The following is a 57,671-nucleotide window of genomic DNA, read 5'->3' on the forward strand; positions in this document are numbered from 1 at the left end:
CACTGCATGGATGATGGGGGCCCACAGCCTTACTGAGTCTAAGCAAACTCCGAATACCGCAGAGTACTATCCGGGAGACACACGGCGGGTGCTAACGTCCGTCGTGAAGAGGGAAACAACCCTGACCTGCAGCTAAGGCCCCTAATTCGTGGCTAAGTGGGAAAGCATGTGGGACGGCCAAAACAACCAGGAGGTTGGCTTAGAAGCAGCCATCCTTTAAAGATAGCGTAACAGCTCACTGGTCTAGATAAGCTGTCCTGCGGCGAAGATGTAACGGGGCTCAAGCCACGAGCCGAAGCTCAGGATGCATAGCGATATGCGTGGTAGCGGAGCGTTCTGTGATATAGAACGCTGTCTGTTCTGCCTTCGGGCAGCGCAGACAATGTTCTTTCTGTGAAGCCGGGCTGTAAGGCATCCGGTGGAGAGATCAGAAGCGAGAATGTTGACATGAGTAGCGACAAACAGGGTGAGAGACCCTGTCGCCGAAAGTCCAAGGGTTCCTGCTTAAAGCTAATCTGAGCAGGGTAAGCCGGCCCCTAAGGCGAGGCCGAAAGGCGTAGTCGATGGGAACCAGGTTAATATTCCTGGGCCAGGAGGAAGTGACGGATCTCGAGGGTAGTTCGTTCTTATCGGATTGAACGGGCTGCTTAGAGGTTCCTGGAAATAGCCCTCCATGAGACCGTACCCTAAACCGACACAGGTGGACTGGTAGAGAATACCAAGGCGCTTGAGAGAACCACATCAAAGGAACTCGGCAAAATACCTCCGTAAGTTCGCGAGAAGGAGGCCCCACGTGCACGCAAGTGTGTGTGGGGGGCACAAACCAGGGGGTGGCGACTGTTTACTTAAAACATAGGGCTCTGCGAAGCCGTAAGGCGACGTATAGGGTCTGACGCCTGCCCGGTGCTGGAAGGTTAAAAGGAGGGGTGCAAGCTCCGAATTGAAGCCCCAGTAAACGGCGGCCGTAACTATAACGGTCCTAAGGTAGCGAAATTCCTTGTCGGGTAAGTTCCGACCTGCACGAATGGCGTAACGATCTCCCCGCTGTCTCTGATGTGGACTCAGCGAAATTGAACTGTGTGTCAAGATGCACACTTCCCGCGGTTAGACGGAAAGACCCCATGAACCTTTACTATAGCTTCGCACTGGCATCAGGATTGTGATGTGCAGGATAGGTGGTAGGCATCGAAGCGGGGACGCCAGTTCCCGTGGAGCCATCCTTGAGATACCACCCTTCGCACTCTTGATGTCTAACCGCGGTCCGTTATCCGGATCCGGGACCCTGCGTGGTGGGTAGTTTGACTGGGGCGGTCGCCTCCCAAATTGTAACGGAGGCGCGCGAAGGTTGGCTCAGACCGGTCGGAAATCGGTCGTTGAGTGCAATGGCAGAAGCCAGCCTGACTGCAAGACTGACAAGTCGAGCAGAGACGAAAGTCGGCCATAGTGATCCGGTGGTCCCAAGTGGGAGGGCCATCGCTCAACGGATAAAAGGTACTCTGGGGATAACAGGCTGATGATGCCCAAGAGTCCATATCGACGGCATCGTTTGGCACCTCGATGTCGGCTCATCTCATCCTGGGGCTGGAGCAGGTCCCAAGGGTATGGCTGTTCGCCATTTAAAGAGGTACGTGAGCTGGGTTTAGAACGTCGTGAGACAGTTCGGTCCCTATCTGCCGTGGGTGTAGGAGACTTGAGAAGAGTTGCCCCTAGTACGAGAGGACCGGGGTGAACGAACCACTGGTGGACCAGTTATCGTGCCAACGGTAGTGCTGGGTAGCTATGTTCGGACAGGATAACCGCTGAAGGCATCTAAGCGGGAAGCCCCCTTCAAAACAAGGTCTCCCTTGAGGGCCGTGGAAGACCACCACGTCGATAGGCCAGAGATGTAAGTGCGGTAACGCATTCAGTTGACTGGTACTAATTGCCCGATAGGCTTGATTTGATCCAGAAAAAGCAGGATCAAAAGCAAACACCGACTTGAACAAGCGACATGAAAAACCATGTCCCTGATGTTGTGAAACCTCCCTGGCTCCCGCCAGGGAATGGGTTCTTCTCCGGTTTGGTGGTCATAGCACGAGCAAAACACCCGATCCCATCCCGAACTCGGCCGTTAAGTGCCGTCGCGCCAATGGTACTGCGTCTTAAGACGTGGGAGAGTAGGTCACCGCCAAACCTGAAAAGAACCCAATCTCTCAGAACAAACCCTCACAAGATCAAAAAACAGCGCCGCACAAAAATAATCGCAGCGCAAACGTCGCGGGATGGAGCAGCCCGGTAGCTCGTCAGGCTCATAACCTGAAGGTCGCAGGTTCAAATCCTGCTCCCGCAACCAGAAATTCTACACTTTCATCAACCTCCCGTAACTGGGAGGCTTTTTGATGTCCGGACATCAGGTCCAGATCAAGACTCATCACCAAGATCCCTGCCAGGTCGCCGTGCAGCGTCAGTTCGAGCTGGCTGCGCTTGCCCGACGTCGCCACCGGTGTCGCCACGATCCGGTCGATCAGGCCCCGGATCGCCTCCCGCGCCTCGCTCTCCCGATCCGGGTCCGACAGTCCGGTGATCAGTCCGCGGATACGGTCGTGGTAGGTGTCGGCCATCTTCGGATGAATCCGCACGGTGGCGGCCCGGGCAGGGGTCGCGGCGACGTCCCGCTCCAGCTGCTTCTGCCGGATCTCCAGCTGTTCCATCTTCGCCTTGATCCGGTCGGGCGGCAGGCCGGAGAGCAGGGCGTTCACCAGCGCGTCCTGCTCCTTGATGACCTTCTGCAGCTCCTTCTCCTTCACCGCGCGGTCGTCGGTGTGGCGTGCCGCTAGGCGATTGCGCTCGGCGATGTATTCCTCCGCGAAGACCTTTACGAGGTCCGGATCCATCAGCCGATCCGACAGGGCGATCAGGATCCGGCCCTCCAGCTCCTGTCGAGAGATGCCGGTGCGGTTGCTGCAGACGGACGTGCCCTTGTTGCGCGAATTGCTGCAGCCGAAGCGATCCTTGGCGATGGTGGAGAAGCCACCGCCGCAGCACCCGCATTTGACCAGGCCCGTGAGCAGGAAGCGCGGCTTGCGCCGTTCCCAGGCTTCCTTGTCGGTTTGTTCGATCTTCCGGCCCTGCTGACGGGCCTTCACATCCTCCCAGACGGTCTGGTCGATAAGGCGCAGCTCGGGCACCTCCGTGATGATCCAGGACGCTTCGGGATTGAGGCGCGGCTGCCGTTTGCCGGTCTGTGGGTCTTTCACGAATTGCTGGCGGTTCCAGACCAGGCGGCCAATATAGATCTCGTTGTTCAGAATGCCGGTGCCGCGCTTGGGATTGCCGTGGATGGTGGATTTGTCCCATTTGCCCGCACGGGGTCCCGGAATGCCTTCGCGGTTCAACTGATCGGCGATCCGGCCCGGCGACATCCCCTCGGCATAGGCGGTGAAGATACGCTGCACGATGGCAGCCTCCTCCGCGTTGATCTCACGGTCGCCCCGCCGGATCTCCCCGTTCTCGCCCATATGGCGCAGGACGGTGTAGCCGAAGGCATTGCCGCCGCCGGACTTGCCCTTCTCCACACGGCCGCGCAGGCCCCGGTGGGTCTTGGCCGCGAGGTCCTTGAGGAACAGTGCATTCATCGTGCCCTTCAGGCCGATATGCATCTCGTTCACCTGACCGTCCGCCAGCGTCAGGATGGTCACGCCCGCAAAGGACAGGTTCTGGTAGATGGTGGCAATGTCGGCCTGGTTGCGCGAGATCCTGTCGAGGGCTTCGGACAGCACGAGGTCGAAGCGACGATCGCGGCCGTCCCGCAAAAGCCTTTGAAGACCCGGGCGCAGGATCATGTTCGAACCCGACAGTCCGGCATCCTCATAGGTGCCGACGATCTGCCAGCCCTCGCGCAGCGCGCGTTCGCGACATAGCCGGATCTGGTCCTCGATGGAGGCGGCATTCTGCAGGTCGGTGGAATAGCGAGCGTAGAGGGCCACGCGGATGGTCATGGGGAAATCTCCGCTTCGCGCGGGGGAGGGAAGTCAGTCACTGCCGTGTCTCTGCTCACTGAGGTGATCGGCGCGAGCGGCATCGCGCGCCAGGGCTCGGACCAGGGCGAGCAGGTGATCCCGAGGGTGCGATACCTGCCGAGTCCCGGCAAGGGGCGTGCCGGGGGTGTCGGCCAAAGTAGCCATAACACAGGAGCCGGGAGATACCGACGGGACGGCTGCCGCTTGCGCGGCACCCTCCTTGTCGGCATTCTTTCTCCGGTCTCGCGCCATGGGCCGAGTTGCTCCCTGCGCCGCAGGGCAGGGCCTGTCGACGTTTGCTGATGATGATCCTGGGTGCGGGCGGTCCCGCGGCTGTTCAGATGATCATACGGCATGGGTGAGGCTCTCTAAGCTGGAAACACGGATCTCTGGGCTCGTGAATGTGGATAACCTGCCTGAAAAGCGGAAATCTCATTCTTCATAGGGTGGCCGAGAGACAACGTCGGGTCGCTGGATGATGCGATGACCGCATTCCGATGGCTGTCGGGGTGATTGCCAAGCACCGCAGAACCTCGGGGGCGAATTATCCGGATTTTTTTGCCGCGTTCGCGAGGGCAGGGTCAGATGCCCCAAGGCTGACTATCCAGCGGCAAGGCTGTCATCGATGGCCGTCTTTGTCGGCGCGGCCTCGCGCCTGGCGATCGTGCGCGTCCATCTCTCTGAGCCACTCGATATAGACCTCCAACCGACGTTCGATTTGTGCGCGGTCGGGCGGCAAGAACGGCGCGAGGTAAGGATGGGCGCGATGCACATGTCCCACCCGCGGATCGTGGTGCTGGAGTCGATACCAGCGCGACACTGTTCGGACCCAGCGTCCGTCGGGATCGAGAGCAATGACGGGTGAGGTGATGATGGCCTTGTCCCCCAACGTCGGATGGCCGCACACGTTACCTTCCAGCACCAACTCGCCGAAGACATTGATCTGCGGCCGCCAGAGATCGAGCTCCGGTGCGTGTTCCAGGTCTCCGGCGGACGGACCGACTTCGGCGGCGATGATCGAGATGAGGGCGCGATCAAGCCAGGAGCGCTCATGTGCGGACAATACTGTCATGTCGTTCTCCTGTATCGAGGGCAGGTGTGCGTCGTTCTGAAACAAATCGGACTGCAAGACGCGCGCATGGGTTGGCAGTCATGGACCATCGACACTCGGTCGACGGCGAAGGATTTTGTCTGGTGGATCTTCCCAGTCTTTGTTCTTTGTTTTTTGTTCTTTCTCGTCTTCTCTTCTTTGTGCCGGGGGAATGGAGTGGGCGGCGGATGGGACCCGCCGCAAGGAGTGCGGCTTTTGGTCTTGGGTATTTGAAAGGCGGCTCCGCCGCTCTTCTTCGTTTTTGTCTTTTTGTTCGGTGGTGACGGGTTCGCTGTCGCGGGCGAACGCCCGGGGCTGGCGCAGTTGTCTGCATCTATCGGGATTGCTGCGCGACGCGCGTGCGTGGGTCTTCGTCCGGTGCTGTAGGGCGCAGGCGCGCGAGCCAGCTTCGGGCTTCGGCCTGATCCATATCGCGCGTGGTGATCAGCGCTTCGGCCATCTTTTCCAGAAGGGGGCGGTGAAGGGCGAGGATCTGCGTTGCGCGTTTCTCGGCATTCTCGAGTTCGCGCCTGACCCGGAATAAGGCATCGGAGTCGTGCGCCAGAAGTGCCTCGGGGTCTGTGTTCCAGACCGGGCCATATCCTCCCAGCCCATAGCGCATCTGGATCCCGGAGGCGATGGCCGTCGCCATGGCCAGATCAGAGTCCGGACCACCTCCTGCTCCGGCGGAGACGTCGCCCATCACTAGCCGTTCCGCAGCGCGCCCCGCCAAAAGTTGCGCCATCCGGTTCTGCATGTCGGCGAGCACGCCATGTTTGGCGTCAGTATCGAAAACGGTTCCGCCGCCCCCGTCGCGATCCAAGTAGACCCTCTTTACGGGACCAAGATCCAGCGCGGCGCAGACGATGGCGTGGCCGCATTCATGGAGGGCGACGCGGCGATCGATTGCCGGATCATGTGTGAGGCGGAACACGTTCCGTAGATCATTGATGACGAGATCTCGCTTGGCCCCGCGGGCGGCGGCCCGTGCCTGGCGGATGACGGCGTCGACATCCGCTGCCGAGCACCCCACGGCACGGGCGGCAAGATCACGCAGGTCAGCTTCGGTCCAGTCCGGCAGACAATGTCGGAACACGCCATAGAGTGTATCAGCGTCGGGCAACGGCACGGAGACCTTCATATCGATCCGGCCCGCGCGCAAAACGGCTGGATCGATCATGTCGGGATTATTGCACGTGCCAACGACCACAACGCCCTCCGCGCGCGCGATTGCGTCCATCTCCGCCAGAAACGCATTGATCACTTGGGTGCGATAGCTCCGGTTGTGCTGATCACGGTCTTCGCGCGAGCCTACCGCATCGATCTCGTCGATGATCAGCACGGACGGTGCCTTGTTGCGCGCCTCGGCAAAGCTTCTGCGCATCTCGCGCAGCATATCGCCCAGATGGCCCGCAGCCTGCCAAGCGCCAAACGTTCCGGTGACGACGCTGAACCCCGCCGAATTGCCCATGGCGCGGGCAATCCAGCTCTTGCCAGTGCCGGGCGGGCCATACAGCAACAGCGTTCGCGTCAGATCGGCCCACGCGACCGCACCCGCCTTCCATGCGCGCAGGTCGCGCACGATCTGACGCGCCGCCCGCAGCGCAGGCGTATCGCCGTGAATGTCTTCCAACCAGGGGCCGTCCTCGGCGATGCGTGGAACTGCCGTAAGGGCGGCGACCCGTTCGGCTACTGCTTTGGCGGTGGGCGCTCTCATGGCGAGGCTCAGGGACAGCGCATCGAGGTTTGAAAGCGCGGCATCGTTGGTCAGGACATTGCGCACCGCTGCCTCGTCGATCCGACCTGTCGCACTGTGCGTGGCGCGCAGGGCGGCGATCAGGATGTCCACTGACAAAGGCGCAAAGATCCGGCGTTGGACCGGCGCCTGCTGCGGGATTGTCAGACCCTTGGCTTCCTCCGGCAGCAAGATCAGGATCGGGGCGCGCATATCGACAGCCCGCGCGAGATCATCCGCAAATGCGGCCTCCGCGCGTTCCGAAACCTTGCCGTTCATGGGCTCGGGATTCAGCACTAGCAGGTATGGCTTATCCTGCGGGAGACGGCCCAATGACATGGCCGGTGACCAGCCCGTCGGCAACAGGAGCGGCAGCAGCTTCTGCAGCATGTGGATGAGATCAGCCGGAACGCGCTCAAATACGGTGATCGCACCCGAAGCCAGCATGGCATCGCGATCCGGAATATCGCCAATGCTGGCGACCAGGCGCAAAAGCGGGATAAGCTTGCCCGACGGCAACCGGATTCGGGGCTGCGACGTGCCATCCGACGCGGTCGCTGCGGGATCGCCGCTGGCATCGGCGATGGCGTCGTGTTCCTCCGGGGAGATGTTCTGCGCCGTCGGACTGCGGTTCAGCTCATTGAGTGCGGCCGACCCCGGAGGCGACATTGTGGTCACCAAGAGTTCGGGCAGGTCCATGTCGTCCGGGTCGAGGGACGGATCCCAAGCAGGCGTCAGCCGGGCCGCCAAGTCGGCCTGCAAGTTGTTGATGGCATGATGTGCAAAGGGAAGCCAGATGGGTGAATTGGGGGATCCGGAATTGGACTCGGAGTTGCTGGGCGTGATTGAGGTTGTCTGGGTCATGGCGGGACTCCGGGTGTGATGGGGCAAACCATCCGGCGTTCCGGATGGCGATAAGGGGGGCACGGCGGGAGGTCTTATCCCACGCGGTGAATGGCGGCACCGGTGTCGTATCTGGGGCGAACGAAAACCCGGAAGCCTCGTAGGCTCAGCTCTGTTCAGGCCGATGGGATCCGGAGTCCGGGACGCGCGCCGCAGATCGCTCCGGCAGTCCGGCAGCCTGGCTTGGCCTCCGGATCACGGAAAGATGCGGCTCCGGCGCGGGTTCTCAGGGTCATCCGGATCCGTCGGCATAGGGTCAGCCGTGATCCGGAAACACCGGGCCGGCGGCCTTATCCGGGGCGGCCCGGATGGCGGCGCAGCATCGGAGAGCGATCCCGCGGTGAGGTCCTAGGCAGCGGCTTGCGCCGGGCGCGGGTTCGCGCCGGAATCCGGCGGGCCGATACGGTCAACGGATGCGCCTTCAGGTTGTCCGGCATGGCGTCCGGATCGGTGGGGCCCGCTGTTCGCGACAGAGTGGAAACAAGATCCGGACCCCGGATGCGGGCCGCATCCACGATATCCGCCTCGATCCGGTTGAGATTCTCATGGAGGAGGGGCAGGCTCTCAGGCCTATAGACCTCGGACGCGACATTCATCAGATCCGCGTATTCCGGATGCGGAACGAGGGACTCCGGATGGGTGCGCCGAAGGTCCGCATGGGTAGCCTTCTCGCGGGCACAGGCTTCATGTCCGGTGGGCATCGCCACGACCCGGAGGACCTCGACAACTGCCTCTTTCGGTAACCCGAGCTGGTGTTTGTGTCTCTTCAGGGGATGCGCCGAATACCCGAGCTTAAGAAAGTGTCTTCCCGTTCCAAAGTGGCGGATGTCGAGCAAGTAGATAAAGGATGGCTTGGCAGTCCAGGATTGCCCGCAGCCAGAGCAATCGCATTGCCCCCACTTCATGTTCCCCACCGCGATACGCTGTGTGTGGCCGCATGCGTGGAGATAATGGCGATACGATGCATTGCCCTTGAGGTCGCGCCCCAGGCGCGTCCAGCCGAACCTCTGGGCCTCGGCGTCTTCACGCGCGATGAGACAAGCGTCGCAGCGGGCCGCCACTTCGCCCAAGGCCATGCGTTCAACGAACTTGAACTGCCGACGTGACTCATGGCCACAGGGCAGCCCATAGCGGCCGTAATGCCGATGAGCAGTATCCCGTCCAAGCCAGATCAAGCCAGCGGTCAGGGCTGTCTGACGCCAACGGGCCTCGATGCAATGCGGGCACAAAGGTTGCGCAGACATGACAACCGAATGGCGCGCGGCATGGACCCCGCCGCAGGCATGGCAGCGCAGTGCGACATGAAGGCGATCACGGACGCGGGCGATCAGGTCGAAGCCTTTGCCGCGCGCCGCCTGGGTCCAGTGCTCGTGGATCGGACCCGGATGAATGACAAGGGGGAGTTCAGAAATCGAAAGCAGGTTCGGGGACGCATTCGAGGTGAGGATGGTCTTGGACATGGAAAGTCCTCCTGAAAACAGGATGAGGGGAAGCTGGGGGCGTGGCAGGCACACGAAGGGCGCGGCCGGATACCCCTGACAGAAGGAATGGTGTGGGCGCACAGCGAGATCGCCTGCTATGTGCAGCAGGCAAATGCTGTCAGGTCTGCAGGATGGTCAGGCGGTGGGGGCCAGCATGGTCTCGGGCGCGTCCGGCTCCGTCGTGCAACAGTCCGCCTCAACCGTGTCCATGATATCCGCAAGAGCCCCAAGGGCATGCAGATGGTGTTGAAACGACGCGACCATGAGATCGACGCGCCGTGCAACGGGGCCATTGCTGGCGCATCGAAAGGCATGGGGAAAACGGTCGGGCAAGAGGAGAATATCTCGGACATGCCTCGGGCTATCACTTTCGATCACCATCTGTGCCACGGCAGCGCAGCGCCGGAGAGGCAGATCTTCAGCGCGACGGATTGGTGCACCACGCAGGCTGGCGATCGCGTCCAAAACGTGGGTCCGGGCGTGCTCGGCATCGCGAATCCACATGTCGCACGCTGGATCCCAACTACCACAATGCTCGAGGTCGCGCTCCGCTTCGACATAGGCGGAGAGATTGCGCATCATGGCGCCAAACAGAACAGTGACGGGGGAGGGGCGAAACGATGGCGCCGCTTCCGAATGGCGCGGCGAAATGATAAGCGTGTGAATAGCCATGAGTGATCTCCTCGAAAGATCTTTATGGTTAGGGCGGGGCAAGAGGGTAGGATCTCTTGTCTCTGCCCGCACAATATGTGATATTGCCATTTCAATGTCAACATCATAATGGCAATATTGTTATGGCACCCCCGAAAAAAGATACGGAAGCTCTTACGCTCCGTCTCTCGCGCGATCTAATAGAGGCTATAGATGAGCGCCGCCGCGATGAGGCAGATCTACCCACTCGCCCTGAGATGATCCGCCGAGCCTTGATTGAATGGCTGGAGATGAAAACCCAGAAAATCTGAACCGGGTAGGATACTCTATACTTTCGACGAGTGACTTCGAGTTTGATGGTAATTCCGGCGCCTGGCACGGGAGTGCAACGTCACAGATAAATTCCCCGCCGGATCCTAGGTTCACAGCATGTTCTGTTCTGGGCCGTTGGACCAGTTGGATTCTCGGACCGCTACCGCGCCACAGTCCATATCCGCGCCACCTTGCATCCCCAGCCCGGTGCAACAGGTCCAACAGGTCCAACGGACCAGTAACCGGCAGAGGGAAATTCTCCAGATTTTCTGACTTGCGATGCCCGCCGCCTCCCGTGTTCGTCGGCTCATCGCAATTGCGCACCCAGGTTGTCCCCAAAATTCGCACGTCCGAGGCCGTTGTCCACACTATCCCGCAGCGCCGACGCTGACTTGTATCCCGTCATGGAGGATCATGTCGGAGATGGCGCAACGCTGCGTTCTATTTGGAAAAACGATGCCGGATCATAATTCTATCGACGAGCAGGCGCGCGAAGCGCATTCCGAGACCGTGACCACGTCCACCGGGGCCGAGCGGATCGCTCCCTTGGAAACGGTTCCAGAAGAGACGGTCGATCCTCGGTTCGACCCCCTTCATCAGGACCCGGATATCGCGGCTTTTCTGGTCACTATGCGCGAGGAACTCCCGCCGTTCTGGACCCATCTTCCCCGCGAGCAGATGCTGGGGTATGGCGGCATGGATGATGAGTGGGTGCCGATGTGCGGCCCGTTGCGCGTCGAGGCTTTGATCCGCGACGGCGAGGGTCAGCACTGGAGCCGCCGTATCCGCTATCTCGATCGCGACGGACATCTGCGTCGCGAAACCATCTCCGAGGCCGATATCCTTAACAGGCCGCGTAGCGTTTGTGCGCAGCTGATCTCGGCGGGGCTCGCTATCGAGGGCAATCGTACTGACATCATTCAGTTGATCCGTAAATGGCCCGTGGATGCCCGCCGGATCCTGTCGGTGTCGCGTCCCGGCTGGTTGGAGGAAACGGGTGCGGAACCCGCGTATTTGTTGCCGGACGGCAGACTGATCGCGGCGGATGCGCAGCGTGACGACGACATCGAGCTGACCCACGCCCGCAGCGCGGTCCCGCCGTCAGGGTCATTGGAAGGATGGCAAGCCACCGTGGGTCGTATGGCTGCTGACAACCCTGCGCTGATCAGTGCCATCTGCGCGGTTCTTGCCGGTCCCCTCCTGAAATACGCCAGGCTCGAGACGCTGGGGACGAACCTTCACGCCTCGACGAGTTCGGGAAAGACCACCGCTTTGATTGCCGCGCAAAGCTGTATCGGCCCCCCGCAACTCGATCGCTGGAATGCGACGAACACCGCGTTGGAGCTTACCTGTCAACAGGCCCACGACGGCGCGTTGATGCTGGACGAGTTTCCGGCCCAGCCATCACCCGCCATTATCGAAGCCCTCTATATGATCGGCAACGGCACGGGCCGCGGGCGCGGCAACTGCAAGCTGATGCGCGAGGAGACGATGCGTTGGCGGACGGTTTTGCTCTCGACCTCGGAGAAACCAATCGCCCAGATCCTGGCCACCGCCCGGATCCAGATGCCGGAAGGGATCGGCGTCCGCCTGATCGATATTCCCGCGCGGTCATGGGAGTTCGGTCTCTTCAAATCTTTGCACGAATATGGTTCGGGGCATGCCTTTGCCGAAGCTCTTCAGGCAGGGGCCAGAGAGCACCACGGGCATGTCTTGCCGGCATTCGTTCGGAGCGTTGTCGCGAGGCACAGGTTGATGGAGGAGACCTTGCCCCCGATGATTACGCGCCTGCGCACCGCGATGCTGGCGGCGATTGGGTTGCCCGCGAATGCGAAAGAAGGGCCGGTGCTGCGCGTTCTGACCTGTCTGGCCCTGGTCGCGGCCGCCGGTGAAATCGGCAGCAGACTCGGCGTTCTGCCCTGGCGGAAGGGCATGGCGGCGGAGGCGCTGGTCGAGATCGCGACGATCTGGCACCGGGCCTATGCCGCGCGTCCGCCCTCGACCGCGGAGTCCATGGCCGATCGTCTGGTCGGATACCTGCGCCGCAACTGCCACCGCCTGTGCCCCCCCGGAGCCGAGCCGGATCCGGACGCCATTGGCTGGTGTGATGCACGCTGGATCTACCTCGGCATGGAGGCCTTCCGGACGGAGATCGCGGACGGCATGGCGGCCAGCCTGGCGGTGAAGCTGCTGGAGGATTCGGGGCTGCTGGTTCCCGGAGGTGAGCAGAGGTCATTTCAGTATCGCCTTCCCCGACATGTCGATCCGGACAGGGCACGGGTCTATCGTCTCGACAGGCAGAGGATTGAGGATCGATAATCTTGTGGGCGGTGCATCCAACCAATGACGGGGACGTTTATTGTGGTGGTTTCCGAGCCGCCTCGGCCGGGCATCGCGGCATCATTTGATGTCGAATAATATCGCTCATAGGTTCTCTGCCCTTCAATTATAGAAGGGCCTTCGGTCTTGCCCTGCCAAAGCTATCTTGGCCTCCCAGACGTCAGGCGACACGTGAAACGCCTTTTACAAAGCTCGATAATATGGGGGTAGGGGCATTTCATCATGTTATCGAGCAATATAAGTGACCTGCCACAGGTCTTTCACCCATCTGCAACCGCGGGCCGTGGTTATTTGCGCCGATCGTCCCGATTGTCAACGGCGGCGCCAAAGTCGGCCACGGCGGCGGAGCAAAACCAGGCCAGTTGGTGAGGGTGTGCGCCATGGCGCGAGGGCTTCCCACATAGCCGGCGCGTGCCATGGCGCACCGGCCCGTCAGGTCCAGTCGGTAACAGGTATCTGGATGGCGATCAGCGCCGTTTACGGGCAGTGCTGTTGGCGAGGCGGTAACTTTCGCCGTTCATCTCGAGGATGCTGACGTGGTGGGTCAATCGGTCGAGGAGTGCGCCGGTTAGACGCTCGGAGCCGAATGTTTCAGTCCATTCATCGAAGGGCAGATTGCTGGTGATCAGGGTCGATCCGCGCTCATAGCGCTGCGAGATCAGCTCGAACAGCAATTCGGCACCCGTCTTCGACAAAGGAACAAAGCCGAGCTCGTCGATGACGAGAAGCTTGTAACCCGCCATTTGCTTCTGGAAGCGCAGCAGACGGCGCTCATCGCGGGCCTCCATCATCTCGCTGACCAGGGCTGCGGCGGTGGTGAAGCCGACGAGAAAGGCCCTTCTGGCAAGCGGCCAGCCCGATGCCGAGGGCGACATGGGTCTTGCCGGTGCCGGACGGGCCGAGGGCAATGACATTCTCACGACGTTCGATCCATTCGCACCGGGTCAGCTCCAGAACCTGCATCTTGTTCAGCTTCGGGATGGCCGCAAAGTCGAAGCTGTCCAGGCTTTTGACGGCTGGAAACTTCGCAGCCTTGATGCGGCGCTCGACCATCCGCCGTTCCCGATCGATCAGTTCGAGTTCGACAAGCCGTGCCAGGTATCGGACATGGTCCAGCCCTTCCGCCGCGCACTGGCGGGCAAGCTTCTGATGCTCGCGCAGGAATGTCGGCAGCTTCAGCGCCTTGAGGTGATGGGCGAGCAGGATTTCCGGGGCATCACTCACGCCGCATCCTCCGCGTCGCCCGACAGCAGCCGCATGTAAGACCCGGCTCTGGTCTTTTCGACCGTGGCCTTCGGCAGGTAGGGATAGAAGTCGAGGTCCAGTCGTGGTGGTCGGCGTTCCACCCGGCATAGGAGAAGATGCTTCACCGCATCGAAGCTGAGCGCCCCCATCCGGAGAGCCTGGAGAACTGCCGCACGCACGTCTGCCAGATCGAAGGCCTCCAGGAGCCGCAGGACCTGGACATATTCGCGCCGACCCTGTCGGTTCATCCGCACCTCCAACAGGCGGCGCAAGGTGGCGAACTCCTCCGGCAGGTCCCAGCCCTGCAACGGGGCCGCCTGATCCAACGCGTTGATCTTCTACTCGATCAGCGGAAGGTAATGGATCGGGTCGAAGACGAACTCATCGCGATTCCAGCATCGGGGATGGCGGGCGATCACCTCTCCCCGGCAGCCGATCACCACCTCATGGATATAGCCCCGGATCCAGACATCCTGATGACCGTGCGCGACCGGCACCGAGTAATCATTGGTCTTGTAGCGCACGAGCGATTGCGACGAGACACGACCGTTGTCCTGATCGCAGGCCTCGAACGCCGCCGCCGGGAGGGGGCGCATCGCAGCAAGGTCACGCTGCAATCTCTCCGCGATCGTCTCGCTTTCGCCGCGCAGGATAGCGCGTTGGCGCTTGCGGCATTGTTCTTCCAGCCAAAGGTTGAATGCGTCCCATGTGGCAAACTCCGGCATCGGCACCATGAAGTTGCGCCGCGAATAGCCCACCAGACCTTCGACATCCCCTTTGTCGTTGCCCTTACCCGGACGGCCGTAGCGATCGCGGATCAGGTAGTGCGACAAGAACCCGCTGAACAGCGAGGCACGCTTTCTGGTGCCATCCGGCAGGATCTTCGCCAGAAGGCACCGGTCGTTGTCGTAGAGCACAGACTGGGGAACCACGCCGAAGAACGCAAAGGCATGGATGTGGCCATCCACCCAAGCCTCGGCCACTGCTGCAGGATAAGCCCGGACGTAACAGCCATCGCTGTGCGGGAGGTCCAGCACGAAGAAGTGCGCCTTCTGCTCGACACCGCCGATCCGGACCAACGCCTCGCCGAAGTCGGCCTGAGCGTGGCCCGGCGGATGCGACAGCGGCACGAACACCTCCTGGCCTCGCCGCTCACGTTCCCGGATGTAATCCTTGATGATCGTGTAGCCGCCGGTAAAGCCATATTCCTCGCGAAGCCGGTCAAATACCCGCTTCGCCGTATGCCGTTGCTTGCGCGGCATGCTCCGGTCCGCCTCCAGCCAACCCTCGATGATCGGGATAAACGGATCGAGCTTCGGGCGCCGGACCTCGATCGTCCGACGGTAGCCCGGCGGAACCGAAAACGACATCATCTTCCGAACCGTGTCCCGCGAAACGTTGAATACCCGTGCCGCTTCGCTTTCTGGGCAAGCACCTGACGATCCGGGGCTACGAACTGTTCGAGATCACCGCCGATGATGCAAAGTGCGGATGCGCGAAGAAGTTTCTCACTGCAGGCCTGACGTCTGGGAAGCTTTGGGCAAAGATTGACCAAGTGTTTGAGGCCACCGAGATAGCAGCTGCCCCTGAGCATCTTGAAAGCAACACGCAGGTCGGGAAGGTTGTCGTACGCGTTTGACAACGACTGACAACGACTTCCCGCCTCGGACTAGAGGAGGGCAACAAGCGGAGAAGCCAGCATATGTCCAAGCCAAGGCAGATACATCTCGGGGCGTTCATGCGGCCCGTTTCCATCCATACGGGCGGCTGGCGGCATCCCGAGGCGTTAGCCGACGCCAACTTCAACCTCCCGGCGCTGGTCGACTATATCAAGAAACTCGAAGCGGCGAAGTTCGATGCCTTCTTCATGGCCGATCATCTCGCCGTGCTGAACAAGCCGATGGAGGCGCTGAAGCGCAGCCATACGGTGACGTCATTCGAGCCATTCACCCTGCTGTCCGCGCTTGCGATGGTCACAAGCAGGATCGGGCTCGTCGCAACCGCCTCCACCACCTTTGACGAACCTTATCACATCGCGAGGCGGTTCGCCTCGCTCGACCACATCAGCGGCGGGCGTGCAGGATGGAACATCGTGACCACAGCCAATCCCGACGCGGCTCTGAACTTCGGCTACGACACCGAGCTTGACCATGACGACCGTTATGTCCGTGCACAGGAATTCTTCGAGGTTGTAACGGGCCTCTGGGACAGCTTCGCCGACGACGCCTTTATCCGGGACCGCGAAAGCGGCGTGTTCTTCGATCCGGACCGGATGCATGTGTTAAATCACAAGGGGCCAAGCCTGTCGGTTCGGGGGCCGCTGAACATCGCCCGCCCGGTGCAGGGGCATCCGGTGATCGTGCAGGCCGGCGCATCCGAGGCCGGTCGCAATCTTGCGGCCAAAACCGCCGAAGTGGTGTTCAGTACCGCCCAGACCATCGAGAGCGGCCGCGCTTACCGTGATGATCTGCACCGCCGGATGGCAGCGTTCGGACGCGATCCTGACGGCCTGCGTGTCCTGCCTGGCGCACTGGTCTTTGTCGGTAACGACATCGAAGAGGCAAAGGCGAAGCGCGCCCATCTCGACAGTCTTGTCCACTACGACAGTGGCATCTCCTCGCTTTCTGCTATGCTGGGCTTCGACGTCTCGGGCTACGATCCAGACGGCCCCTTGCCCGAGATCCCCGAAACGAACGCCGGCAAGACTTCACGGCAAACCGTGCTCGACATGGCGGCAGAAGGTCTCACCATTCGCGAACTCGCGGCGCGCGCGGGAAGCTACTGGGGATTGGCTTTCGAGGGCACCCCTGAGAGCATTGCCGACGACATGGAGGCTTGGATCGACGGAGGCGCATGCGACGGGTTCAACATCATGTTCCCGTGGTTGCCGGGGGGACTGGACGAGTTCGTGACGCGGGTGATCCCCGAGTTGCAACGGCGTGGCCGCTTCCGGAGTGATTACGAGGGCACAACACTTCGGGAACATCTGGGGCTTCAAAGGCCGAAAAACCGATTCTTCTGACAGAAGCAGACGCCCTGAGCGGGACCATGTCGCTTTGGCGGGCAGAGTCGTCTGTGAGCTGGTCAGGACGACCTCCGCATCAACTGCATCGCGAGGTTTCAGCCCACCACCTCGTGGCGGCCCTTGAGCAGGTTTATTGCCACCGCCTGCCCAGGTCGAGGAAGTCGGCTTTCAGCCGCGCCTTTCTTCCATATGAGCCTTGAACGCCTCGGCGTAATCAGGATGCCAGCGCGACAGGGCAGGGCGGTTCTCAATGATGTCGGCGGCGCTCCAGGCGATGCGCCGCTCGTCGATGTCGCGAGTGACGTCGTTGTCTGGACAGAGGATGTAGAAGTCGCCGCGCGCCATTCCGGCAAGCATGAAGTCGGTAACTTGGTCCGCCGTCCACGCGGCAGCCGGCTTTTCTGCGGCACCGCGACGCTTTGTGAAGCCGGTATAGGTGAAGCCGGGAATCAGCAGATGCGCGCTCACCCGGCCACGGGTGGGGAGCAGATCGTGCGCCAGGGATTCGGTGAACGCCTTCAGACCTGCTTTGCTGACGTTGTAGGCTGTGTCTCCGGGCGGAAGCGTGATTCCCTGTTTGGAGCCCGTGTTGACAATCGCGCACGGCCAATCTGCCGCGATCATGCCGGGCAGGAACTGCTGCACCCCATAGATCGCGCCCATGAGGTTCGTGGCCATCGTCTGCTTCCATACATCCGGGCCCGCGAGGATGCCGCCGCCACCCTCTCGTCCCGCATTGTTCATCAGCAGCGCCACCGGCCCGACTGCATCCGCCGCCTGCTTGAGCGCGGCGAGCTGCACAGGATCGCTCACATCCGTCGGCACCGCATGCACCTCTGCCCCTTGTCGGAGCAGATCCTCCACCGCGCGGTTCAGGTGGTCTCTGTCGATGTCAGCCAAGACAAGACGCATGCCGACCGCGCCCAATTTCTTGGCCACCGCAAGGCCAATGCCGCTTGCGGCTCCGGTGATGACCGCAACACGATCGGCGGTGATGGCGGGATGCTTGTCCATGGTCGTCCTCAACATCAGGGAAGAATTTTCTGCCGCTTCAGGCTATCGATCGCGTTCAGCAGCGAGGTGGTGGAGCTCATCCGCTCCGTGAAGCCGTATTCGTAAATCTTGTTCACGTCGGAGATGACGTCGGTCTCGGTGTGGAAGATGAAGTCCCCGAAGCCCCAGCCGACAAGGCGCGCGAGGTCGGATTGCCCGAGGCCATGCCGCTCTGCCAGCGTCTGCCACAGCGGTCCCTTGTCGGCCATGTGCCGGACAAGCGTCAGCGGCACGGGCGAGGCGGTTTCAAGCCCCAGGTGGCGGGCGACGTCAGTCCACATACGCTCCCACCGGAAGATGTCGCCATTGGTCACGTTGAACGCCTCGCCGCCGGCGCGCTCCGTGACCGCGGCCCACCGGCTGGCGCGCGCCAGCAGACGGGAGTCGGTGAACTGGACGAGCTGGCCGAACGCCTTGTCGCTGCCGGGAAAGCGCAGGGGGATGCCAAGGGCACGGCTGATTTCGGCAAAGGCGCCGACCACCAGCGCGATGTTCATCGGGTTGCCCCAGATGTCCCCCACCACGACATCCGGCCGCAGCGCCACATAATCCCAGCGACTGCGCGCCGCCCGTTCGCGAAGCGCCGCCTCCTGCGCCATGTAGAGGTTGGGCGGCATGTGCGGCGGATCACTTTCGCGTGCCGGGGTCGGGACCTTCGCCCCAAGGTGGATCCCGTAGATCTTGAAGCCCTGGTAGATAATCACCCGCTGAAGGGGCGCGCCCGCCGCCTCCAGCCCGTCCAGCAGGTTGCCCAGCATGGCGGCGTTGCGTGACGCCTCGGTGGCGAGATCGGGATCCGGCGCGAGAGCCGCATAGAAGAGGTGCGTTGTGTCTGCCGCGTCCCGCATTGCAGCCGCCGTGGCCTCCGCATCCGTAAGGTCGGCCTGAAGGGAAGGGTACGCGCTCAGCCGCCTGCGCGACAGGCCGCGGACCTTCCACCCGTTGCTGCCCAGTTCGTGCATCACCGCGTCGCCGATGATCCCTGCTGCGCCCGCGACCAGCGCCGTTCCCGTTGCCATGGTCACCACTCCACCCCGATCTTTCCGAAATGCCTGCCGCTCATCTCGAAGCGGAACGCATCCGCGAGCTGGTCTAGCGGAAAGCGGCGGTCCACGATCGGCCGGATCCCGCTTCCGTCGAGTGCGCGAACGAAATCCTGCTGCTCGCGCCGGCTGCCGACGATCAGGCCCTGAAGCCGCGCCTGCCTGGCCATGAGTGCGGCGGTCGGAACTTCGCCCACACCACCGGTCAGCACGCCGATCAGCGAGATATGTCCGCCCACGCGCACCGCCTCGATCGATTGGCCAAGCGTTCCGGGGCCACCAACCTCCACGACATGGTCTACGCCGCGCCCGCCCGTCCAATCGCGGACAATACGGCCCCAGTCCTGCTGCTCGCGATAGTTGACGAGGAAGTCGGCACCAAGGTCGCGCGCACGTTCCAGCTTTTCGCCCGAGGACGAGGTGATCGCCACCGTGGCACCCATCAGCTTTGCGATTTGAAGTGCCCAGATGGAGACCCCGCCGGTGCCGAGCAGCAGCACCGTGTCACCAGCCTTTAGCTTGCCGTCCCCAACAAGCGCGCGCCACGCCGTCAGGCCCGCCGTCGTGATTGCCGCTGCCTCAACGGCATCATATCCTGCGGGTGCGCGGGTGAAGGCGGTGGCGGGAAGCACCACATGCTCTTGTGCGAAGCCGTCCATGCCGTCGCCGGGCGTGCGGCTGAAGTCGCCAATCGTGGGTGCGCCATCCTGCCAGTCGGGAAAGAAGCACGAGACCACCCTGTCGCCGGACGCAAACTCGGTCACGCCCGCTCCCACGCTCTCGACCACTCCCGCGCCATCGGCAAGAGGGATGCGGCCGTCCTCAGTGGGCATTCGCCCGGTTACGACTCCCAGATCGTGAAAGTTCAGCGAGCTGCCATGCAACGCCACCCGGATCTCCCCGGGGCCAGGCTCTCCAGGATCAGGCCGGTCCTCCCGGACCAGCCGGTCCAAGCCGGCCGGAGATCGCAGTGCGATTACCTTCATTTGCTGCTCCTCATCTTTCAGGCGCGCAAACACCGGTCACGCCGAAAGCGTGCTGTTGTCGATCACGAAGCGGTACTTCACGTCGCTGCGTTGCATGCGGTCATAGGCTTCATCAATCTCCTGGATGCGGATCATCTCGATGTCGGCGACGATCCCGTGTTCGGCGCAGAAGTCCAGCATCTCTTGTGTCTCGGCAATGCCGCCGATCAGCGATCCCGCGACCGCGCGGCGGCGAAAGATGAGGTTGAAGACGCTGGGCGAGGGGTGGGGATGCTCGGGCACGCCGACCAGCGTGAGCGTGCCGTCGCGCTTCAGCAGATTCGTGAAAGTGTCGAGGTCATGGCTTGCCGCCACCGTGTCGAGGATGAAGTCGAAGGTGTCGGCGTGGCTCTCCACCTCTTCGGAATTGCGGGAGTTGATGACCTCGTCGGCCCCAAGCTTTTTTGCGTCCTCTCGCTTGCTCTCCGATGTGGTGAAGGCAACGACATGCGCGCCCATGGCATGGGCAATCTTGATTGCCATGTGACCCAGCCCGCCGATGCCGACCACGCCCACCTTCTTGCCCGGCCCGACGTTCCAATGGCGCAGCGGCGAGTAGGTGGTGATGCCGGCACAGAGGAGCGGGGCGACCGCAGCAAGCTGATCCTGCGGGTGGCGGATGTGGAGGACGAAGTTCTCGTCAGTGACGATCCGCTGTGAATAGCCACCCAGCGTGTGCCCGGGTGCATCCTCGGTGGCGCCGTTATAGGTGCCAATGAAGCCGGTTCCCGTGCAATATTGCTCTTCGCCGTCGCGGCAAGAGGCGCATTGCTGACAGCTTCCCACCATGCAGCCGACGCCCACCGTGTCTCCCACCTTGAAGCGGGTGACCTGGTCGCCGACCGCGCTGACTTGCCCGACGATCTCGTGGCCGGGCACGCAAGGAAACAAGGTACCACCCCACTCGGAGCGCACGGTATGCAGGTCCGAGTGGCAGACACCGCAATAGGCGATCTCGATCTGCACGTCGCTCGGCCCCGGCTCCCGCCGCGGGATCTGCATCGGCTCGAGGGGCTTGTCGGCAGCGTGGGCACCATAGGCGGGAACGGTCATGCGCGTTTCCTTGAATTGGAGGACGCGTCCGAACGCCCGAACCGCCAGAACGTTCCGGAAAACACGGCGGCGCGGGCATAGCTTGGCTGATCAACGACAATGGAACCGGATTATGCTGACCTTGGCTTAGTCCCACCGGACGGGGCTGGGCAGACCTCCAGTGGATTGCCGGGAGGACCTCCATCCGGTCCATCCTGGACATCCGAGCTTCCCAATCATGCCGTCACCCGGGAGGAGAAGAACCCCGGCCAACGGAACTTCTGGCGAATTCCGGGTGTTCCTAGCGTGCCCTCTCCGCATCCATGCGCCACATCAGGATCCCTGTCACATGCTTCAGAAACGCCCCCTCGGCAGCCAAGGGCTGCGTGTTTCCTCCCTTGGGCTTGGCTGCATGGGGATGAGTCAGTCCTACGGCACGTTCGATGATGCCGAGTCGATTTCCACCCTTCATCGCGCGCTCGAACTGGGCGTGACCTTCCTCGACACCGCCGAGGTATACGGCCCCTTCACGAACGAGGAACTGCTTGGCCGCGCCCTCAAGGGCCGCTGGAGCGAGGTCGTGATCGCGACCAAGTTCGGCATGGACATACGCGACGGGCAGATCTCGGGCGCCAACAGCCGGCCCGAGCATATCCGTGCCGTCGCCGAGGCCTGCCTGCGCCGCCTCGGCACCGATCATATCGATCTGCTCTACCAGCATCGGGTCGATCCGGCGGTGCCGATCGAGGAGGTTGCAGGTGCCGTGGGCGAGCTTGTCGCCGAGGGCAAGGTGCGCTTCTTCGGGCTCTCGGAAGCGGGGACGGACACCATCCGGCGCGCGCACGCCGTGCAGTGCGTCACGGCGCTGCAAAGCGAATATTCACTGTGGGAGCGCAATCTGGAGGCGGAGATCATCCCGCTGCTGCGGGAACTTGGCATTGGATTGGTGCCGTTCAGCCCTCTGGGTCGGGGCTTCCTGACCGGCACTGCCCGACGTGCGGAGGAGTATCCGGAAGGCGATTTCCGCCGGGGCGATCCCCGCTTCCAAGGCGAGAACTTCGACGCCAACATGTGGGCCGCGGATGCCGTGCGCGAAATCGCGGAGGCGAAGGGCGCCAAGCCTGGCCAGATCGCGCTGGCCTGGCTGCTCCATAAAGGTGACGACATCGTCCCGATCCCCGGCACGAAGCGCCGCACCTATCTGGAGGAGAATGTTGCCGCAACCGACATCCGGCTTGATGGCGATGACATGAAGCGGCTGGACGAGGCGCTCCGGCCGGAGGCCGTCTCCGGCCCCCGCTACAACGACCGCCAGATGGCGATGCTCAATCGCTGAGGCGAAGATTTGGAGTTGAAACAATGAAGATGCAGGATCTGACCGGCAAGGTCGCGGTCATCACAGGCGCGTCAAGCGGGATCGGCGAGGCAACGGCACGCTTGCTTGTAGAGGAAGGTGTCAGCGTCGTCCTTGCCGCCCGCCGCAAGGAGCGGATGGACGCGCTTGTTGATGAGCTGGGGGGCAAGGCGGTCGCGATTGCGGCGGATGTCGGCGATGGGCAGCAGGTCACGTCGCTGTTCGATGAAGTCCGCGAACGCTTCGGCGGGCTGGACCTGCTGTTCAACAACGCGGGCATGGGCATCAACGGGCCGTTCGCCGAGAGCGAACCAGAGGGGTGGAAAACGCAGATCGACGCCAACCTCTACGGTGTTCTCAACTGCACGCATGCCGCGATCCCGCTCCTGAAGGGGCGGGAAGCGGCGATGATCTCCTCGGTGTCGAGCGTCGGCGGCCGCTACGGGATTGCCGGATGGAGTGTCTACAACGCGACCAAGTTCGCGGTCGTTGGATTCCATGATGCGCTCCGCAAGGAGCTTGGACCGGAGGGCATTCGCGTGTCACTCATTGAACCCGGCTCCGTGTGGACTGAATGGGGCCACAATGTCCCGGAGGAGGTGATGCGCGAGCGGCGCGAGAGCCTGGATGCGCTTACCGCAGAGGATATCGCGCAGGCGCTGGTCTATTCCTTTGCGCAGCACCCGCGCGTGCTGGTGGAGGAGATCCTGATCCGCCCGGTCAAGCAGATCTCGCCCTGAGCATGCTCCGCTGCTGCCCGCGGGACCATTTTTCAAGTTACAGGAGACCATCATGTCGGATACAAAGCGCACATGGCTCATCACCGGATGCTCGACCGGCCTTGGACGCGCACTGGCCGAGGTCGTGATCGCGCGCGGCGAACGTATTTTCGCCACGGCCCGTAATCCCGAACAGCTTGCCGATCTCGTTGAAGGCCATGACAATGCGCACGCGCTGCAGCTCGACGTCACCTCGAACGAGGACATCAGAGCTGCAGTTGCGGCTGTCGAGGAGACGGGCGGCGTCGACGTGCTCGTGAACAACGCCGGATACGGCTACCTCACCGCCTTTGAAGAGGGGGATGAGGAAGGCTATCGCGCGCAGTTCGAAACGAACATGTTCGGCCTCATTGCGATGACCAAAGCCGTGCTGCCGGCGATGCGCAGACGCGGCTCCGGCCACATCGTCAACATCGCCTCGGTGGGTGGCCTCGTCGGCAACCCCGGCTCGGCTTATTATGCCGCCACGAAGTTCGGCGTCGTCGGTCTGTCCGACGCGCTGTCCAAGGAGGTGGGGCCGCTGGGCATCAAGCTCACCGTGGTGGAGCCCGGGCCCTTCCGGACGGACTGGGCCGGGCGCTCGCTCCAGTCCTCCGGCAAGCGGATCGACGCTTATTCGAAGACGGTTCACGAACGTCTGGATCAGGTGGCGCAGCAGAGTGGCCATCAGCCTGGCGATCCGGTGCGTGCGGCCGAAGCCATCATCACCGCCGTCGACAGCGAGCAGCCGCCTCTCAACCTTGTGCTTGGTGCGCCGGGTCTGAAGATGGCCCGCGAGAAGCTCGCGGCGCTCGCAACCGAATTTGACAAATGGGAAGCTGTGACGCTTGGCGCGGACTTCCCGGACGAGGCATGACGCGGGATTGGGCTGGAGATGGAAGCGCCGTCCTAGCCCATCAAACCGCCTCAGCCATAGCGGGCTCCGAATTCTCGCGCGAAAAAAGCTCGAGGATAAATCCTGCTGCCCGAGCAGACAGTCCGCCGAACCGCGTGTGACAAAAATCGCCGCCGCTGGGCGGGCCGGGACCGGCATGACGGAAGAGCGTTTTGCCGAATCTCCTTTGAAAGAGCAGGGGAGAACGGCCCCAACGCAGCCTCAGAACAGTAACAGCTGCATCGGCGGATAGCCCGGCCGGCACTTTGCCATCTTGGGCCTCTTGAACACGGATTCAGCCACTGCCCGTGTCGGCCATACACTGGCGTTCTCCTCGAAAGGTACCGCTGCGACAATTGCGTCCCCCAACTCTCCCTTTGGGAGGCGCACCAGTCAACACCGGGATTCGGCAACACTCGATGTAGACTGGTGCGGCAGTGTGCGGGGAGGACGCACCCCTTAATTACTTGCCGAAGGATAGAATGTTCCCGACTGTGGCGTTCCACCAGCGTGCCGTAACGCAGCGTGCCGAAGCTCTCCGGCACGGGAGCCGCGCGCCCGTTGATGGTGGATCCCGGCAGTCCCGCATTCATTAACATGAAGCGCGCGCTGGAGGTGGCCGCTCTGCTTGTAACCGAGCATATAATGCCTGTAACACTGATCCGGTCGCACAATCAGGCCATGTAACCGTATCCCTCCTCAGGGAATGGATGCGGCGCTGATCGGGAAGGATATACCATGAACTACAGAAAGTTCGGCCGCACAGGCCGGTCCGTGTCCGAGATCGGTTTTGGCGCTTGGGCCATCGGCGGGTCTTGGGGGGACGTTTCGGAGGCGGACGCCCGCGGCGCCCTCCATGCAGCCCTCGATGCCGGAACCAACTTCATCGACACGGCCGACGTTTATGGCGATGGCAGGTCCGAACGCATCATTGCCGAGGTGCTGAAGGAACGCGGTGGACCACGGCCCTTCGTAGCTACCAAGGCGGGCCGCCGCCTGTCGCCTCATGTCGCGGAAGGTTACACGAAGGACGCGCTGACAGGGTTCGTCGAACGCTCGCTCCGCAATCTTGCCACGGATTGCCTGGACCTTGTGCAGCTGCATTGTCCGCCCACAGAGGTGTTCTATCGCCCCGAAGTGTTCGACGCGCTGGACGACCTGGTCGCGGCCGGCAAGATCCGCAACTACGGCGTATCCGTCGAGAAGGTGGAGGAAGGGCTGAAGGCGATTGAATATCCCGGGGTCGCCTCCGTCCAGATCATCTACAACATCTTCCGGCAAAGACCGGCAGACCTGCTGTTCCGCGAAGCCAAGGCGAAGGACGTGGCGGTGATCGTGCGGGTTCCCTTGGCCTCCGGCCTGCTGACCGGCAAGATGAATGCCGCGACGGAGTTCGCGGCGGACGACCACCGCGCGTTCAACCGCAACGGCGAGGCGTTCGACAAGGGTGAGACCTTCGCGGGCGTGCCCTATGATCTGGCGCTGGAGGTTGTGGAGGAGATCCGCAGGCTGGTGCCCGCCGGCGTGCCACTTGCCCGGTTTGCGCTGCGCTGGATTCTCATGGAGGATGCTGTGAGCGTGGTTATCCCGGGGGCGAAGACGGCAACGCAGTCATCGGCCAACAGTTCGGCCAGTGATCTCGCCGGGCTGCCACCGGACGTGATGGCGGAACTGCGCAACATCTATCGGACACGCATTGCGCCCCATGTGCACCATCACTGGTGACGAGCGCCTCAAGCGGCATCCCGACGCCGACGATGCTGGGACTCCGGGCGGCCGCCGCGGCCGCCCGTAGCTTCAAAACCCTTCAAGCACGATCTTGCCGCGCGCTGTGCCCGCCTCGATCAGCGCATGGGCTTTCGCCAGATTGGCGGCGTTGATCGGCTGCAACGTCTCAGTCAAAGTTGTGCGGATCCTTCCATCATCAATCAACGTGGCGATTTCGTTCAGCAGCTTGCCCTGCTCGCCGATGTCGGGCGTGCCGAAGATGGCGCGGGTGAACATCAGTTCCCAATGGATGGACACCGTCTTGCGCTTGAAGCCCAGCACGTTCAGCGTCTCTGGATCGTCGATCAGGCCGAAGCGACCCTGCGGGGCGATCAGTGCCTCGATGCCCGGAACGTGGCGATCGCTGTTGGTGGTGGAGAAAACGAAGCCGGGGGCGCCGATCCCCAAAGCATCGATCTGTGCGGCCAGGTCGCCGTGGTGGTCGATGACGTGATGGGCACCGAGTTCGCGCACCCAGTCCTGCGTTTCAGGACGTGAGGCGGTGGCGATGACCGTCAGGTCGGTCAGCGCACGCACCAGCTGGATCGCGATGGAGCCAACGCCGCCCGCGCCGCCGATGATCAGAACCGCATTGGCCGCGCCGGGCACCGGGCGGCGGATGTCCAGCCGGTCGAACAGCATCTCCCAGGCGGTGATCGCGGTCAGCGGCAGGGCCGCGGCCTCGGCGTTGGACAATGTGCTGGGCTTGTGGCCAACGATGCGGGCATCGACCAGATGAAACTGGCTGTTGGAGCCCGGCCGCATGATGGAGCCCGCATAGAATACATCATCGCCCACGGCAAAGCCTTCGGCGTCGGGGCCGACTTCGGCCACGCGACCAACGGCGTCCCAGCCCAGCACCTTCCACTCCCCTTCGGGTGGGGTCGCGCTTTTCCGGACCTTGGTGTCGACGGGATTTACCGACACTGCTGCCACCTCGACCAGCAGGTCATGGCCCGCGGCGGTCGGGCGGGGCAGGTCGATGTCCTGCAAGGCGTCCGCGCGGTCGATGTCTCCGGGGGTTTTGTAACCGATGGCTTTCATGGGCACTCCATACTGCAGTTGTCCTGAAGCGAAGGTAGGACCACGTCCGAAAAGGCCAATCAAACAAAGCGGCGGAAGGCTGGATGTCACTCTGGTTCATGAGCTTTGGGGGGTGCGGCGAAACTGAGGGGGGCAGATACCACAACAATAAACAGAGGTCGCAGCACGAGCAGAGACCACGTCTCGAGTGCTGGGCACTTCACCAGGGTGCCACCAGTTCGCCCCCATCAAACTTCGGCATCCCTCGCCTGTGACGAAAGGATCAAACATAACTGTTTGATCCGAGGCGCCGGGGGGACTCCGAATCCCAATCCGAACGATCTTGCCGCTCCCGATAAATACGCGCATCTTTTCGGCGGTGGGCAGTTCGTCAGCTTGTCAAGCAGGTCCTACACCTGGCGTGGCCGTAGGAACCGCGTAGAGCGACTGGCTGGCCGCCATGAAGAGATGGTTGCGCGTCGACCCTCCCAAGTAGAGATTGCCGCAAACCTCGGGCAGACGGATGCGGCCGAGCAGTTTTCCGTCAGGCGAGATCGCTTCAAAAGGCTGTGGGGTGGCTTCTAGGCTGCTGCCAGCGACCTTGTAGTTAGGAGATCCAGCGCCGCCTAGAGTCACGGCGCCCTTCGGGCCGCCCGGCATCGACCATCGCTGCCTGGGGCCCCGGCAGGTCATTCCGCCAGCGGAAAGCGTCGAAATCCCGCCCCGTCACGCCGTCCGAGGCCTCCGAAGCCAGCCATAGAAGCGGCAGGACGATGATCCCCGGGTCGAGGAGCTTCCGCCGCTCGGCCTCTGGGAAGCCCTCCTGGATCATGCCCGGATGGCTTTGCTTCAAGCGCCTCCACCTTTTGCCTCATCCTCCGCCTCCTTGCCAGCATTCACCCCTATTGCGCCCAGCACTGCATCGAGCAGTCCCGGGAAGCGCAGGTCCAGCTCGGCGCGGCGCAAGGTGTTGATATGCATGGTGCCTTTGATTCGGGTTCTGATGAGGCCGCTGTCGCGCAACACCCGGTAGTGATGGGACATGCTCGACTTCGGCCTGCCGGCATTGAGCATGGTACACGTGGCCTCGGTCATCGTTGCCAACCGGTTGACGATCTCGGTCCGGACGGGGTCGCTCAGCGCCTGAAACATATGCTCCAGAGCGACGTTCTCGATTGCAGGGTGATGGAGTTCTTTCATCGGCAGGCTGATAGCACAGGTTGTATGGTCATCCTAACGTTCGCTTGTATTCGAACAATAGAATAATTAGGTGGTTAAGCTGCTTTCTGATGGAGAATGCCCATGCCGACCCTGTTCGATCCGTTCAGCCTCAAGGGTTCTACCCTGCGCAACCGCATCGCCGTCTCGCCCATGTGCCAGTACATGGCCGAAGAAGGCGAGGTGAACGACTGGCACCGCGTTCACTACGAAGGGCTTGCGCGTGGCGGCGCAGGGCTTGTCGTAGTGGAGGCGACGGCCGTTTCGCCGGAAGGACGAATCACGCCTGCCGACCTCGGTCTGTGGAACGACGCGCAGGCGGAGAAGCTCCGCCCGGTGGTCGCGGCCATCAAGCGTTGGGGTGCGGTGCCGGGCATTCAGATCGGCCACGCCGGCCGCAAGGCAAGCGCCAACCGGCCTTGGGAGGGAGACGACCACATTCCCGAAGGGGATTCCCGAGGGTGGGAAACGATCTCACCTTCGCCGCTCGCGTTCGGCGGCGACCTGCCGCGGGTGCCGACGGAGATGACAGTTGAAGAAATCGCCCGCGTCCGCAGCGATTTCGTTGCCGCCGCAACACGCGCGCGCGACCTCGGGTTCGAGTGGCTCGTGCTCCACTTCGCGCACGGCTACCTCGCTCAGAGCTTCTGGTCGGATCACGCCAATCAGCGCAGCGACGAGTATGGCGGAAGTGCGGAAAACCGCGGCCGCTTCCTGCTCGAAACGCTAGCCGCCGTGCGCGAGGTCTGGCCGGAGGACCGCCCCCTCACCGCGCGTTTTGGCGTGATCGAGTTCGACGGCCGAGATGAGGAGACGCTCGCCCAATCTATCGGCCTGGTTCAGCAGTTCAAGGCTGCCGGGCTCGACTTCATTGATGTCTCGATCAGCTTTTCAACGCCGCATGCCAAGATCCCATGGGGTGCCAGCTTCATGGCCACGATCGCGGAACGCGTGCGGCGGGAGACCGGGCTGCCGAGCTCGACCAGCTGGTATATCAGCGACGCCGAGCAGGCAAACGCGTTGATCAGCAAGGAGCAGGTCGACCTCGTGATGCTCGGCCGGCCGCTGCTGGCTGACCCGCATTGGCCGTATGCCGCCGCGCGCAAGCTTGGCTTGGAGCACCCCGCCTCCGTCCTGCCTGCGCCTTACGCTCACTGGCTGGAGCGTTACCGCACAGCCTGATTTTTATGGGCGGCCTGATCTCATCTGTTCATATGGGTTCAGGCCGAAAGGCGACTCTGGCGCTTTGAGGTTAGGCATGTAACCTGACGCGCCCGATCCGGCGCTGAGACACAACATGCAAGGAGAATGAGTATGACCAGAGTTGTGCGCTTTCACGAATACGGCGAACCTGACGTGCTGCAGATCGACGACATCGAGGTCTCACCTCCGGCTGCCGATGAGGTGCAGATCAACGTCCGGGCCATCGGTCTGAACCGGGCCGAGGTGATGTTCCGGCGGAACGCCTATCTTCAGGAAGCAGAGTTCCCGTCACAGCTGGGATATGAGGCCGCCGGCACCATCAAAGCGCTTGGACACGAGGTCGAGAATTTTGCCGTCGGTGATATCGTCAGTGTCATTCCGACCTTGGATATGGCGCGGTGGGGAACCTACGGCGAGATCATCAACGTTCCGGCCCGCCACGTCGTTCGGCATCCCGAGAACCTGACCTACGAGCAGGCTGCCGCATCCTGGATGCAGTATGTCACGGCTTGGGGCGCGCTTATCGAGCAGGCAAAGCTTTCTGCCGGTGAATTCGTGATCGTTTCAGCCGCATCGAGCAGCGTGGGCATCGCGGCGATCCAGGTCGCCCGCAGCGTGGGCGCCAACGTGATTGCAACGACCCGGACACATGCAAAGGCGGAAGCGCTGCGCAGCGCCGGTGCTCATCACGTCATTGCAACAGCGGAAGAGGACCTGCCGGCTCGTGTCAACACGATCACGGAGGGCAAGGGCGCGCGCGTTGTCTTCGATCCGATCGGCGGACCAGCCATTGCGCAACTGGCCGATTGCATGAGCGTCGGCGGCATCCTGTTGGAATACGGCGCGCTCAGCTCCACCGAAGGACCGTTCCCTCAATTTGCAGTGCTTGGGAAAAGCCTGACGCTGAAAGGTTATCTCTACACTGAGATCGTCTCTGACGATGCGATCCTTGAGCGGGCAAAGTCCTTTATCAACGACGGCCTGCGGTCTGGTACTTTGGCGCCTCTGATATCCCGCACCTTTGCCTTCGATGAGATCCAGGAAGCCACCCGCTTTCTGGAAAGCAACGAACAGGTCGGAAAGATCGTCGTTCGTGTAGAGTAAAGCGGTGTCCCCTTATCGTGTTAGGCGGTGAGGGGGCAAACGTCGGCAAAGGGCTTAGGCTGTTTGGAAACTCGTCGTCGATGACCGTTTAGACTGCGGCGAGGATGAAGAAGATGTCGCACCACGGGGCGGATCTCCACAGGGAGTGCGGCCTTCTTCAGGCCTTCACCGCTTCCATCAGCCCTTGGATCCCGATCAGCGCCACCATCCGCTTGATGTTGTAGGCGAAGACGTTCAGAGGTGGTCCAGGAGATCCGGACAGCCGGGATAAGTGGATTTTCCGCGCAACAGCGGCATGATGCTGCGAGCGAGGAGATGACCATGGCAAGACGACCGCGCCGGAACCACAGCCCGGCATTCAAGGCGAAAGTGGCGGTGGCAGCGATCAAGGGCGAGAAGACTCCGATTGAACTGGCGCAGGATTTCGACGTCCATCCCAACCAGATCAAGCAGTGGCGCGATCAGCTGCTCGAGGGCGCGACCGGAGTGTTCGGTGATGGCCTGAAGGCTGAGCCGGAACCGGTGATCGACGTGAAGACCCTGCAGGCCAAGATCGGAGAGCTGACGCTGGAGAACGATTTTTTGTCCGTCGCGCTCGGCAAGGCGGGTCTTCTGCCGAGCGCAAGAAAATGATCGACCCCACCGCGAAGCTCAGTGTCAGCCGCCAGGCCATCGTGCTGGGGATCAGTCGGAGCAGCGTCTATTACAAGCAGCGTCCGGTCGCGGATGCCGATCTGAAGCTGATGCACCGGATCGGCATTGATGATGTAACCGCCCCCCGACGGCATCTGTGTGCCAAGGTGGGTCTATCAGGATCCACAAGGGGAGCGGTCATGTCGGAGATTATCACGGTCCGGCTCATCGCGTCGCTGCGGAATTTCACATCAAGCGGGCTGTCGAAGGAGAGGCGGCTGAAGTAATCGCTTTCGGTCAGCACGAGGCTTTCGTCGTCGTCAAAATCGCCATGGAACTTGACAATCTGGGTGCTTTGGCTGTCGGCAAGCGCGATGTCGCGTGCATTGGCGATCTTGGCAAAGCTGCGGCCGTGCAGCCCGAAAGCAACCTCAAGGTTGCGGTCGTAGTTGGTCGTGTAGATCAATGGAAAATCCAGCGAAACGATCAAGTCGTGAATGCTCGAATGCTGGACCTGCTCCTCGGAGACCTTCCATTCCCGATCCATCCAGCTGCGCAACGCACCAATGCTTCCCCGACGGATGCGGTAATATTCCGCCACCACCTGATGGGTGCTGCCGGGAAGCAGCCCGTCCGTCGGTAGGTCCAGTTCGCGCACCATATGGTCGACCAGTCTCTGCCACGAGGGCAGCCCCACGACCATCGATACACCCGCACCGACGAAGAGAATGGCCCGGCGTTCCCGGATGGATCGGGCAAGATCGTCAAGATCGTCCGACAACTCATATGGCCCCCTGCGAACGTAAGGAGGGCGCGCCCTCCGCCTTCACGCGGCTTCAGCCTCAGCATTCACAGCCAGGGGATCAGCCAGCTTTTCCGCCAGCTCGGTCATGAGCGGGTCTCGCGCTCCTCCAGCGTCTGCTCCGTCAACTCAATGACGTTATGAAGGATGCCGATCCGGCATCCTCGGACATCAAGAACAGGTTTGGCGTGTTAACGTTCAGCCCTCTCCATCAGCCAAACGCGGCCTCGTGAGGCAAAGATTCGGATCATGTTCATGACGGTCGCTGTCGTCGCTTCCGTCTGGAGGGCGATGAGCCGCATTCGTTGCCTCCCGATCCCGACAAATGAGGTGCTTTGGTTGCAGTGACGCCGATGCGGCCCTCATCCCATATCCATGGCAGTGACGGTGAAACCCTGAACGCTTCCATTGCTTCACTAAGGCGGGGGTGAAGGCCATTCATCCGCCATTCCCGTCGCGAACCGCGTGGTCGTGCGCGCCCGGCAGCGGCCTCCCGATCCTCATTGTCGCTGATCGTTCGATGGTTGCTGCGACCTGCCGGTGTGCAAGACTCGTCGTGATGCGCGGTGCTTTAACCCGGGACGCGGCTTCGCAAAAGCGAACGGAGCACAGCCCCCAGATCATCGCCGGAGAAGGGCTTGGCCAGCACGGGAGTGGCTTCGAAGCCGACGGGCAGAGCCTCACGGCCATAGCCGGTGGCGAAGGCGAAGGGAATTCCACGCCTTGTGAGGATCTGCGCCAGATCGTCGGTCCGCAGCCCGTTCAGGTTTGCGTCGACCAGCGCCGCATCGAAGGTGGCCTGTTCCGCGAGGTGCAGGGCCTGTTCCAGCGTCGCCGCAGGCCCGACGACGCCGGCCTCCAGGCCACCACGCTCTCCCGAAGAAGGGGCGCCAGTCGCTTGTCGAAGCTATATGTTAGCATCCCATGCCGCCTCTCGCTATCGACCATGTCGTTACCGCCGAGCAGCTGCACGCGGGTCGTGCGACCGTCGATCCCACGCACGATGACAACGGTTTTCATTAGCGCCTCAATGCTATCGCTGATGCGCTCGTGTATCGACCCAGTGAAAATCTGCTCATGCTATAAGGAGTAAAACGTAGCGATGAGTGGACCATTGGAAGACGTCGTCAAACGGTGGACGGCCAAGCGCAAGTCGGCGCTGGTTATCGAGATCATTCAAGGCAAGACGACGGTGGCGGAAGCCAGTCGCAGTTTTGACCTTTCCCCGTCCGAGATTGAGGGTTGGGTCGATGATGCCCGTCGGGGCATGGAGAATGCGCTTCGGGCGAACCCGCTCGATGTCCGGCAGGAATACGAGAAGCAGCTTCGCGACCTGCAGGAAGCCTATGGCGAAGCGATGTTGGAACTCCGCGCCCGAAAAAAGTTGGCGGCCCTCATGGAGCGGGAGGACGACAATTGATCCGGACGCTCCATGAGGGCCTGCTGGCGGACGGGATCCGGGTATCGCTGGTGAAGCTCTGCGCATGGTTCGGCGTGCCGCGGCGGACCGTCTACTACAAGCCGACCAAGGCCGCCCCGAAGATCAATCTTGGCTTCGCCGAGCCAATCAAGGCCATGATCGAGGAGAACCCCTCCTTCGGCTACCGCACGGTGGCGTTCCTGCTGGGCTTCAACAAGAACACCGTGCAGCGGATTTTCCAGCTGAAGAACTGGCAGGTCCGCAAGCGGCCCATTGGCATGCGGCCCCGCATCCAGGCGATGCCATCCGTCGCCACGGCGCCGAACGAACGCTGGTCCACCGACCTCTGCCGGATCTGGGCTGGCAAGGACGGCTGGACCTCGCTGGCATTGGTCATCGACTGCCACACGCGTGAGCTTCTCGGTTGGCACCTGTCGCGCACCGGCAAGGCAACCACGGCAGCCAGCGCGTTAGAACACGCCCTGATCAGCCGCTTCGGCACCCTCGGACGCGTCAACCGCGAGTTCCTGCTGCGGTCGGACAATGGCCTGGTCTTCACCAGCCGCCACTACACGGCATTGGTCCGTAGCTACGGGCTAAAGCAGGAGTTCATCACCCCGCATTGTCCGCAGCAGAACGGCATGGTCGAGCGTGTGATCCGGACGCTGAAAGAGCAGTGCGTGCATCGGCACCGCTTCGAAAGCATCCAACACGCTGCCCGCGCGATCGGCGATTGGATCCAGTTCTACAACACCCGCCGCCCGCATCAGGCACTTGCAATGCGAACACCTGCCGAGGCATTCAGATTAGCGGCATAACCTGAGCAGATTCTGCTGGGTCGATACACTCGTTCCCAGCGTGGGTGCCTCGAAGCTCAGAAAGAGGAATGGAGAAGTCTCTGCCTTCAAACCCCATGTCCGGGCCGAAAGCATTGGCCAGCAGGCGGTTGTAGAGGCGCCGCGCAGCGAGAGAGAGGCCCGTTGCGCCTTGGATATCGATCAGCTCGGCGGGCTTGATCATCTCGCCGTTTAAGGGGCGCACTTCAAGCGTCCGGCGCAGATTATAACTTTTGGGGTGATCTTCTGCTTGCACCATGCCTGCCTGTCTCGCTTTTTGCAGGCGATGATAGTCATTTTCTTGATCTGGAGAAGCCCCGGAAGATAAATCACCCCATCGGTTACAATGCGGTGGTAAATGTCTGCACCAAAATCACCCCACTGGTTACGATAGATCACCCAGTAAGTTACAGAAAATCACCCGAATTGTTTCGATAGATCACCCGATTAGTTATCGTCATGGAAATTATACAAGTTGTTTCAGTAGCCTATCCCTGCCGAAGAAGAAGAAAGAGAAGAAAGAAGAGACCGGAAAAGGTGACACACAACATGTCCCCTAATTCCAAGGCCCCTGGACCCAGTCCTACGAATGCACTGGCCTTCTCAGACCTTCCATGCACCTGCGCATACTCGATCTCCGACAGCATCTTGATGATGCCGAGACGAATACCCGGATCAGCTGCCACCTCGCCATGATCGAAGTGGGGGCTCCTCGTCTGCAAGCACCCTGGCGGAAGGGGTCGAAAGCCCCACCGATCTACTGCTTTGGATGAACATGCGAGACAAGCGATACTTCTGGCTGAGCGCGCGGCAGATGCAACGACTTCAGCCGTTCTTTCCCAAGGTGCGAGGCCGGGCGCGGTCCGACGACTGCAAGGTGCTGAGTGGGATCATCTACGTCAAGCGCTATGGGCTGCGGTGGCAGGATGCGCCTTCTGTCTATGGGCCCTATAAGACTCTGTATAACCGGTTCGCCCGCTGGTCTCGAATGGGCATCTTTGTCCGGATATTTCAGGAACTGGCGCAGCCCGGCAACCATGGCGACACGTTGATGATCGACAGCACATTCCTGAAAGCGCACCGCACCGCAGCAAGCCTGCGAAAAAAGGGGGCCGTCCGCGGGCGATCGGACGCACGAAAGGCGGCCTGAACTCCAAGCTGCACATGCTCAGCGACGGCGAAGGCCGCCTGCTGAACGTCTTCCTCTCCCCAGGCCAGATGGCCGACAGCCGAGGTGCCCTCGTGCTGCTACGCCATCTGCCGAAAGCGAAGCGCTTCCTGGGTGACAAGGCTTATGATGCCGACTGGCTGCGCGATGACCTCAAGAACCGTGGCATCCGTCCCTGCATCCCGCCCAGGAAGAAGCGCAGAAAACCGGCCAGATACAACAAGCGCCTCTATCGCAAGCGCTACCGCATCGAGAATGCCTTCGGTCGTCTGAAGGACTGGCGTGGGGTCGCGACCCGCTATGAGCGCTGCGGGGACATCTTCCTCAACGCCATCATCCTGGCCGCGATCATCATCTTCTGGATATGAAACTTATAGGGATGGACCCTATGATAACTCAGCTGTCGAAAGCTTCTTCAAATCCCTGAAGGCCGAACTGATCTGGCGCTAGGATTGGCACACCCGGCGCGACGTTGAGATCGCACTCTTCGAATACATCAACGGTTTCTACAACCCGCGCCGGAAACACTCGACCTTGGGCTGGACATCACCCGTGGCCTTCGAACAACGGGCCGCATAACATGAGCACCCGACCGGAACAGAACCGGCGCAGGTCCAAGCTCTTCGCGTTCCTGATCTGTGAGCCAAACGAGGTCGTGGGTCAGATCCATCCCAAGGCCATGCCGGTGATACTGATCACGCAGGACGAGGTCGAGATGTGGCTGAGCGCGGACTGGCGATTGGCGCAGGCTCTGCAGCGGCCGCTCCCTGATACCCTTCTATTAGCTACCTCTTAATTTATCTGTCATAGCTGAACGCTAGTGCCCTAAGCTGCATGCCGTCACCGATACAACCTGACCGCCCAACGCCTCTACAAAGTGCTTTACAATGGCGCGCATCATAGCCGCAGCATCATGTGGCCAGTCTTTCCAGACAAGTAGTTTCACCGCTTTTGAGTCTGTAGAAAACAGCCCGGACCCGATCGGGCGATCATCATGCTGGCCCGCCCTCCCAGTCCGGGGCGGAATACCGGCGAGAGTTGACGATATTCAGACCGGCCCACATGAGAAAGAACAAGCGTAAATGGCACGCCTCACAACAGCCGACCGTTCTGACCAAGCCCGTGGCCCTTCTTCCGCACCCGGGGATACCACACAACCTCACTCTGCAGGGTATGAAACCTCGTCATCGGACCTTCCCGGAGAGATACTGGGAAGTCTGATCAACGGCGTTCCGGACCCGATCGCAGTGAAAGACAGGGATGGCCGCTTCGTCCTGATGAACGACGCGATGTGCGCGCTATTGGGGCGCAGCCGCGATGAGGTGCTGGGGCGGACCGACTTCAATTTCCTTCCCGAGGAGCAGGCGCGGGGCTTCCGCGCGGACGATCAACACGTTCTGACGACCGGCGAGGAACGCGACGTTGAAGAGGAACTGACGTCGGCCGACGGCCGCGTCCAGCTTCTCAGAACCCGCAAGCGCTGGATTTGGCTTCCTGGACCAACGGGACGGGCACCCTTTGTCCTCGCGACCATACAGGACATCACCGAGAGCCGGCGGGCCGAGATGGCGCTGCGGGAGAGTGAGGCCCACTTCCGGTCGATGGCCGATGGCGCGCCCGTGATGATCTGGATGAGTGACCCGAGCGGCGCCGGCATCTTCTGCAACAAGATGTGGCTTGCGCTGACCGGGCAGAGTTATGAGGAGGCGCTTGGCTATGGGTGGCTGAAGGCCATTCATCCTGACGACCAGAAGAGGGTGGAACAGATCTTCCTGGCCGCGAGCGCGCGTCGGGAGCCCTATCAGGCCGAGTACCGTCTGCGGACCGTGAGCGGGTCATGGGCCTGGGTGATTGATGTGGGGCAACCGCGCTTTGATGCGCACGGGAACTTCCAGGGCTATGTCGGTTCTGCTCTCGACATCACGGAGCGGCAGGAGATCCAGGCCGCCCTGCAGGAAAGCGAGGAGCACTATTGGCACTCGGTCGAGTTGAACCCTCAGATCCCGTGGATTGCAGATCCACAGGGGAACATCGTGGAGGTCTCCAACCGCTGGTGTGCCATGACGGGGGTCTCTCTTGATCAGGCCCTCGGGCAGAGTTGGACCCGTGCGCTGTATCCTGACGACATTGCGCAGACAGTCCGTCTTTGGAGCACGGCTTTGTTGAGCGGGACGCCCGTGGACGTCGAGTATCGTCTGCGAAGCGCTGACGGAAGCTATCGGTGGTTCAGGGCGCGCGCCGCGCCTCGTCACGATGACTCCGGTGCGATCCTGCGGTGGTATGGCACAATTGAGGATATTCACGAGCACAAGCAGGCGACACTGGCCCTGCAGGAGCGCGAACGGCAGCTTCAGACCGTGTTCAACCAGGCGGTTGTCGGCCTCATGCACCGTGACCAGAGCAACCGGGTGCTCATGATCAACCAGCACTACTGCGAGATCCTGGGCCGGGCCCGGGAGGAGCTCGAGGGCGTGTCCATGATCCAGTTCACGCATCCCGAGGACGCCAAGTGGCAAGCGCCACTGCTGCAGCAACATGAAGCCACCGGTGAGCCGCTTCAGCTGGAGAAACGCTATCTCCGACCGGACGGCTCCGTCGTCTGGTGCAAGGTCAACGTCTCCTATGTGCGTGACGACGCTGGCGCGGTTGCCGGGACGATCACCGTGGCGGAGGACATCACCGCCCACAAGCTGGCGGAGGAGCGCGCTCAAGAGGCCCACAGTCTTCTGCAAGAGGTGATCGACAGCGTGGACGACCTGATCTTCGTCAAGGATCGGAACGGGCTCTTCCTGGCGGCAAACCTGAAGTTCGGCGGTGCCAAGATCATAGGGAAATACGATCATGAGTTGTACGAGCCGGAGATTGCCGAAAAATATCGTTCGGATGATCTTCGGGTCCTTGCAAGCGGCCGCAAACTGAGCGTTGAGGAGGACGTTCCCGGGGAGACTGTTCGACACTATCACACCGTCAAGGTGCCGTGGCGCAAAAACGGCGACATCATCGGCGTCATCGGCATCGCCCGAGACATCACGGAGCGGAAGAAAACCGAGGAGCGCCTGCGGTGGGCGGCCCATCACGATGAGCTGACCGGCCTGCCGAACCGTCGGCTGTTCCAGAAGAAAATCAAGGATGCCTTCGAAAAGACCATGGCCGGGCAGCGCCGGGTCGGCCTGCTGTCCTTGGACGTGGATCACTTCAAACAGATCAATGACAAGTTTGGGCACGATGTGGGCGACATCTTCCTGAAGGGCTTTGCCGACCGCCTGCGTCAGGCGGTGGGGCGCCAAGGTGTGATAGCCCGGCTCGGCGGGGATGAATTTGCGGTTCTTCTGCCTGATATCGGTGGAGAAGACGACGTCAGGAGGATCGCGCAAGCCATCCTCGCTCACATGCACGAACCCCTCTCGCTCCACGGGAATATCTTGGACTGCCGCACCAGCATCGGCGGCACGGTTACTGTCTTCAAGCGGGATGAGGACCCTGATGAGTTGCGCAAGCAGTCCGATCTTGCCCTTTACGCCAGCAAGGCATCGGGCCGGGGCATCTTCACCATGTTCCGCCCGGCGATGCGCGAAGATGAGCAGAAAGTGGCGTCCGCTCTTCGGGTGGCGGGCCAGGCGGTCGCCTTCGACTGGATTATGCCTCACTATCAGCCAAAGGTCGACCTGCGTTCCGGCCGTTTGAGCGGCTTTGAGGCTTTGCTGCGCTGGCACCCCCCTGGCACCGGCATCCAGCCGCCTCACATGATCGCGCCCGCCTTTGACAACACCGATCTCGGCATCAGCATCGGCATGCGCATCCGGTCCTGTGTGTTCCAGCACCTCCAGAAGTGGCGGGGTTCAGGCACCGAGGTTGGACGGATCGCAATCAACGTCTCTGCAGCCGAGTTCCGGCGCGATGACTATGCCGAGCAGGTTCTGGACGAACTGGACCGCGCCGGCCTCCCGACGCGTTGCCTTGAGGTCGAGGTGACCGAAGGCGTGTTCCTAGGGTATGGAGCCGACTTCGTGAAACGAGCCTTGCGCAAGCTCAGCGACGCGGGGGTGACCATCGCATTGGATGACTTCGGCACAGGTTATGCCTCCCTGTCGCACCTGAAGCAGTTCCCCGTCGACGTTCTCAAGATCGACCGGTCCTTTGTGATGGACATGGAAAGGGACGCCAGCGACGCGGCCGTTGTCAAAGCGGTTCTGAGCCTCGGACTGAACCTCGATCTCCAAGTGGTCGCCGAAGGGGTCGAGACGGTTGAACAAGTGGCCCTCCTGCGTCAACTGGGCTGCAGCACCGCCCAAGGATATCACTTCGGCCGGCCCATGGCCGTCACCGACGTGACGCGCTTCATCTCCTCGTGGGATGGCAGCAAGGTCTGGTAAATGTCTCAGCCATGAGACGATGACGACCGAACATTCGGAACTTGGGGGTGGCCGCCGGCCGCCTCAAGATTATGGCCTTATCAAGGCCGGTGATGAAGTAGATACTATGTCCAGCCATCCCTGTTCAAAACCGAACGGTTTTGAACAGGGATGGGGAAGGGTGCTCAAAACGGGTCTTGCACGGGGGTTGTGAACATCTAAGATGTGATCGACCCTTCTGAACAGTTTTGGCCCATGTCCCGCACCTTTGCCTATGTCCGCGTCTCCACCATCCAGCAGACCATCGAGAACCAGGTGCAGGAGCTGGAGACAGCCGGCTTCACCATTCCGAAGCACCGGATCATTTCGGAAACCGTCTCGGGCAGTGTCCCTGCACAGCAGCGTCCGATGTTCGCCCGCCTGATCGACCGGCTGGAGCAGGGGGATGTGCTGGTGGTCACGAAGATGGATCGGCTCGGCCGGGACGCCATGGACGTGGCGCAGACCGTGACCCTTCTGGGCAAGATGCAGGTGCGTGTTCACTGTCTCGCCTTAGGCGGCAGTGACCTGACCAGTCCCGCGGGACAGTTCACCATGACCATCCTGAACGCCGTCGCACAGTTTGAGCGGGAGTTGCTGATCGAGCGGACCCATGCAGGCATGGCCCGCGCCCGATCTCAGGGAAAGATCATCGGCCGCCCCTCTACGCTGTCGGAGACTCAGAAGCAGAGCATCCGTGCCGAGCTTGATGCTGGGGTGACGGTTTCGGATCTTGCCCGCCGCTATGGATGCAGCCGCATGACAATAGCCCGCTGTCGCTAAAGCCCAATGCAGACGTTCACCTTGCAACATGGCAGGCGATACAATGGGACTTTTTAAGCATCGCAGTGTAGCGTCGAGATCGGCTTAAACGAAGGATGGGATCATTCCTTCTGGACATGGGTTTCGTGGCGGGTGATTGAACGCGCGCAACAGCATAGCCCTGATCGTAATGGCACATGGAATGATCCTGCTTGAGGATGGTCCGGATGGCGCGCCCTCAGTTTTTGCGCATCCTGCTCGGGTGATCACCGTCAAGACGGCGGCTGAGGTCGAGCCTGCCCTTCGCACTCTGGAGCAGGCACGTCGCGACGGCGCATGGATTGCTGGCTGGATGGGGTATGAAGCTGGCCTTGCGCTTGAACCCCGGCTTACCCCCTACATTCGGACGCCCCAAGCCGAACCCCTCTTGGCTTTCGGCCTTTTCGAGGGGCCGAGCGATCCCGCGCCGGTTCTGGCGCGTGCAATATCTGACGCGCCGCAGACGCGGCTTGGGCCGATAGCATCGTTGATAGAACGAGCCGATTACGACGCTGCCTTTGCGCGAGTGGCGAGTTACATTGCCCGAGGTGATTGCTATCAGGTCAATCTGACTTTTCCGTTCGCCAGCCGTCTGCAGGCTGGAACGCCGCTCGGTCTCTATGGCGCATTGCGTGGTATCCAGCCCGTCGGCCATGGAGGATTCGCTGATATGGGTGGGGGGCCGGTTCTCGTCTCCCGTTCGCCCGAACTGTTTGTGCGGTTGGAGCCCGATGGACTGATAGAGGCGCGCCCGATGAAAGGCACGGCCCCACGCCACAACGATCCTATGCAGGATGTGGCTTTGGCGCAAAATCTTTACGGCGACGAGAAAACACGCGCCGAAAATTTGATGATCGTCGATTTGTTGCGCAACGATATCGCCCGCCTCTCCGTACCTGGATCGGTTCGTGTGCCCAAGCTTTTTCATATCGAAACGCTGAGCACGGTCCATCAGATGGTTTCTCGGGTGACCGGACGGTTGAGTGACGTCGCCCGATTTGACCGCCTGATGACCGCGCTGTTTCCCTGCGGGTCGATCACCGGCGCGCCGAAGATACGTGCCATGGAGATTATTGCCGAACTGGAACCGCATCCGCGTGGAGCCTATTGCGGAACGATGGGTTGGATGGCTCCCGATGGCCGTGCCAGTTTCAACGTCATGATCCGCACAATGCGCGTGTTCCCCAACGGGCATGTGCTGTTGAATGCGGGTGGTGGTGTGGTGCATGACTCGACGGCCGATGGCGAATGGGAGGAGGCGATGTGGAAGACACGCTTTGCGGATCTGACACGCAGCTCAAGCTGATCGAGACGCTTTTCTGGGATGGGCACATCCTGCGAAACTTGCCCTTGCACATGGAGCGGATGACCAAGTCGGCCTGTCGTCTGGGATGGAACAGTGATGCCGCACAGATAGCCTTGGCAGTGACCAGTGCTACCCCCGCATACCCCGCGCGGATGCGTGTGACGCTTGACCGTGCGGGGTATGTCGAGATCACCCATGCCACAATAACGCCTACGAAACCCGTCTGGCGCGTCGGGATGTCGCCGCACCGACTGCGATCCAGCGATCCGTGGCTTCGTGTCAAATCCACACGCCGCGCGCTATATGACAGTCAGCGCGCTGCCCTCTCGTCGGCGTTGGAGGAAGTCATTTTCGCCAACGAACGCGATGAAATCTGTGAGGGCACGATCACCAATCTGTTCTTCGATAAAGGTCAGGGATTGCGCACGCCTCCGTTATCATGCGGCCTGCTGCCCGGGATTTTGAGATCGACACTTCTTGCCTCGGGAGTCTGTCAAGAGGAGGTATTGCTTCGCGCTGATCTGCACCGCTGCCAACTTTGGGTTGGCAATTCGCTGCGGGGTATGATCCGTGCAAGGTTAGAGTAGACGTGTTTCGGCTGCTGCGGCCGCTTCTGGCCGACAATACATACCCTTGTTCCAAGCGCCCCGCGGCGGCGGCGGGATATGGTGACGAGTTCGGGGGACATGGCATTGCCTTCCGATCCTCCGCTCCCGCCCGCATTTCGGAATGATGCAAACGAAGGATAGCACGAAAGGGCGGTTGTCGTCGCATCGAGCCCTATAGCCGACATTGATCGACCGATCATGTTGGCCCATATCTCGACCGTTCGAGTGATGCGGCCCATTGGCGAGGCGCCGCCTTGAAAGCCAGCGCCTCACCTGTTCGCGGCTATGGAACCGCGGCACCCTCTTCCACGGGAATGTAGAGATCGCCACCGTCGCGATACTTCTCGGCCATCCGGTCCATTCCCGCCTGGGCCCGGGCCTCCTCCCGGATGTCGTGGCTGATCTTCATGGAGCAGAACTTGGGTCCGCACATCGAACAGAAATGCGCGACCTTGTGTGCCTCCTTCGGCAGGGTCTGGTCATGGAAAGACCGTGCGGTGTCCGGGTCCAGCGAAAGGTTGAACTGGTCCTCCCACCGGAACTCGAAGCGGGCGCGGGACAGCGCGTCGTCGCGGATCTTCGCTGCGGGATGCCCTTTGGCAAGGTCGGCGGCGTGGGCCGCGATCTTGTAGGTGATGACCCCGGTTTTCACGTCGTCGCGGTCGGGCAGGCCCAGATGTTCCTTCGGGGTGACGTAGCACAGCATCGCGGTGCCGAACCAGCCAATCATGGCGGCCCCGATGCCGGAGGTTATGTGATCATAACCCGGCGCAATGTCGGTCGTCAGCGGCCCAAGCGTGTAGAAGGGCGCTTCGCCGCAGACGTCCAGCTGCTTGTCCATGTTCTCCTTGATCTTGTGCATCGGCACGTGGCCCGGACCCTCGATCATGACCTGGCAGTCGTGCTTCCAAGCGATCTGGGTCAGTTCCCCCAGCGTCTCCAGCTCGGCGAATTGGGCGGCATCGTTGGCATCAGCGATGGAGCCCGGCCGCAGCCCGTCACCGAGGCTGAACGTCACGTCATAGGCCCGCGCAATCTCGCAGATCTCCTCGAAGTGCTCGTAAAGGAAGCTCTCGCGGTGGTGGTGCAGGCACCATTTGGCCATGATCGAGCCGCCACGGCTGACGATGCCCGTCACACGATCCACCGTCAGCGGGATATGCCGCAGCCGGACCCCCGCATGGATGGTGAAGTAGTCCACGCCTTGCTCGGCCTGCTCGATCAGCGTGTCCCGGAAGATCTCCCAGGTCAGATCTTCGGCCACGCCGCCGACCTTTTCCAGCGCCTGGTAGATTGGCACGGTGCCGATCGGAACGGGCGCGTTGCGGATGATCCATTCACGGATGTTGTGGATGTTGCGGCCCGTCGAGAGGTCCATCACCGTATCGGCGCCCCAGCGGATGGCCCAGACCATCTTCTCGACCTCTTCCGCCATGGAGGAGGTGACGGCCGAGTTGCCGATGTTGGCGTTGATCTTCACAAGGAAGTTCCGGCCGATGATCATCGGCTCCAGTTCAGGGTGGTTGATGTTGGCAGGAATGACCGCACGGCCGCGCGCCACTTCGTCACGCACGAACTCCGGGGTCACGTAATCGGGCACCGATGCGCCGAAACTTTCGCCGTCACGGGCCATCTTCTCCCGGATGGCCTCCCGGCCGAGGTTCTCGCGGATCGCGACGAACTCCATCTCCGGCGTCACAATACCCGCCCGCGCGTAGGCGATCTGCGTGACCGCCTTGCCCCCTTTCGCACGCATCGGTCGATGCAGCGCCGGGAACACGGGCGTCAACCGATCAAGGGAAACGAACCCATTATCGGCTGGTTGAACCGGGCGTCCCTCATAGACCTCGGTATCCCCGCGCGACGAAACCCAGCTTTCCCGAAGGCGCGGCAAGCCACGCTCGATGGCGATCTCCGCCCCCGGATCCGTATAAGGACCGGAACAATCGTAAACGGTTACCGGCGGCTCGGCGGCGCTCGGATGCAATGCAATCTCGCGCATTGGCACCCGCATGTCGGGATAAAGAACGCCCGGCTTGAACACCTTGGTTGAAGCGGGCAGCGGACCGGTGGTCACTGTGGGGGTGGGCTGGAACGTCATGTCAGGCTCCTGGCTTTGCAAAGCGTCGGAGACCCAGCACGAACTGGAAGGGGGAATGAGTGCTGCCAACACGTGACCGAAAACCGGCCGCCAGAGCACCCGCACCGTCCCTACGCCAGTGTGAACTGGATCAGGTTCATAGGGTCCCTGCGCTGCCTCGCGGCCTAGCAGTATCTCAGCTCCTTGTCGGAACACCCCTGGTGGAGCCGCGACACTGCCGGTCGACTGGATCGATGTCAATGGCCGGGCGAAGGCCGCGGCGCCTGCCGACGCGGCCGCTACATGACGCCGGAAACACTCGCGCCGGTCTACGATGATCTTACCGTCAGCCTGCCTGCAGCACAGAGCGACTGACCAGCTCGGCCCGCCTCAGACCGCGAGGCCCACCACCAGCTACACCATCAGCTGGGACATCATCGGCCAGTCTCTTGCAGGCAAGATTGTAGTTCTGTTTGCTGGAGAATATTCCCCTGATCGTATAGCACCGGCACGCAAGCTGTCGCCCTTTTCGCGTTGCAGCTGGAATGAACTGGGAGGCACCGCATGCTCGGCAATCTAGCATCTGCGCTTGAGCTTGAACAAGTGTCGCGCCATTTTGATGGCCGGTCCGTTTTATCGGACATCTCGCTTGCGATTCCCTCAGGACGGATCACGTGCCTCCTTGGGCAATCGGGCTGCGGCAAATCGACGTTGCTGAGGATAATCTCCGGCGTGGATCGTCCCGACCCCGGCGGCCGCATCGTTCTGAATGGAGCAGAGGTTGCTGGCCCTACCTGCTTCGTGGAACCCGAAGACCGCCGGATCGGGTTTATGTTTCAAGATTATGCCCTGTTTCCCCACCTGACCGTTGCCGACAACTTGGCCTTTGGTCTGCGCCATCTCTCCGGACCTGAGCGTCGTGGACGCGTGACCGAGGTGGTGGAACGGATCGGCCTGGCTCATCTGCTGGACCGCCATCCCCATTCCCTGTCAGGCGGCGAACAGCAACGGGTAGCTTTGGCCCGGGCGCTCGCCCCTCAACCGGATATTTTGCTGATGGACGAGCCGTTCTCGAACCTTGATCAAGGCCTGCGAGAACGCGTGCGTCGAGAGACTGTCGATATCTTGCGCAAGACTGGCACCACCGCGATCATAGTGACCCATGATCCACAAGAAGCGCTTGCCGTGGGTGATTTGATTGTGCTGATGCGGGCAGGACGCATTGAACAGGTCGGCACTCCGTTCGAGATCTATGACCAGCCCTGCTCGGCCTATGCGGCGGAGTTCATGGGCCCGTGCAATCGTCTGACGGGCCTCTGGTCTGGGGGGCGGATCGAGACGCCCATAGGCACCTTCCCAGCTGATCTGGATTTGCCCGACGGAACGCTGGCCCTTGCCTGCATCCGCCCCCAAGCCTTGTCGATCAGACCTGACGGGCAAGGGATCTCCGCCCGCATCCTGGGCAAGACCTTTACCGGAGAAAGCGAGCAGATCGACATCATGGTGCATCCATTGGCCCAGACGTTGCGGATGCATTCGCATGTGCGCATCCCCATGGGCATTGGCGACAGGGTCAGCCTGCAACTGAACGGGGCCCAGATCCATGTCTTTCCCCAGGATGGGTATGATCCAACGAACCAAACCTGACAAAATTAGTAGACTACCGCCGCAACCTTGGTTATGACCCGTGGGAACGTCCACGGGAGGTCATATGAAAGCTGCATCGATCATTTTAAACGCCACCTTGGCCTCAACAGTCATTCTTGCCGCAGTGGGCGGAGCTCATGGTCAGGAGCTGAACCTCTATACCTCGCGGGAGCCGGGCCTTGTAGAGCCCCTGCTGGCCGACTTTACCGAGTCCACGGGCATCACGGTGAACACCGTCTTTCTCAAGGACGGGCTGGCCGAACGCGTGGCGTCCGAAGGTGAAAGCTCGCCGGCTGATCTGCTGATGGCCGTTGACGTGGGCAACCTGACCGATCTGGTGGAGAAGGGGCTGACCCAGCCGGTGGAGTCCGAGGTCCTGACCTCTGCCATCCCGGACAACCTGCGCGACCCCGGCAACCAGTGGTTCGGCCTGTCGATGCGCGCCCGCGTGGTCTATGCCGTAAAAGATCTCGAGATCGATCACATCACCTATGAAAGCCTGGCCGATCCGGAATGGAAGGGCCGCATCTGCATCCGGTCGGGGCAGCATCCCTACAACACCGCGCTCTTCTCGGCCTTCATGTCGCATCATGACGCGGCCCAGACCGAGGAATGGCTGACGGGCCTCAAGGCCAATCTGGCACGGCAGGCCGGTGGCGGCGACCGCGATGGGGCCAAGGACATCCTTGGCGGCATCTGCGACATCGCGGTCGCGAACTCCTACTATGTCGGCCTGATGCAGTCGGGCAAGGGCGGCGACGAGCAGCGCGCGTGGGGTGATGCGATCAAGGTGATCCTGCCCACCTTCGAGGACGGCGGCACCCATGTGAACATCAGCGGCGCGGCCGTGGCCAAGCATGCCCCCAATCCTGAGCAGGCGGTGCAATTGCTGGAATATCTGGTCTCGGATGAGGCGCAGAAGATCTATGCCGAGGCGAATTATGAATATCCAGTCAAGCCCGGCGCCGCTGTCGACCCGATCATTGCCTCCTTCGGCGAACTGCAGGTTGATCCGACACCGCTGACCGCCATCGTGACAAACCGGAAGGAGGCCAGCGAGCTGGTCGATCGTGTCGGCTTCGACAACTGATACAAGCGGCGGGGCGAAGACTCGTCGCGCCGTGCCAGCGGTTGCACTCGTCTCGGCTGCACTGGCCCTCCGCCTCCGCGGAGGGTCTTGGGCTCTGGCAAGCCTGCTGATCGCGGCGCTGGTCCTTGTGCCTGTGTTGGTTTTGGGCTGGCAGGCGGTCCAAGGCTCCGAGGGCTTGTGGTCTCATCTGGCACACCATGTCCTTCCGCACGCGCTGAGCCAGACGGTGATCCTGATGGCTGGTGTCGGCTGCCTGACGGCAGCGATCGGCACCGGGGTCGCATGGCTGGTTGCGGCCTATGATTTTCCCGGGCGCCGTGCGCTGGAATGGGCGCTGCTGCTGCCTTTAGCAGTGCCGACCTATATCATCGCCTATGCCTATTTGGACATGCTGCATCCCCTCGGCCCATTCCAGTCGGTGATAAGGGCAGTGCTTGGCTTTGACAGCCCCCGCGACTTTCGCCTGCCCGATATCCGCTCGATGACCGGGGCAATCCTGCTTCTGGGCCTTGTGCTCTATCCATATGTCTATCTGCCGGTGCGGGCGATGTTCATGACCCAGGCCGCAAACTTGGTCGAGGTCGCCCATACGCTTGGCACCGCGCGGCGCCAAATCCTATGGCGCGTCGCGCTGCCCCTGGCGCGACCGGCTATTGCGGTCGGCGTCAGTCTGGCCCTGATGGAGACGCTGAACGACATCGGCGCATCCGAGTTCTTGGGCGTCCGCTCGCTGACGATCTCGGTCTATACGACTTGGGTAACGCGGTCCGATCTGGCGGGTGCCGCGCAGATCGCCTTGGCGATGCTGGTGCTTGTCGTCGCGCTGGTTTCTCTGGAACGATGGGCACGCCGGAAACAGCGTTATTCGGTCAGCGCGCAGCGTCCCCGCAGCATGGCACGCCAGCCCCTGAAGGGCGCGGCCCGCTGGATGGCGCTGTGGTTCTGCCTGCTCCCCGTGCTGCTGGGCTTCATCTTGCCCGCTACCTATCTTGCGGCAGAGGCATGGAAGCGGTTTCAGTTTGCAGGTCTGTCCGCCCGCCTCCTGGCCGAGGCGTGGAACACCTTCATCCTGTCGGCCTTGGCAACCGCCGCCGTGCTGGCCTGCGGCCTCATCGTTGCCTATGCTGCGCGCATTTTTCCGCACCGCGAAATGCAGCTCGTTCACCGGGTGGCATCGCTGGGCTACGCCATGCCAGGGACAATCTTGGCGCTTGGCATTCTAATTGCGGCAGGCGGGTTGGACCGCTGGATCGGCAGGATGACCAAAGAACTGCTGGGCATCGATCCGGGCCTGGTGCTGATCGGGTCGGGACTGGCTCTTGGCTACGCCTACCTCGCGCGGTTCCTGGCCATCTCGATCGGGTCGGTCGAGGCGGGACTGACCCGCATCCCGCGCAGCTATGACCAGTCCGCGCGCACCTTGGGTCATGGGATCGGTAGCACGCTGCGCCACATACATCTGCCGCTGTCCAAGGCGGCCTTGTCCGCTGCCGGGCTGCTGGTCTTTGTCGATTGCATGAAGGAACTGTCCGCGACCCTGCTGCTGCGACCGTTGAATTTCGAAACTCTGGCGACGCATCTTTACGGCGAAGCGGCTCGTGGAACCTATGAAGAAGCCGCTATCGCAGCCTTGGCCATCGTCGTGGTAGGTATCCTGCCCGTGATCCTGTTGGCGCGTCTCGGGCGCGGCAGCGCGTAGGAGCAACATGCAACGCGGGTCATCTTGTTCGCCAAGCCTGACAAGCAAGCGAGACTGGCGAGCCAGCATCTGGCCCAGCCAGCCACTGAAGCCGCTCCGATGATGAGCAGGCGGCGCAAAGCACGATGCCCATGTTCGGTGTCCGGCCTATCCGCTCTTTCCCTCCGTACAAATGTTGTCTCGAGGTCAGGCCTGTCCAGGCAGAAAATCGCAGCCTCCGTCAAAGCTGCTTGAGTCGGGTGACAGAGCCGCACGCGCCGCTGCGGTGATGGGTCCGACACCAGAAGCGGTCACAAGCCGCCTACTTACCACTTTGTTGTTTTCGGCTTCGAGGCGTATGCCGTCCTCGAGCTTGATGATCTCGGCCTCCAGCATCTCGACGCTCGTGACGGTCGAGACCGTCGCGGCAATCCACTCACGCAAGGTCAGAGGTCGGTCTCTGTGGCTGGCAAAGCTTGCCGACTGCGCGCCTCACCTCTCAGGTGCGCTTGTCACTCTTGTCGGTCTCTATTTGGGGTGGCATGGAGCGATAACCCTTCTTGCCTGAAAAGGTGGCTGCGCCGGATGATCTGGGAAATGCTTGGACTTTTCGGTGCGGCTTTTCTGGCGGCAACGCTGCTGCCGGCACAGTCGGAGGCGCTGTTGTTCGCCTTGCTGCGCACAGGCGAGACACCAGTTTGGGCGCTTGTCTCGATTGCAACCTTGGGTAACGTGCTCGGCTCATTGGCAAACTGGCTGATCGGGCGGGAGGTCAACCGCTGGAAGCATCGGCATTGGTTCCCTGTGACAGACCGTCAGATGCGTAGGGCAGAAGCCTTCTATGGGCGATGGGGCCGCTGGAGCTTGCTTGGAAGCTGGCTTCCCATCATTGGCGATCCGCTCACGTTGATCGCCGGTGTTTTACGTGAACCCCTTTGGTCCTTCCTTCTTCTGGTTACGCTGGCCAAAGGTGGGCGCTACGTTATTGTGGCAGTTCTGGCGACGTTCTGATCTCGCGTGCTCGCACTTACATGGAAACATCCGTCGACAACTTCGCTCTATTCTTGACTCATCTTGTGCCGTAGCGAATGGCAAGAATGTCCCGCGAGCAGACTCTGCACCCATCATGCCACCGTCGCCGACCCCGCTACTACGGCCCTTTCAGGGAGACCGGGCCTAGGCGGGCTCACCGCTGCAACTACCGCCCTGCGCCACTTCTACTTCGCCAAACCGCGACGTTTTACTCGGTTACAACACTTCGTGGGGCAGACAGGCGACCGTCAGACAGCGATAGGATTGATGACTATCGCACCCGCTCTATGCTCAAGGGTGGCCTCCCCGGTGAATGGTGACTGTCATGCACAGAACATGGGCTGAGGATATCGTCTTCACGCATCCCGAGTCGGGGCCACGATAGTTTTCCAAGATACAGGCGCGGCGATCATCTTCCTGTTCGAAGAATGGGCTTGGGGTGAAGGCGCTGAATTTCGCAAAGCGTCTGAGGCATGTTACCGGTCGATGGAGATGGAGAGTGCCGCCTGCCATGAGGTCGCACGACAGGCGGTCGCGGATGCCCTTGTTTCCGCAGGTATCAAGATAAGGTAGCCTTATGCTGCAAGCGATTTTTGATTCCTTCTAGCTAGCTTGGTGCAAAGGCAAGTATTTCTGGAAGCGAGCTCCCGCAACCATCGTTCCCGACCTGAAATGGTCAGCACCAGCCCTCGCAAACCGCGGGGGCTTTGTCATGTCCGGACCATGGCCTTCCGACAGCGACAGGATCGCAGCCAGTTCCCCGACCAGTTCCATCCGATGACCTCCACGGGCCTCCGCGTCCGGGATCATCCGGATCTCCGACACCAACCCGCGCAACGCCTCCGTCGCCTCCAGCTTCACCGAAGGGTCCGACAGGGCCGAGGAGAGATCGGCGATCTTCCCCTTGTAATGATCGGCCAGGCGCGGATGGAGCCGCAGGGCAGGGGGCTCGGGGGTGTCGGCAAGGGCGGAGGACAGCCGCGCTTTCTCGACCTTCAGCTCCTACATCCGCGTCTTCATCGATGGGTCATACATCCCGTCCTCAATGGCCGACAGGATCCAACCTAACTAACAGAATTCACTATTAATATTGTTTTTCACAAACCGGAATAGGAAAGCTAGATACAAAGAGAGACTATAGGTAGCTAAAGCTACCTCGTCTGCCCCTTACGCCGGGGAGGCGCTCCGTCAGCTCGATATCAATGCGGGGCATTATTATCGAGCCGACTGTGCGGGCTTCGCCGACGTGAAGACCCTGCATGCCAAGATCGGAGAGCTGACGCTGGAGAACGATTTTTTGTCCGTCGCGCTCGGCAAGGCGGGTCTTCTGCCGAGCGCAAGAAAATGATCGATCCCACCGCGAAGCTCAGCGTCAGCCGCCAGGCCATCGTGCTGGGGATCAGTCGGAGCAGCGTCTATTACAAGCAGCGTCCGGTCGCGGATGCCGATCTGAAGCTGATGCACCGGATCGACAAGCTGCACATGGAGTTCCCGTTCGCGGGCAGCCGGATGCTGCGGGCCCTGCTGGTGCAGGAAGGCTTCAAGGTCGGGCGGCTGCACGTTGCCACGCTGATGAAACGCATGGGCATCCAGGCGCTCTATCGCAAGCCGAACACCTCGAAACCGGCTCGCGGACACAAGATCTACCCATATCTGCTAAGGAAGCTGCCCATCATCCGGCCCAACCAGGTCTGGGCGATGGACATCACCTACATTCCCATGGCGCGCGGCTTCATCTACCTCGCCGCCGTATTGGACTGGTTCACCCGCCGCGTTCTGGCATGGCGGGTGTCGATCACGCTGGAGGCGGATTTTTGCATCGAAGCTGTGGAGGAAGCGCTTGCGCGTCACGGCACGCCCGAGATCTTCAACACGGATCAGGGCAGCCAATTCACCTCGACCGACTTCATCAAGGTTCTGGCCGCACGCGAGATCAAGATCAGCATGGACGGCAAGGGAGCCTGGCGCGACAACGTCTTCGTCGAGCGCCTCTGGCGGACCATCAAATACGAGGAGGTCTACCTGCGGGCCTATGCCAGCGTCTCGGAGGCACGCGCGTCGATTGGCCGTTATCTCGGCTTTTACAACAGCCGCCGCCCACACTCCGCGCTTGACGAGAAAACGCCCGATCAGGCCTACTTCAACCAGCCGATGCCCGAAGCGGTGGCGGCGTAACCGAGGCGGAAAATCACTTAGAAAACGCCCGGAACCTGTTCAGACAAACCGAACCACCTCTCATCGTTCAGGTTGATCTTGGGGATGCAAGCTCGATCGGCTGGTTCAGGCTGATCGAACTTGCCGCTTGGGGCTGCGCATGGCACCCCGGGACCCGCAACTTTCACGCTTCCGGTGGCGGATGCATTCGCCGGACAGGCCGCGAATGCATCCGCTTGATCAGTTCATCCCCAGAAGGCGCGGAAGTGTCAGCGTCAGGGCTGGCACGTAGGTGATGAGCATCAGGAAGGTCAGGGCCGTCAGCAGCCAGGGCAGGGTGGCGCGGCTTACCTCGGTCAGGCCAAGGCGCGATATGGCCGATCCGACGTAGAGGTTCAGGCCCACGGGGGGCGTGCACAGCCCGATCTCCATGTTCACGATCATCATGATCCCGAAATGCACCGGGTCGACACCAAGCGCGACGGCGACGGGGTAAAGGATCGGCGCCATGATCAGGACAATGGCCGACGGCTCCATCACCATGCCGATCAGAAGCAGCATCACGTTCACGATCAGCAGGAAGCCGATCTTTCCAAAGCCCAGATCCGTGATCCATGCCGACAGCGCCTGCGGGATCTGCTCGGACGTCAGGATGAAGGCGAACATCACGGCGTTGGTGATAATGTAAAGCAGCATTGCCGACATCGCGGCCGAGGTGAGCAGCACCCGCGGCACATCCCGCAGGCTGATATCCTTGTAGACCCAGACCGCGATGACGAAGGCATAAACGGCGCTGACGGCGGCGGCCTCGGTCGGGGTGAAGATGCCGCCATAGATGCCGCCCATGATGATGACGATCAGCAGCAGGCCCCAGACGGATTCGCGGAAGGCCTTCCAGCGGGTGCGGAAATTCGCCCGCGGCATGCGCGGATAACCGCCCTTCCACGCCTGCCACACGGTCGTGCCGCCCAGCATGGAGGCCAGCATCAGCCCCGGCACCACCCCCGCCATGAACATCGTCCCGATGGAGGCGGACATCACCGTTGCCCCGTCCGGCCCCGTCACCACCATCCCCGAGGTGGCGACCGCGTACATCACCATCACGATGGAGGGCGGGATCAGGATGCCAAGGCCGCCCGCGGTCGCGATGGACCCTACGCCGAATTGCGGCGGATAGCCCTGCTTCACCATGGCCGGGATCAGGATGGACCCGACCGCCATTACCGTCGCAGGAGAGGAGCCGGAAATCGCGGCAAACATCGCGCAGGCCAGCACCGCCGCCACGCCCATGCCGCCATACCAGTGGCCCACCATCGCGGTGGCAAAGCGGATCATCCGCCGCGCCACGCCGCCATGCGTCAGGAAGTTGCCCGCAAGGATGAAGAACGGGATCGCCATGATCTCGAACTTCTCGATCCCAGTGAACAGTTTCAGCGCGATGCTGTCCATCGGGATTTCGGTAAAGGCGAACAGGAAGGAAAACACCGTCAGGCCAAGCGCGATCGATACGGGCATGCCGGTGATCAGCAAAAGCGCAAGTATCAGGAAGATGATGATCGCGGTCATGCCTTGCCCTCCGATGCGGCGGCGGCTTCGTCCTCGACGCCGTCAACGGCACCGACATCGTGATGGGCGATTTCGCCCGTTGTCAGGAACATCCACAGCGCCTGGATGAAGCGGAAGCACATCAGCGCGGACCCCAGCGGCACCGCGAGGTAGACGATCCACATCTTGATCTCCAGATCCGGAGAGATCTGGCCACCGTGATAGACGTGATAAACAAAATCCGTCCCGATCCAGACAAGGATGCCCGTGAACAGGATGCCGCCCGACATGGCGATTGCGGTGATGACGGTGCGCGCCGTGCCGGTCAGCCGCTGCGCAAGGATGTCCACGCCCACATGGATGCCGATCCGCACGCCATAGGCGGCGCCGAACTTGGCCATCCACACGAACAGATAGATGCAGGTTTCCTGCGCCCATGTCAGCCGGATGGAGTTGATGGCCTTGAAGGACGACCGTGCGGCATCCATCAGGGCGGGCATGTCATGGCTGCGGGCAAAGCCCACCATGTCGGCGGCAAGGCCGATGGAGAAACGGTGAACGACGGCCACGAAGATCAGCACGACCGCCACGGCCATGAGGATGGAGATGAGGGTTTCTTCGAGGCGGTCGAGGATGCGCAGGAACATGGCGGACCTCGGATGGTGGGGGCACCATGCGGCACCCCCGGATTGGCGTCAGTTGGTGGTGCCGAGCGCGTCATAGACCTTTTGCAGAAGGTCCGCGCCGATGCGGTCGGCCATTTCCTCATGCACGGGGCGCAGGGTTTCGTACCATTCGGCACGCTCTTCCTCGGTCAGTTCGTGGAATTCGGTCGTGCCGGCATCCATCATGGCCTGCAGGGCGCGGTCGTTCTCATCCTCGGCGATGCCATTGGCATATTCGGTCGCCTCGGTCATGGCGCGGTCCAGCCCTTCGCGCACATCGGCGGGCAGCCCGTCCCAGAACGCCTTGTTCACGATGACCGCATAGCCAAGATAGCCGTGCTGCGACAGGGTGGCGTGGGACTGCACCTCGTTCATGCGTTGGGTATACATGTTGGAGGGCGGGTTTTCCGTTCCGTCCACGACGCCGGTCTGCAGCGCCTGGTACACCTCGGAAAAGGCCATGACCTGCGGCACCGCGCCAAGCGCCTGCATCTGCGCTTCAAGGATCTTGGACGACTGGATGCGCATCTTCAGGCCAAGGAAATCGTCCGGTGTCACCAGCGGGCTGTTTGCCGACATGATCTTGAAGCCGTTATCCCAATAGGCAAGGCCGGTGATGCCCTTCGGCTCCAGCATGTCCAGAAGCTCGCGGCCCACGTCGCCCTCGGTGATCTTGCGCAGATCCTCGCGGCCGTTGAACAGCATCGGCAGGTCGAACAGTTCGAACTGCTGCACGCCCAAGGGGCCGAACTTCGCAAGCGAGGGGGCAAGCATCTGCACCGCGCCCAGCTGCAGGGCCTCCAGCTCTTCCTTGTCCTTGTAAAGCTGGCTGTTGGGATAGACTTCGACGCGCACCTTGCCGTCGGTATATTGCTCGGCCAGTTCCTTGAACTTCTCGGCGCCCTTGCCCTTGGGCGTGTCGGACGCCACGACGTGGCTGAACTTGATGACGATCGGGTCCTGCGCGAAGGATGGCAACGCGGTGGACAGGGCAATGATCGCGGCGCCTGCAAGGCGCGCGAAGTTGCGACGATTCAGCATGGTCTTCCTCCCGTTGATCCCGCCCTCCCCGGCGGGTCCTGTCATTTCTTGCCATGCGCGGCGCGGCGCAGCTATTGTGGGTTTCCGCAATAGGGAGATGCGGCAGCGTGGAAGATGATACCGGCAGTCGGGCCGCCCGCGCGGCAGCGGGCGACCCGTGGGTGCCGCAGGGACGGATCGCGCAGGGCCGCGGCCTTGACCTGCTGTCGCTGGTTCCGCTTGTCACGATCATCGCGCTGGTCACGCTGGTGGCCGGCGTCGTCTGGGCCGTCAGCCGGAACGAGGCGGCGCAGGCGCGCGTGAAGCTGGCCACCGATGCGCTTTGGGTCGAACAAACGCTGCGGTTCCAGATGTCGCTGGACGAGGACATGCTGGCGCGGCTGGCGCTGGAGGCCGCAGGCGGCACCCCGGAAGACATGCTGGACGCCCGGGCGCGGCTGCACCTTGCCAACAACCCCGAGGTGCTGTCGCTGGCATGGCACGATGCGGCGGGCCGGAGGGTGCGCGTTCTTCCGGGGGCAGGCGCGCCGGGCGATCCCTTGCTGATGGCGACGCTGGTGCAGTCGGGCGCGCGGCCCGCGCGTCCGGTTTACGGCGATGTCGCGCCCGACGGCACGGTGACGATGGCGCTTGCGGGGCATGACGGATTCCTGTCGGCAACCATTTCCCTGCCGCTTCTGCTGGACCGGCATGTGCCGTGGTGGATCGCGGAACAATACGGCGTGCGCATCTTCGGAACCGGCGGCCAGTCCTATGCGGAACGCCAGCGGCTGCAGCCAGCACCCGATGCCCCAACGCATGCGATCAGCTTCGATCCGCCCCTGCGCGGCACCTTCCTTGGCATCACCGCCTATGAGGCGCCCAAGGCGCTTCAGTCGGCGCTGCCGATGGGGGTCATCGCGGCACTGGCCGCCTTTGCGATCCTTGCGCTGCTGATCGTGCAGCGCAATGCCGACCGGCGGCGCGCGGCCGAAGACCGGTGGCGCGAGGAGACGGCCTTCCGCCGCTCGATGGAGGAAAGCCTGACCGTGGGCTTGCGGGCAAAGGATCACGAGGGGCGGGTGCTTTACGTGAACCCGGCCTTTTGCAACCTTGTCGGGCGCGATGCGCAGGATCTGGTCGGGCAGGTTCCGCCCATGCCCTATTGGGATCCCGAACACCTGCCCGAAACAGAGGCACGCCAGTTGCAACTGAAGGCGGGCGGGCGGATCCCGCGAAGCTTTCAGACGCGCTTTCTTCATCGTGACGGGCACGGCATCGACGTTCAGGTTTATGAAGCGCCCCTTGTGGATGCGCAGGGGGTTCATCGCGGCTGGATGGGGTCAGTCATCGACCTGACAGATCACAAGCGCGCCGAACGCATGGCCCGCGCGCAGGAAGACGCGCTGGCGCGCACGGGCCGGCTGGTGACGCTGGGCGAAATGGCCTCCACCCTTGCGCATGAATTGAACCAGCCCTTGTCGGCCATCGCCTCCTATGCTGCCGGCATGGCCAACCTGATGGAGCGGGATGACACCAACATCGCCCTGTTGCAGCAGGCGAACGGGAAGCTGGCGCGGCAGGCCGACCGGGCGGGCCAGATCATCCGCCACATCCAGGACCTGGTGAAGAAACGCGCCCCTTGCTTCGCCCCCACGCGGCTGGACGAGGTGGTGGCCGGAACCATCGGCTTTCTTTCGGCCGATGCACGCGCCCATCGGGTGGCCCTGCGGTCGCGGATCGATGCGGCGCCGGTGGTGGATGCCGACCGCGTGCTGCTGGAACAGGTGCTGATGAACCTGATCCGCAACGGAATGGAGGCGATGGCCGAAACACGCATGGCGGATGTGCTTTGCGTGCGGCTGGCCGAACAGGACGGGCAGGCCGTGATAGAGGTGGCCGATCGCGGCGCGGGCATCGCGCCCGACATCGCGGGCCGCCTGTTCGACGCTTTCGCGACAACGAAACCACAGGGGATGGGCATGGGGCTGAAGATCTGCCGGTCGATCATCGAACTGCATGGGGGGCGGCTTGACCATCGGCCAAACCCCGAAGGCGGCACGATCTTCCGAATCACGCTGCCGGTGCAGGCCGCACAGGACAACACGGATGCAGGCGAGGGGCCGACATGATCCACATCATCGACGACGAGGAGCCGATCCGCGATGCGCTGTCCTTCCTGTTCGCCTCTCGCGGGATCGAGGCGCAGGGCTGGCCCTCGGGCGAGGCGTTTTTGCAGGCGCAGCCCGTGACCCCCTGTTCCTGCATCATCCTTGATGTGCGCATGCCGGGTTTGGCCGGACCGGAGGTTTTCCAGCGGCTGAAGGCGGCAGGGCAGCAGGCCCCCGTGATCTTCCTGACCGGCCATGCGGACGTGCCCGTGGCGGTTGGCGCGCTGAAGGCCGGCGCGTTCGATTTTCTGGAAAAGCCGTTCAACGACAACCAGATCGTGGATCTGGCGCTGCGCGCCATTGCGCTGCATGAAAGCGCCTGCGCCGCCGCGCGGCATCACAAGGATCTGGCGGCCCGCCGCGCCAGCC

43 protein-coding genes, 1 tRNA gene, 2 rRNA genes, 5 pseudogenes and 1 riboswitch (2 of these 52 only partly in view) are annotated in these 57,671 nt (G+C 61.9%); of the genes and pseudogenes, 30 read left to right on the forward strand and 21 right to left on the reverse strand.

Translation table 11 applies throughout. The features are described 5' to 3' along the window. The 3 genes from JX25_RS12200 to JX25_RS12210 all read left to right on the forward strand — a co-directional run. Window positions 1-1,942 (forward strand): 23S ribosomal RNA (locus JX25_RS12200) (it extends 884 nt beyond the left edge of the window). A gap of 116 nt (window positions 1,943-2,058) precedes the next feature. Continuing rightward, window positions 2,059-2,173: ribosomal RNA gene (gene rrf, locus JX25_RS12205) — 5S ribosomal RNA — on the forward strand. Window positions 2,174-2,255: 82 nt separating this feature from the next. Further along, window positions 2,256-2,332 (forward strand) — tRNA-Met (locus tag JX25_RS12210). On the opposite strand, the gene JX25_RS12215 is transcribed toward JX25_RS12210, so the two are convergent. The 5 genes from JX25_RS12215 to JX25_RS12235 form a co-directional block, all read right to left on the reverse strand. Beyond that, on the reverse strand, window positions 2,289-3,977 hold the full coding sequence (locus tag JX25_RS12215; RefSeq protein ID WP_128255488.1) for a recombinase family protein: 1,689 nt from the start codon (window positions 3,975-3,977) through the stop codon (window positions 2,289-2,291). The genes JX25_RS12210 and JX25_RS12215 overlap by 44 nt on opposite strands. A gap of 640 nt (window positions 3,978-4,617) precedes the next feature. Beyond that, the gene (locus tag JX25_RS12220; RefSeq protein ID WP_128255385.1) at window positions 4,618-5,070 is read right to left on the reverse strand and encodes a DUF6634 family protein; all 453 of its coding nucleotides are present in this window, start codon (window positions 5,068-5,070) and stop codon (window positions 4,618-4,620) included. Between the two features lie 352 nt (window positions 5,071-5,422). Beyond that, complete coding sequence (locus JX25_RS12225; protein WP_128255386.1) at window positions 5,423-7,687, reverse strand: AAA family ATPase; 2,265 nt, start codon at window positions 7,685-7,687, stop codon at window positions 5,423-5,425. Window positions 7,688-8,016: 329 nt separating this feature from the next. Next, window positions 8,017-9,186, reverse strand: coding sequence for a hypothetical protein (locus JX25_RS12230; RefSeq protein WP_128255387.1), 1,170 nt, complete (start codon window positions 9,184-9,186; stop codon window positions 8,017-8,019). Window positions 9,187-9,342: 156 nt separating this feature from the next. Then, a complete protein-coding gene (locus tag JX25_RS12235; protein WP_128255388.1) occupies window positions 9,343-9,879 on the reverse strand; it encodes a hypothetical protein in 537 nt (178 codons plus the stop codon). Window positions 9,880-10,001: 122 nt separating this feature from the next. Between JX25_RS12235 and JX25_RS12240 the strand changes: the two genes are divergently transcribed. Together JX25_RS12240 and JX25_RS12245 are read left to right on the forward strand one after the other, a co-directional pair. Beyond that, on the forward strand, window positions 10,002-10,169 hold the full coding sequence (locus tag JX25_RS12240) for a ribbon-helix-helix protein, CopG family (RefSeq protein ID WP_128255489.1): 168 nt from the start codon (window positions 10,002-10,004) through the stop codon (window positions 10,167-10,169). A 415-nt stretch (window positions 10,170-10,584) separates the two neighbouring features. Further along, on the forward strand, window positions 10,585-12,489 hold the full coding sequence (locus JX25_RS12245; protein WP_241557951.1) for a DUF927 domain-containing protein: 1,905 nt from the start codon (window positions 10,585-10,587) through the stop codon (window positions 12,487-12,489). Between the two features lie 488 nt (window positions 12,490-12,977). Here the strand turns inward: JX25_RS12245 and istB are convergent. Beyond that, a pseudogene (gene istB, locus JX25_RS12250) lies at window positions 12,978-13,734 on the reverse strand (IS21-like element ISPve1 family helper ATPase IstB). After that, a pseudogene (gene istA, locus JX25_RS12255) lies at window positions 13,731-15,170 on the reverse strand (IS21 family transposase); the annotation flags it as partial. The pseudogenes istB and istA, both read right to left, overlap by 4 nt. Between istA and JX25_RS12260 the strand changes: the two are divergent. Continuing rightward, window positions 15,164-15,394 carry a zinc-binding dehydrogenase gene (locus JX25_RS12260; RefSeq protein ID WP_128255389.1) on the forward strand — a complete coding sequence of 77 codons (231 nt, stop codon included), beginning with the start codon at window positions 15,164-15,166 and terminating at the stop codon, window positions 15,392-15,394. The pseudogene istA and the gene JX25_RS12260 sit on opposite strands and share 7 nt — an antisense overlap. Window positions 15,395-15,493: 99 nt before the next feature. Next, window positions 15,494-16,777, forward strand: coding sequence for an LLM class flavin-dependent oxidoreductase (locus tag JX25_RS12265; RefSeq protein WP_241557952.1), 1,284 nt, complete (start codon window positions 15,494-15,496; stop codon window positions 16,775-16,777). Window positions 16,778-16,948: 171 nt separating this feature from the next. On the opposite strand, the gene JX25_RS12270 is transcribed toward JX25_RS12265, so the two are convergent. The 4 genes from JX25_RS12270 to JX25_RS12285 are packed head-to-tail and all read right to left on the reverse strand — an operon-like array spanning window position 16,949 to window position 20,954. Then, on the reverse strand, window positions 16,949-17,794 hold the full coding sequence (locus JX25_RS12270) for an SDR family NAD(P)-dependent oxidoreductase (protein WP_128255391.1): 846 nt from the start codon (window positions 17,792-17,794) through the stop codon (window positions 16,949-16,951). A gap of 14 nt (window positions 17,795-17,808) precedes the next feature. Next, on the reverse strand, window positions 17,809-18,852 hold the full coding sequence (locus tag JX25_RS12275; protein WP_128255392.1) for an SDR family oxidoreductase: 1,044 nt from the start codon (window positions 18,850-18,852) through the stop codon (window positions 17,809-17,811). Between the two features lie 2 nt (window positions 18,853-18,854). Further along, entirely contained in the window at window positions 18,855-19,862 is a 1,008-nt protein-coding gene (locus JX25_RS12280; RefSeq protein ID WP_128255393.1) for a zinc-dependent alcohol dehydrogenase family protein, read from the reverse strand. Window positions 19,863-19,898: 36 nt separating this feature from the next. Continuing rightward, complete coding sequence (locus JX25_RS12285; RefSeq protein ID WP_128255394.1) at window positions 19,899-20,954, reverse strand: NAD(P)-dependent alcohol dehydrogenase; 1,056 nt, start codon at window positions 20,952-20,954, stop codon at window positions 19,899-19,901. A gap of 328 nt (window positions 20,955-21,282) precedes the next feature. Between JX25_RS12285 and JX25_RS12290 the strand changes: the two genes are divergently transcribed. From JX25_RS12290 to JX25_RS12305, 4 genes are all read left to right on the forward strand, one after another. Next, window positions 21,283-22,269 (forward strand): aldo/keto reductase, encoded by a 987-nt coding sequence (locus JX25_RS12290; protein WP_128255395.1) that lies wholly within the window; start codon window positions 21,283-21,285, stop codon window positions 22,267-22,269. 23 nt (window positions 22,270-22,292) lie between these two features. After that, the gene (locus tag JX25_RS12295) at window positions 22,293-23,027 is read left to right on the forward strand and encodes an SDR family oxidoreductase (RefSeq protein WP_128255396.1); all 735 of its coding nucleotides are present in this window, start codon (window positions 22,293-22,295) and stop codon (window positions 23,025-23,027) included. Window positions 23,028-23,079: 52 nt separating this feature from the next. Next, a complete protein-coding gene (locus JX25_RS12300) occupies window positions 23,080-23,922 on the forward strand; it encodes an oxidoreductase (protein ID WP_128255397.1) in 843 nt (280 codons plus the stop codon). A gap of 756 nt (window positions 23,923-24,678) precedes the next feature. Then, window positions 24,679-25,665 (forward strand): aldo/keto reductase, encoded by a 987-nt coding sequence (locus JX25_RS12305; RefSeq protein ID WP_128255398.1) that lies wholly within the window; start codon window positions 24,679-24,681, stop codon window positions 25,663-25,665. A gap of 72 nt (window positions 25,666-25,737) precedes the next feature. Here JX25_RS12305 and JX25_RS12310 read toward each other — a convergent pair whose 3' ends face one another. From JX25_RS12310 to JX25_RS12320, 3 genes are all read right to left on the reverse strand, one after another. Next, window positions 25,738-26,751, reverse strand: coding sequence for a zinc-binding alcohol dehydrogenase family protein (locus JX25_RS12310; protein ID WP_128255399.1), 1,014 nt, complete (start codon window positions 26,749-26,751; stop codon window positions 25,738-25,740). Window positions 26,752-27,337: 586 nt separating this feature from the next. After that, window positions 27,338-27,583, reverse strand: coding sequence for a hypothetical protein (locus JX25_RS14880; protein WP_164876142.1), 246 nt, complete (start codon window positions 27,581-27,583; stop codon window positions 27,338-27,340). Continuing rightward, window positions 27,580-27,930: an ArsR/SmtB family transcription factor gene (locus JX25_RS12320; protein WP_128255400.1), complete on the reverse strand. Its 351-nt coding sequence runs from the start codon at window positions 27,928-27,930 to the stop codon at window positions 27,580-27,582. Before JX25_RS12320 ends, JX25_RS14880 begins: the two co-directional genes overlap by 4 nt. A 102-nt stretch (window positions 27,931-28,032) precedes the next feature. On the opposite strand from JX25_RS12320, the gene JX25_RS12325 reads away from it, so the two are divergent. From JX25_RS12325 to JX25_RS12335, 3 genes and pseudogenes are all read left to right on the forward strand, one after another. Beyond that, window positions 28,033-29,130, forward strand: coding sequence for an NADH:flavin oxidoreductase/NADH oxidase (locus JX25_RS12325; RefSeq protein ID WP_128255401.1), 1,098 nt, complete (start codon window positions 28,033-28,035; stop codon window positions 29,128-29,130). A gap of 132 nt (window positions 29,131-29,262) precedes the next feature. Further along, window positions 29,263-30,255 (forward strand): zinc-dependent alcohol dehydrogenase family protein, encoded by a 993-nt coding sequence (locus JX25_RS12330; RefSeq protein ID WP_128255402.1) that lies wholly within the window; start codon window positions 29,263-29,265, stop codon window positions 30,253-30,255. Between the two features lie 321 nt (window positions 30,256-30,576). Beyond that, window positions 30,577-31,010 (forward strand): annotated as a pseudogene (locus JX25_RS12335) (transposase); the annotation flags it as partial. On the opposite strand, the gene JX25_RS12340 reads toward JX25_RS12335, so the two are convergent. Beyond that, window positions 30,959-31,591 (reverse strand): SIR2 family protein, encoded by a 633-nt coding sequence (locus JX25_RS12340; protein ID WP_128255403.1) that lies wholly within the window; start codon window positions 31,589-31,591, stop codon window positions 30,959-30,961. The pseudogene JX25_RS12335 and the gene JX25_RS12340 overlap by 52 nt on opposite strands. A 1,201-nt stretch (window positions 31,592-32,792) precedes the next feature. Here JX25_RS12340 and JX25_RS12345 point away from each other — a divergent pair. Continuing rightward, window positions 32,793-33,110, forward strand: a complete 318-nt coding sequence (locus JX25_RS12345) for a transposase (RefSeq protein ID WP_128254754.1) — start codon at window positions 32,793-32,795, stop codon at window positions 33,108-33,110. Continuing rightward, window positions 33,107-33,928 (forward strand): IS3 family transposase, encoded by an 822-nt coding sequence (locus JX25_RS12350; protein ID WP_164876098.1) that lies wholly within the window; start codon window positions 33,107-33,109, stop codon window positions 33,926-33,928. Before JX25_RS12345 ends, JX25_RS12350 begins: the two co-directional genes overlap by 4 nt. Here JX25_RS12350 and JX25_RS12355 read toward each other — a convergent pair. Next, window positions 33,912-34,205 carry a hypothetical protein gene (locus JX25_RS12355; RefSeq protein ID WP_128255404.1) on the reverse strand — a complete coding sequence of 98 codons (294 nt, stop codon included), beginning with the start codon at window positions 34,203-34,205 and terminating at the stop codon, window positions 33,912-33,914. The genes JX25_RS12350 and JX25_RS12355 overlap by 17 nt on opposite strands. A 516-nt stretch (window positions 34,206-34,721) precedes the next feature. Between JX25_RS12355 and JX25_RS12360 the strand changes: the two genes are divergently transcribed. From JX25_RS12360 to JX25_RS12390, 6 genes and pseudogenes are all read left to right on the forward strand, one after another. Next, a protein-coding gene (locus JX25_RS12360; RefSeq protein WP_128255405.1) for an IS5 family transposase occupies window positions 34,722-35,482 on the forward strand; the annotation gives its coding sequence in 2 pieces (ribosomal slippage) (window positions 34,722-35,058 and window positions 35,058-35,482; 762 coding nt in all). Between the two features lie 19 nt (window positions 35,483-35,501). After that, window positions 35,502-35,693, forward strand: a pseudogene (locus JX25_RS12365) (IS3 family transposase); the annotation flags it as partial. 503 nt (window positions 35,694-36,196) lie between these two features. Further along, window positions 36,197-39,487, forward strand: a complete 3,291-nt coding sequence (locus JX25_RS12375) for a PAS domain S-box protein (protein WP_128255406.1) — start codon at window positions 36,197-36,199, stop codon at window positions 39,485-39,487. A 234-nt stretch (window positions 39,488-39,721) separates the two neighbouring features. Continuing rightward, on the forward strand, window positions 39,722-40,288 hold the full coding sequence (locus JX25_RS12380) for a recombinase family protein (RefSeq protein ID WP_128255407.1): 567 nt from the start codon (window positions 39,722-39,724) through the stop codon (window positions 40,286-40,288). Window positions 40,289-40,469: 181 nt separating this feature from the next. Further along, entirely contained in the window at window positions 40,470-41,612 is a 1,143-nt protein-coding gene (locus JX25_RS12385; RefSeq protein ID WP_128255408.1) for an aminodeoxychorismate synthase component I, read from the forward strand. Continuing rightward, window positions 41,570-42,199, forward strand: a complete 630-nt coding sequence (locus JX25_RS12390; protein ID WP_241557953.1) for an aminotransferase class IV family protein — start codon at window positions 41,570-41,572, stop codon at window positions 42,197-42,199. The genes JX25_RS12385 and JX25_RS12390 overlap by 43 nt, the downstream gene beginning before the upstream one ends. Before the next feature lie 304 nt (window positions 42,200-42,503). Here the strand turns inward: JX25_RS12390 and thiC are convergent, their stop codons facing one another. Beyond that, complete coding sequence (thiC, locus tag JX25_RS12395; RefSeq protein ID WP_128253750.1) at window positions 42,504-44,321, reverse strand: phosphomethylpyrimidine synthase ThiC; 1,818 nt, start codon at window positions 44,319-44,321, stop codon at window positions 42,504-42,506. A gap of 89 nt (window positions 44,322-44,410) precedes the next feature. After that, a riboswitch (TPP riboswitch) is annotated at window positions 44,411-44,530 on the reverse strand. Between the two features lie 334 nt (window positions 44,531-44,864). Between thiC and JX25_RS12400 the strand changes: the two genes are divergently transcribed. The 3 genes from JX25_RS12400 to JX25_RS12410 all read left to right on the forward strand — a co-directional run bounded on the left by JX25_RS12400 (window position 44,865) and on the right by JX25_RS12410 (window position 48,736). Continuing rightward, window positions 44,865-45,947, forward strand: coding sequence for an ABC transporter ATP-binding protein (locus tag JX25_RS12400; protein WP_128255410.1), 1,083 nt, complete (start codon window positions 44,865-44,867; stop codon window positions 45,945-45,947). A gap of 64 nt (window positions 45,948-46,011) precedes the next feature. Further along, a complete protein-coding gene (locus tag JX25_RS12405) occupies window positions 46,012-47,037 on the forward strand; it encodes a Fe(3+) ABC transporter substrate-binding protein (protein WP_128255411.1) in 1,026 nt (341 codons plus the stop codon). A 235-nt stretch (window positions 47,038-47,272) separates the two neighbouring features. Further along, the gene (locus tag JX25_RS12410; RefSeq protein WP_241557954.1) at window positions 47,273-48,736 is read left to right on the forward strand and encodes an ABC transporter permease; all 1,464 of its coding nucleotides are present in this window, start codon (window positions 47,273-47,275) and stop codon (window positions 48,734-48,736) included. 186 nt (window positions 48,737-48,922) lie between these two features. Here JX25_RS12410 and JX25_RS12415 read toward each other — a convergent pair whose 3' ends face one another. Beyond that, window positions 48,923-49,159 carry a hypothetical protein gene (locus JX25_RS12415; RefSeq protein WP_128255413.1) on the reverse strand — a complete coding sequence of 79 codons (237 nt, stop codon included), beginning with the start codon at window positions 49,157-49,159 and terminating at the stop codon, window positions 48,923-48,925. 141 nt (window positions 49,160-49,300) lie between these two features. Here JX25_RS12415 and JX25_RS12420 point away from each other — a divergent pair, with 141 nt between their 5' ends. The 3 genes and pseudogenes from JX25_RS12420 to JX25_RS12430 all read left to right on the forward strand — a co-directional run. Beyond that, complete coding sequence (locus JX25_RS12420; protein ID WP_128255414.1) at window positions 49,301-49,726, forward strand: VTT domain-containing protein; 426 nt, start codon at window positions 49,301-49,303, stop codon at window positions 49,724-49,726. A 402-nt stretch (window positions 49,727-50,128) separates the two neighbouring features. Next, a complete protein-coding gene (locus tag JX25_RS15395) occupies window positions 50,129-50,320 on the forward strand; it encodes a DUF982 domain-containing protein (RefSeq protein ID WP_128255491.1) in 192 nt (63 codons plus the stop codon). Window positions 50,321-50,978: 658 nt separating this feature from the next. Then, window positions 50,979-51,922, forward strand: a pseudogene (locus tag JX25_RS12430) (IS3 family transposase); the annotation flags it as partial. A gap of 219 nt (window positions 51,923-52,141) precedes the next feature. Here the strand turns inward: JX25_RS12430 and JX25_RS12435 are convergent. The 3 genes from JX25_RS12435 to JX25_RS12445 are packed head-to-tail and all read right to left on the reverse strand — an operon-like array spanning window position 52,142 to window position 55,152. Then, window positions 52,142-53,467 (reverse strand): TRAP transporter large permease, encoded by a 1,326-nt coding sequence (locus JX25_RS12435; protein ID WP_128255415.1) that lies wholly within the window; start codon window positions 53,465-53,467, stop codon window positions 52,142-52,144. After that, window positions 53,464-54,093, reverse strand: a complete 630-nt coding sequence (locus JX25_RS12440) for a TRAP transporter small permease (RefSeq protein WP_128255416.1) — start codon at window positions 54,091-54,093, stop codon at window positions 53,464-53,466. The genes JX25_RS12435 and JX25_RS12440 overlap by 4 nt, the downstream gene beginning before the upstream one ends. A 48-nt stretch (window positions 54,094-54,141) precedes the next feature. Continuing rightward, the gene (locus JX25_RS12445; RefSeq protein ID WP_128255417.1) at window positions 54,142-55,152 is read right to left on the reverse strand and encodes a TRAP transporter substrate-binding protein; all 1,011 of its coding nucleotides are present in this window, start codon (window positions 55,150-55,152) and stop codon (window positions 54,142-54,144) included. A gap of 107 nt (window positions 55,153-55,259) precedes the next feature. On the opposite strand from JX25_RS12445, the gene JX25_RS12450 reads away from it, so the two are divergent. After that, the gene (locus JX25_RS12450) at window positions 55,260-57,263 is read left to right on the forward strand and encodes a sensor histidine kinase (protein WP_128255418.1); all 2,004 of its coding nucleotides are present in this window, start codon (window positions 55,260-55,262) and stop codon (window positions 57,261-57,263) included. Further along, window positions 57,260-57,671, forward strand: partial view of a response regulator transcription factor gene (locus JX25_RS12455; RefSeq protein ID WP_128255419.1) — the 5' portion only. 185 nt of this gene lie beyond the right edge of the window; 412 of the gene's 597 nt are visible here — the first part of the coding sequence; the start codon lies at window positions 57,260-57,262; its stop codon lies beyond the right edge, outside the window. The genes JX25_RS12450 and JX25_RS12455 overlap by 4 nt, the downstream gene beginning before the upstream one ends.

The sequence above is a fragment of the Falsirhodobacter deserti genome (genome assembly GCF_004015795.1).
GTDB lineage: Bacteria > Pseudomonadota > Alphaproteobacteria > Rhodobacterales > Rhodobacteraceae > Falsirhodobacter > Falsirhodobacter deserti.

What these genes read in the sequence shown, in the direction of transcription:
- JX25_RS12215 (WP_128255488.1), bottom strand. Translation starts at nt 3,977, where the DNA reads ATGACCATCCGCGTGGCCCTCTACGCTCGCTATTCCACCGACCTGCAG.
- JX25_RS12220 (WP_128255385.1), bottom strand. Translation starts at nt 5,070, where the DNA reads ATGACAGTATTGTCCGCACATGAGCGCTCCTGGCTTGATCGCGCCCTC.
- JX25_RS12225 (WP_128255386.1), bottom strand. Translation starts at nt 7,687, where the DNA reads ATGACCCAGACAACCTCAATCACGCCCAGCAACTCCGAGTCCAATTCC.
- JX25_RS12230 (WP_128255387.1), bottom strand. Translation starts at nt 9,186, where the DNA reads ATGTCCAAGACCATCCTCACCTCGAATGCGTCCCCGAACCTGCTTTCG.
- JX25_RS12235 (WP_128255388.1), bottom strand. Translation starts at nt 9,879, where the DNA reads ATGGCTATTCACACGCTTATCATTTCGCCGCGCCATTCGGAAGCGGCG.
- JX25_RS12240 (WP_128255489.1), top strand. Translation starts at nt 10,002, where the DNA reads ATGGCACCCCCGAAAAAAGATACGGAAGCTCTTACGCTCCGTCTCTCG.
- JX25_RS12245 (WP_241557951.1), top strand. Translation starts at nt 10,585, where the DNA reads ATGTCGGAGATGGCGCAACGCTGCGTTCTATTTGGAAAAACGATGCCG.
- JX25_RS12265 (WP_241557952.1), top strand. Translation starts at nt 15,494, where the DNA reads ATGCGGCCCGTTTCCATCCATACGGGCGGCTGGCGGCATCCCGAGGCG.
- JX25_RS12270 (WP_128255391.1), bottom strand. Translation starts at nt 17,794, where the DNA reads ATGGACAAGCATCCCGCCATCACCGCCGATCGTGTTGCGGTCATCACC.
- JX25_RS12275 (WP_128255392.1), bottom strand. Translation starts at nt 18,852, where the DNA reads ATGGCAACGGGAACGGCGCTGGTCGCGGGCGCAGCAGGGATCATCGGC.
- JX25_RS12280 (WP_128255393.1), bottom strand. Translation starts at nt 19,862, where the DNA reads ATGAAGGTAATCGCACTGCGATCTCCGGCCGGCTTGGACCGGCTGGTC.
- JX25_RS12285 (WP_128255394.1), bottom strand. Translation starts at nt 20,954, where the DNA reads ATGACCGTTCCCGCCTATGGTGCCCACGCTGCCGACAAGCCCCTCGAG.
- JX25_RS12290 (WP_128255395.1), top strand. Translation starts at nt 21,283, where the DNA reads ATGCTTCAGAAACGCCCCCTCGGCAGCCAAGGGCTGCGTGTTTCCTCC.
- JX25_RS12295 (WP_128255396.1), top strand. Translation starts at nt 22,293, where the DNA reads ATGAAGATGCAGGATCTGACCGGCAAGGTCGCGGTCATCACAGGCGCG.
- JX25_RS12300 (WP_128255397.1), top strand. Translation starts at nt 23,080, where the DNA reads ATGTCGGATACAAAGCGCACATGGCTCATCACCGGATGCTCGACCGGC.
- JX25_RS12305 (WP_128255398.1), top strand. Translation starts at nt 24,679, where the DNA reads ATGAACTACAGAAAGTTCGGCCGCACAGGCCGGTCCGTGTCCGAGATC.
- JX25_RS12310 (WP_128255399.1), bottom strand. Translation starts at nt 26,751, where the DNA reads ATGAAAGCCATCGGTTACAAAACCCCCGGAGACATCGACCGCGCGGAC.
- JX25_RS12320 (WP_128255400.1), bottom strand. Translation starts at nt 27,930, where the DNA reads ATGAAAGAACTCCATCACCCTGCAATCGAGAACGTCGCTCTGGAGCAT.
- JX25_RS12325 (WP_128255401.1), top strand. Translation starts at nt 28,033, where the DNA reads ATGCCGACCCTGTTCGATCCGTTCAGCCTCAAGGGTTCTACCCTGCGC.
- JX25_RS12330 (WP_128255402.1), top strand. Translation starts at nt 29,263, where the DNA reads ATGACCAGAGTTGTGCGCTTTCACGAATACGGCGAACCTGACGTGCTG.
- JX25_RS12340 (WP_128255403.1), bottom strand. Translation starts at nt 31,591, where the DNA reads ATGGTCGTGGGGCTGCCCTCGTGGCAGAGACTGGTCGACCATATGGTG.
- JX25_RS12345 (WP_128254754.1), top strand. Translation starts at nt 32,793, where the DNA reads ATGAGTGGACCATTGGAAGACGTCGTCAAACGGTGGACGGCCAAGCGC.
- JX25_RS12355 (WP_128255404.1), bottom strand. Translation starts at nt 34,205, where the DNA reads ATGGTGCAAGCAGAAGATCACCCCAAAAGTTATAATCTGCGCCGGACG.
- JX25_RS12375 (WP_128255406.1), top strand. Translation starts at nt 36,197, where the DNA reads ATGGCACGCCTCACAACAGCCGACCGTTCTGACCAAGCCCGTGGCCCT.
- JX25_RS12380 (WP_128255407.1), top strand. Translation starts at nt 39,722, where the DNA reads ATGTCCCGCACCTTTGCCTATGTCCGCGTCTCCACCATCCAGCAGACC.
- JX25_RS12385 (WP_128255408.1), top strand. Translation starts at nt 40,470, where the DNA reads ATGATCCTGCTTGAGGATGGTCCGGATGGCGCGCCCTCAGTTTTTGCG.
- thiC (WP_128253750.1), bottom strand. Translation starts at nt 44,321, where the DNA reads ATGACGTTCCAGCCCACCCCCACAGTGACCACCGGTCCGCTGCCCGCT.
- JX25_RS12400 (WP_128255410.1), top strand. Translation starts at nt 44,865, where the DNA reads ATGCTCGGCAATCTAGCATCTGCGCTTGAGCTTGAACAAGTGTCGCGC.
- JX25_RS12405 (WP_128255411.1), top strand. Translation starts at nt 46,012, where the DNA reads ATGAAAGCTGCATCGATCATTTTAAACGCCACCTTGGCCTCAACAGTC.
- JX25_RS12410 (WP_241557954.1), top strand. Translation starts at nt 47,273, where the DNA reads ATGGCTGGTGTCGGCTGCCTGACGGCAGCGATCGGCACCGGGGTCGCA.
- JX25_RS12420 (WP_128255414.1), top strand. Translation starts at nt 49,301, where the DNA reads ATGATCTGGGAAATGCTTGGACTTTTCGGTGCGGCTTTTCTGGCGGCA.
- JX25_RS12435 (WP_128255415.1), bottom strand. Translation starts at nt 53,467, where the DNA reads ATGACCGCGATCATCATCTTCCTGATACTTGCGCTTTTGCTGATCACC.
- JX25_RS12440 (WP_128255416.1), bottom strand. Translation starts at nt 54,093, where the DNA reads ATGTTCCTGCGCATCCTCGACCGCCTCGAAGAAACCCTCATCTCCATC.
- JX25_RS12445 (WP_128255417.1), bottom strand. Translation starts at nt 55,152, where the DNA reads ATGCTGAATCGTCGCAACTTCGCGCGCCTTGCAGGCGCCGCGATCATT.